At 63.9% G+C, this 52871-nt stretch carries 66 protein-coding genes, 1 tRNA gene and 3 pseudogenes (1 of these 70 running past the window's edge); 14 read left to right on the forward strand and 56 right to left on the reverse strand.

Features of this window, described 5'->3' with window-relative positions:
• Positions 1 to 88: 88 nt before the first annotated feature.
• From ALC15_RS23550 to ALC15_RS23675, 25 genes are all read right to left on the reverse strand, one after another.
• On the reverse strand, positions 89 to 1342 hold the full coding sequence (locus ALC15_RS23550) for a hypothetical protein (protein WP_050629322.1): 1254 nt from the start codon (positions 1340 to 1342) through the stop codon (positions 89 to 91).
• Between the two features lie 42 nt (positions 1343 to 1384).
• Positions 1385 to 1744: a hypothetical protein gene (locus ALC15_RS23555; protein ID WP_050629323.1), complete on the reverse strand. Its 360-nt coding sequence runs from the start codon at positions 1742 to 1744 to the stop codon at positions 1385 to 1387.
• A gap of 4 nt (positions 1745 to 1748) precedes the next feature.
• A complete protein-coding gene (locus ALC15_RS23560; RefSeq protein ID WP_050629324.1) occupies positions 1749 to 3611 on the reverse strand; it encodes a hypothetical protein in 1863 nt (620 codons plus the stop codon).
• Positions 3612 to 3614: 3 nt separating this feature from the next.
• On the reverse strand, positions 3615 to 3986 hold the full coding sequence (locus ALC15_RS23565) for a hypothetical protein (RefSeq protein WP_050629325.1): 372 nt from the start codon (positions 3984 to 3986) through the stop codon (positions 3615 to 3617).
• Positions 3983 to 4531 (reverse strand): hypothetical protein, encoded by a 549-nt coding sequence (locus tag ALC15_RS23570; protein ID WP_050629326.1) that lies wholly within the window; start codon positions 4529 to 4531, stop codon positions 3983 to 3985. Before ALC15_RS23570 ends, ALC15_RS23565 begins: the two co-directional genes overlap by 4 nt.
• Positions 4528 to 4932 (reverse strand): hypothetical protein, encoded by a 405-nt coding sequence (locus tag ALC15_RS23575; protein ID WP_050629327.1) that lies wholly within the window; start codon positions 4930 to 4932, stop codon positions 4528 to 4530. Before ALC15_RS23575 ends, ALC15_RS23570 begins: the two co-directional genes overlap by 4 nt.
• Complete coding sequence (locus ALC15_RS23580) at positions 4932 to 5369, reverse strand: hypothetical protein (protein ID WP_050629328.1); 438 nt, start codon at positions 5367 to 5369, stop codon at positions 4932 to 4934. The genes ALC15_RS23575 and ALC15_RS23580 overlap by 1 nt, the downstream gene beginning before the upstream one ends.
• Complete coding sequence (locus ALC15_RS23585; RefSeq protein ID WP_050629329.1) at positions 5369 to 5797, reverse strand: hypothetical protein; 429 nt, start codon at positions 5795 to 5797, stop codon at positions 5369 to 5371. The genes ALC15_RS23580 and ALC15_RS23585 overlap by 1 nt, the downstream gene beginning before the upstream one ends.
• Positions 5794 to 9300, reverse strand: coding sequence for a host specificity factor TipJ family phage tail protein (locus ALC15_RS23590; protein ID WP_094194058.1), 3507 nt, complete (start codon positions 9298 to 9300; stop codon positions 5794 to 5796). The genes ALC15_RS23585 and ALC15_RS23590 overlap by 4 nt, the downstream gene beginning before the upstream one ends.
• On the reverse strand, positions 9285 to 9710 hold the full coding sequence (locus ALC15_RS23595) for a hypothetical protein (protein ID WP_050629331.1): 426 nt from the start codon (positions 9708 to 9710) through the stop codon (positions 9285 to 9287). Before ALC15_RS23595 ends, ALC15_RS23590 begins: the two co-directional genes overlap by 16 nt.
• Positions 9707 to 10231 (reverse strand): DUF1833 family protein, encoded by a 525-nt coding sequence (locus tag ALC15_RS23600; RefSeq protein ID WP_050629332.1) that lies wholly within the window; start codon positions 10229 to 10231, stop codon positions 9707 to 9709. Before ALC15_RS23600 ends, ALC15_RS23595 begins: the two co-directional genes overlap by 4 nt.
• A 2-nt stretch (positions 10232 to 10233) precedes the next feature.
• A complete protein-coding gene (locus tag ALC15_RS23605) occupies positions 10234 to 10605 on the reverse strand; it encodes a hypothetical protein (protein ID WP_050629333.1) in 372 nt (123 codons plus the stop codon).
• A 3-nt stretch (positions 10606 to 10608) separates the two neighbouring features.
• A complete protein-coding gene (locus ALC15_RS23610; protein WP_210168601.1) occupies positions 10609 to 12240 on the reverse strand; it encodes a hypothetical protein in 1632 nt (543 codons plus the stop codon).
• 576 nt (positions 12241 to 12816) lie between these two features.
• Positions 12817 to 13182, reverse strand: coding sequence for a phage tail assembly chaperone (locus ALC15_RS23620; protein WP_050629336.1), 366 nt, complete (start codon positions 13180 to 13182; stop codon positions 12817 to 12819).
• A complete protein-coding gene (locus tag ALC15_RS23625; RefSeq protein ID WP_128089570.1) occupies positions 13179 to 13640 on the reverse strand; it encodes a hypothetical protein in 462 nt (153 codons plus the stop codon). The genes ALC15_RS23620 and ALC15_RS23625 overlap by 4 nt, the downstream gene beginning before the upstream one ends.
• Positions 13641 to 13748: 108 nt before the next feature.
• Entirely contained in the window at positions 13749 to 14966 is a 1218-nt protein-coding gene (locus ALC15_RS23630) for a phage tail tube protein (protein WP_050629338.1), read from the reverse strand.
• 22 nt (positions 14967 to 14988) lie between these two features.
• Positions 14989 to 15444, reverse strand: a complete 456-nt coding sequence (locus tag ALC15_RS23635; RefSeq protein WP_050629339.1) for a hypothetical protein — start codon at positions 15442 to 15444, stop codon at positions 14989 to 14991.
• Positions 15437 to 15922, reverse strand: coding sequence for a hypothetical protein (locus ALC15_RS23640; protein WP_050629340.1), 486 nt, complete (start codon positions 15920 to 15922; stop codon positions 15437 to 15439). The genes ALC15_RS23635 and ALC15_RS23640 overlap by 8 nt, the downstream gene beginning before the upstream one ends.
• Entirely contained in the window at positions 15922 to 16212 is a 291-nt protein-coding gene (locus ALC15_RS23645; RefSeq protein ID WP_050629341.1) for a hypothetical protein, read from the reverse strand. Before ALC15_RS23645 ends, ALC15_RS23640 begins: the two co-directional genes overlap by 1 nt.
• Positions 16196 to 16588, reverse strand: a complete 393-nt coding sequence (locus ALC15_RS23650; protein WP_244486227.1) for a hypothetical protein — start codon at positions 16586 to 16588, stop codon at positions 16196 to 16198. Before ALC15_RS23650 ends, ALC15_RS23645 begins: the two co-directional genes overlap by 17 nt.
• Positions 16585 to 16980: a hypothetical protein gene (locus ALC15_RS23655; RefSeq protein WP_050629342.1), complete on the reverse strand. Its 396-nt coding sequence runs from the start codon at positions 16978 to 16980 to the stop codon at positions 16585 to 16587. The genes ALC15_RS23650 and ALC15_RS23655 overlap by 4 nt, the downstream gene beginning before the upstream one ends.
• A 7-nt stretch (positions 16981 to 16987) precedes the next feature.
• On the reverse strand, positions 16988 to 17347 hold the full coding sequence (locus tag ALC15_RS23660; RefSeq protein ID WP_050629343.1) for a phage fiber-tail adaptor protein: 360 nt from the start codon (positions 17345 to 17347) through the stop codon (positions 16988 to 16990).
• Positions 17347 to 17967: a head-tail connector protein gene (locus ALC15_RS23665; protein WP_050629344.1), complete on the reverse strand. Its 621-nt coding sequence runs from the start codon at positions 17965 to 17967 to the stop codon at positions 17347 to 17349. The genes ALC15_RS23660 and ALC15_RS23665 overlap by 1 nt, the downstream gene beginning before the upstream one ends.
• Before the next feature lie 66 nt (positions 17968 to 18033).
• On the reverse strand, positions 18034 to 18483 hold the full coding sequence (locus tag ALC15_RS23670; protein ID WP_050629345.1) for a hypothetical protein: 450 nt from the start codon (positions 18481 to 18483) through the stop codon (positions 18034 to 18036).
• A 98-nt stretch (positions 18484 to 18581) separates the two neighbouring features.
• On the reverse strand, positions 18582 to 19895 hold the full coding sequence (locus tag ALC15_RS23675) for a phage major capsid protein (protein ID WP_050629346.1): 1314 nt from the start codon (positions 19893 to 19895) through the stop codon (positions 18582 to 18584).
• Positions 19896 to 20031: 136 nt separating this feature from the next.
• On the opposite strand from ALC15_RS23675, the gene ALC15_RS45520 reads away from it, so the two are divergent.
• On the forward strand, positions 20032 to 20256 hold the full coding sequence (locus ALC15_RS45520; protein WP_128089571.1) for a hypothetical protein: 225 nt from the start codon (positions 20032 to 20034) through the stop codon (positions 20254 to 20256).
• A 750-nt stretch (positions 20257 to 21006) separates the two neighbouring features.
• Entirely contained in the window at positions 21007 to 21504 is a 498-nt protein-coding gene (locus ALC15_RS23680; RefSeq protein ID WP_244486228.1) for a 2TM domain-containing protein, read from the forward strand.
• 135 nt (positions 21505 to 21639) lie between these two features.
• On the opposite strand, the gene ALC15_RS23685 is transcribed toward ALC15_RS23680, so the two are convergent.
• From ALC15_RS23685 to ALC15_RS23705, 5 genes are all read right to left on the reverse strand, one after another.
• Positions 21640 to 22509 carry a S49 family peptidase gene (locus tag ALC15_RS23685; protein ID WP_050629348.1) on the reverse strand — a complete coding sequence of 290 codons (870 nt, stop codon included), beginning with the start codon at positions 22507 to 22509 and terminating at the stop codon, positions 21640 to 21642.
• Complete coding sequence (locus ALC15_RS23690; RefSeq protein WP_094194059.1) at positions 22502 to 23845, reverse strand: phage portal protein; 1344 nt, start codon at positions 23843 to 23845, stop codon at positions 22502 to 22504. Before ALC15_RS23690 ends, ALC15_RS23685 begins: the two co-directional genes overlap by 8 nt.
• Positions 23845 to 25605: a terminase TerL endonuclease subunit gene (locus ALC15_RS23695; RefSeq protein WP_050629349.1), complete on the reverse strand. Its 1761-nt coding sequence runs from the start codon at positions 25603 to 25605 to the stop codon at positions 23845 to 23847. The genes ALC15_RS23690 and ALC15_RS23695 overlap by 1 nt, the downstream gene beginning before the upstream one ends.
• Positions 25605 to 26096 carry a hypothetical protein gene (locus ALC15_RS23700; protein ID WP_050629350.1) on the reverse strand — a complete coding sequence of 164 codons (492 nt, stop codon included), beginning with the start codon at positions 26094 to 26096 and terminating at the stop codon, positions 25605 to 25607. The genes ALC15_RS23695 and ALC15_RS23700 overlap by 1 nt, the downstream gene beginning before the upstream one ends.
• Before the next feature lie 81 nt (positions 26097 to 26177).
• Positions 26178 to 26459, reverse strand: coding sequence for an HNH endonuclease (locus tag ALC15_RS23705; RefSeq protein WP_050629351.1), 282 nt, complete (start codon positions 26457 to 26459; stop codon positions 26178 to 26180).
• A 62-nt stretch (positions 26460 to 26521) separates the two neighbouring features.
• On the opposite strand from ALC15_RS23705, the gene ALC15_RS23710 reads away from it, so the two are divergent.
• Positions 26522 to 26710, forward strand: a complete 189-nt coding sequence (locus ALC15_RS23710) for a DUF3606 domain-containing protein (RefSeq protein WP_050629430.1) — start codon at positions 26522 to 26524, stop codon at positions 26708 to 26710.
• Positions 26711 to 26945: 235 nt separating this feature from the next.
• On the opposite strand, the gene nusG is transcribed toward ALC15_RS23710, so the two are convergent.
• The 12 genes from nusG to ALC15_RS43470 form a co-directional block, all read right to left on the reverse strand.
• Complete coding sequence (gene nusG, locus ALC15_RS23715; protein ID WP_128089572.1) at positions 26946 to 27674, reverse strand: transcription termination/antitermination protein NusG; 729 nt, start codon at positions 27672 to 27674, stop codon at positions 26946 to 26948.
• Positions 27608 to 28807, reverse strand: coding sequence for a helix-turn-helix domain-containing protein (locus ALC15_RS23720; RefSeq protein ID WP_050629353.1), 1200 nt, complete (start codon positions 28805 to 28807; stop codon positions 27608 to 27610). The genes nusG and ALC15_RS23720 overlap by 67 nt, the downstream gene beginning before the upstream one ends.
• Positions 28808 to 28865: 58 nt before the next feature.
• Positions 28866 to 29162, reverse strand: a complete 297-nt coding sequence (locus tag ALC15_RS23725; protein WP_050629354.1) for a hypothetical protein — start codon at positions 29160 to 29162, stop codon at positions 28866 to 28868.
• Positions 29149 to 29370, reverse strand: coding sequence for a hypothetical protein (locus ALC15_RS23730; RefSeq protein ID WP_050629355.1), 222 nt, complete (start codon positions 29368 to 29370; stop codon positions 29149 to 29151). The genes ALC15_RS23725 and ALC15_RS23730 overlap by 14 nt, the downstream gene beginning before the upstream one ends.
• The gene (locus tag ALC15_RS23735; RefSeq protein WP_050629356.1) at positions 29367 to 29585 is read right to left on the reverse strand and encodes a hypothetical protein; all 219 of its coding nucleotides are present in this window, start codon (positions 29583 to 29585) and stop codon (positions 29367 to 29369) included. The genes ALC15_RS23730 and ALC15_RS23735 overlap by 4 nt, the downstream gene beginning before the upstream one ends.
• The gene (locus ALC15_RS23740; protein WP_050629357.1) at positions 29582 to 30133 is read right to left on the reverse strand and encodes a DUF7220 family protein; all 552 of its coding nucleotides are present in this window, start codon (positions 30131 to 30133) and stop codon (positions 29582 to 29584) included. Before ALC15_RS23740 ends, ALC15_RS23735 begins: the two co-directional genes overlap by 4 nt.
• Positions 30130 to 30516, reverse strand: a complete 387-nt coding sequence (locus ALC15_RS23745) for a hypothetical protein (RefSeq protein WP_050629358.1) — start codon at positions 30514 to 30516, stop codon at positions 30130 to 30132. The genes ALC15_RS23740 and ALC15_RS23745 overlap by 4 nt, the downstream gene beginning before the upstream one ends.
• Before the next feature lie 105 nt (positions 30517 to 30621).
• Entirely contained in the window at positions 30622 to 32514 is a 1893-nt protein-coding gene (locus ALC15_RS23750; RefSeq protein ID WP_050629359.1) for a hypothetical protein, read from the reverse strand.
• The gene (locus ALC15_RS23755) at positions 32511 to 32993 is read right to left on the reverse strand and encodes an HNH endonuclease (RefSeq protein WP_050629360.1); all 483 of its coding nucleotides are present in this window, start codon (positions 32991 to 32993) and stop codon (positions 32511 to 32513) included. Before ALC15_RS23755 ends, ALC15_RS23750 begins: the two co-directional genes overlap by 4 nt.
• Positions 32993 to 33256 carry a DUF2312 domain-containing protein gene (locus ALC15_RS23760; protein WP_050629361.1) on the reverse strand — a complete coding sequence of 88 codons (264 nt, stop codon included), beginning with the start codon at positions 33254 to 33256 and terminating at the stop codon, positions 32993 to 32995. Before ALC15_RS23760 ends, ALC15_RS23755 begins: the two co-directional genes overlap by 1 nt.
• A 145-nt stretch (positions 33257 to 33401) precedes the next feature.
• Positions 33402 to 33800, reverse strand: coding sequence for a hypothetical protein (locus ALC15_RS23765; protein ID WP_128089573.1), 399 nt, complete (start codon positions 33798 to 33800; stop codon positions 33402 to 33404).
• A complete protein-coding gene (locus ALC15_RS43470; protein WP_128089574.1) occupies positions 33797 to 34027 on the reverse strand; it encodes an XRE family transcriptional regulator in 231 nt (76 codons plus the stop codon). The genes ALC15_RS23765 and ALC15_RS43470 overlap by 4 nt, the downstream gene beginning before the upstream one ends.
• 130 nt (positions 34028 to 34157) lie before the next feature.
• Here ALC15_RS43470 and ALC15_RS23775 point away from each other — a divergent pair, with 130 nt between their 5' ends.
• From ALC15_RS23775 to ALC15_RS23785, 4 genes are all read left to right on the forward strand, one after another.
• Positions 34158 to 34718, forward strand: a complete 561-nt coding sequence (locus tag ALC15_RS23775; RefSeq protein WP_050629364.1) for a S24 family peptidase — start codon at positions 34158 to 34160, stop codon at positions 34716 to 34718.
• A gap of 111 nt (positions 34719 to 34829) precedes the next feature.
• Positions 34830 to 35114 (forward strand): hypothetical protein, encoded by a 285-nt coding sequence (locus ALC15_RS43475; RefSeq protein WP_128089575.1) that lies wholly within the window; start codon positions 34830 to 34832, stop codon positions 35112 to 35114.
• A 222-nt stretch (positions 35115 to 35336) separates the two neighbouring features.
• Entirely contained in the window at positions 35337 to 35507 is a 171-nt protein-coding gene (locus ALC15_RS44255) for a hypothetical protein (RefSeq protein WP_157860936.1), read from the forward strand.
• Positions 35504 to 35719, forward strand: coding sequence for a hypothetical protein (locus tag ALC15_RS23785; RefSeq protein WP_050629366.1), 216 nt, complete (start codon positions 35504 to 35506; stop codon positions 35717 to 35719). The genes ALC15_RS44255 and ALC15_RS23785 overlap by 4 nt, the downstream gene beginning before the upstream one ends.
• A gap of 8 nt (positions 35720 to 35727) precedes the next feature.
• Here ALC15_RS23785 and ALC15_RS23790 read toward each other — a convergent pair whose 3' ends face one another.
• From ALC15_RS23790 to ALC15_RS23800, 3 genes are all read right to left on the reverse strand, one after another.
• Positions 35728 to 36549, reverse strand: a complete 822-nt coding sequence (locus ALC15_RS23790) for a TIR domain-containing protein (RefSeq protein WP_200914688.1) — start codon at positions 36547 to 36549, stop codon at positions 35728 to 35730.
• Positions 36550 to 37033: 484 nt separating this feature from the next.
• Positions 37034 to 37108 (reverse strand) — tRNA-Glu (locus ALC15_RS23795).
• Between the two features lie 399 nt (positions 37109 to 37507).
• On the reverse strand, positions 37508 to 37756 hold the full coding sequence (locus tag ALC15_RS23800; protein ID WP_050629367.1) for a hypothetical protein: 249 nt from the start codon (positions 37754 to 37756) through the stop codon (positions 37508 to 37510).
• A gap of 273 nt (positions 37757 to 38029) precedes the next feature.
• On the opposite strand from ALC15_RS23800, the pseudogene ALC15_RS23805 reads away from it, so the two are divergent.
• Positions 38030 to 39261 (forward strand): annotated as a pseudogene (locus tag ALC15_RS23805) (hydantoinase/carbamoylase family amidase).
• A gap of 25 nt (positions 39262 to 39286) precedes the next feature.
• Here ALC15_RS23805 and ALC15_RS23810 read toward each other — a convergent pair.
• Positions 39287 to 40191 (reverse strand): annotated as a pseudogene (locus ALC15_RS23810) (sulfite exporter TauE/SafE family protein).
• Positions 40192 to 40614: 423 nt separating this feature from the next.
• On the opposite strand from ALC15_RS23810, the gene ALC15_RS23815 reads away from it, so the two are divergent.
• From ALC15_RS23815 to ALC15_RS23825, 3 genes are all read left to right on the forward strand, one after another.
• On the forward strand, positions 40615 to 41652 hold the full coding sequence (locus ALC15_RS23815; protein ID WP_050629368.1) for a PrsW family glutamic-type intramembrane protease: 1038 nt from the start codon (positions 40615 to 40617) through the stop codon (positions 41650 to 41652).
• Positions 41653 to 41680: 28 nt separating this feature from the next.
• Positions 41681 to 42253, forward strand: a complete 573-nt coding sequence (locus ALC15_RS23820) for an HdeD family acid-resistance protein (protein ID WP_050629369.1) — start codon at positions 41681 to 41683, stop codon at positions 42251 to 42253.
• Positions 42254 to 42488: 235 nt separating this feature from the next.
• Positions 42489 to 43574, forward strand: a complete 1086-nt coding sequence (locus tag ALC15_RS23825; RefSeq protein WP_050629370.1) for a 3-deoxy-7-phosphoheptulonate synthase — start codon at positions 42489 to 42491, stop codon at positions 43572 to 43574.
• Between the two features lie 65 nt (positions 43575 to 43639).
• On the opposite strand, the gene ALC15_RS23830 is transcribed toward ALC15_RS23825, so the two are convergent.
• The 4 genes from ALC15_RS23830 to epmA are packed head-to-tail and all read right to left on the reverse strand — an operon-like array spanning position 43640 to position 46280.
• Positions 43640 to 43885, reverse strand: coding sequence for a hypothetical protein (locus tag ALC15_RS23830; RefSeq protein WP_050629371.1), 246 nt, complete (start codon positions 43883 to 43885; stop codon positions 43640 to 43642).
• A 43-nt stretch (positions 43886 to 43928) separates the two neighbouring features.
• Complete coding sequence (locus tag ALC15_RS23835) at positions 43929 to 44180, reverse strand: hypothetical protein (RefSeq protein WP_244486229.1); 252 nt, start codon at positions 44178 to 44180, stop codon at positions 43929 to 43931.
• Positions 44149 to 45231: a lysine-2,3-aminomutase-like protein gene (locus ALC15_RS23840; RefSeq protein ID WP_050629373.1), complete on the reverse strand. Its 1083-nt coding sequence runs from the start codon at positions 45229 to 45231 to the stop codon at positions 44149 to 44151. Before ALC15_RS23840 ends, ALC15_RS23835 begins: the two co-directional genes overlap by 32 nt.
• On the reverse strand, positions 45228 to 46280 hold the full coding sequence (gene epmA, locus ALC15_RS23845) for an EF-P lysine aminoacylase EpmA (RefSeq protein ID WP_050629374.1): 1053 nt from the start codon (positions 46278 to 46280) through the stop codon (positions 45228 to 45230). Before epmA ends, ALC15_RS23840 begins: the two co-directional genes overlap by 4 nt.
• Before the next feature lie 88 nt (positions 46281 to 46368).
• Between epmA and ALC15_RS23850 the strand changes: the two genes are divergently transcribed.
• Together ALC15_RS23850 and efp are read left to right on the forward strand one after the other, a co-directional pair.
• Positions 46369 to 47247, forward strand: coding sequence for a hypothetical protein (locus ALC15_RS23850; protein ID WP_128089576.1), 879 nt, complete (start codon positions 46369 to 46371; stop codon positions 47245 to 47247).
• Between the two features lie 162 nt (positions 47248 to 47409).
• Positions 47410 to 47976, forward strand: coding sequence for an elongation factor P (gene efp / locus ALC15_RS23855; protein WP_050629376.1), 567 nt, complete (start codon positions 47410 to 47412; stop codon positions 47974 to 47976).
• Positions 47977 to 48084: 108 nt separating this feature from the next.
• Here the strand turns inward: efp and ALC15_RS47945 are convergent, their stop codons facing one another.
• A complete protein-coding gene (locus ALC15_RS47945; protein ID WP_430649188.1) occupies positions 48085 to 48297 on the reverse strand; it encodes a hypothetical protein in 213 nt (70 codons plus the stop codon).
• Here ALC15_RS47945 and ALC15_RS23860 point away from each other — a divergent pair.
• A pseudogene (locus ALC15_RS23860) lies at positions 48272 to 49593 on the forward strand (M23 family peptidase). The gene ALC15_RS47945 and the pseudogene ALC15_RS23860 sit on opposite strands and share 26 nt — an antisense overlap.
• A 48-nt stretch (positions 49594 to 49641) precedes the next feature.
• Here the strand turns inward: ALC15_RS23860 and ALC15_RS23865 are convergent.
• From ALC15_RS23865 to ALC15_RS23885, 5 genes are all read right to left on the reverse strand, one after another.
• Positions 49642 to 50034 carry a tautomerase family protein gene (locus tag ALC15_RS23865; RefSeq protein ID WP_050629377.1) on the reverse strand — a complete coding sequence of 131 codons (393 nt, stop codon included), beginning with the start codon at positions 50032 to 50034 and terminating at the stop codon, positions 49642 to 49644.
• Positions 50035 to 50349: 315 nt separating this feature from the next.
• Positions 50350 to 50772 carry a chorismate mutase gene (locus ALC15_RS23870; RefSeq protein WP_094194061.1) on the reverse strand — a complete coding sequence of 141 codons (423 nt, stop codon included), beginning with the start codon at positions 50770 to 50772 and terminating at the stop codon, positions 50350 to 50352.
• Between the two features lie 105 nt (positions 50773 to 50877).
• Complete coding sequence (locus ALC15_RS23875) at positions 50878 to 51771, reverse strand: dihydrodipicolinate synthase family protein (protein ID WP_050629378.1); 894 nt, start codon at positions 51769 to 51771, stop codon at positions 50878 to 50880.
• A gap of 177 nt (positions 51772 to 51948) precedes the next feature.
• Positions 51949 to 52455, reverse strand: coding sequence for a cupin domain-containing protein (locus tag ALC15_RS23880; RefSeq protein WP_050629379.1), 507 nt, complete (start codon positions 52453 to 52455; stop codon positions 51949 to 51951).
• Positions 52456 to 52492: 37 nt separating this feature from the next.
• Positions 52493 to 52871 carry the 3' portion of a carboxymuconolactone decarboxylase family protein gene (locus tag ALC15_RS23885; protein ID WP_050629380.1) on the reverse strand. 104 nt of this gene lie beyond the right edge of the window, so the window shows 379 of its 483 coding nt (coding positions 105-483); its start codon lies beyond the right edge, outside the window; it ends in the stop codon at positions 52493 to 52495.

Raw genomic sequence — 52871 nt, forward strand, 5'->3', positions numbered from 1 at the left:
CCGCCGGCGAACAACGCGCCGGCGGCAAATGGCGAGAGGCTGACGCCGGCGGCGCCGGCCAGGCGCATGAGGATTGCGACGATCCAGCTCATGCGTGTTTCCCCGCGCGATAGTCAGCGAGGCGGCGCCGCTCGAGCGTGTCGGCGACAAACCAGACCAGGACGCCGACGCCGGCGACGACGACCAGCGCGACGACGCCGATCACGATCGCGTCGATAGCCGTCGACGACAGGCCGAGGCCGCCGACCGCGTCCTTTGCAGCCGAGACCTGCGTCGCCTTGTCAGTGATCCAGGTCAGCACGCCGGCGCCGCCGAGGCCTGACGCACCGCCGAAGACCTTGCCGGCCCATCCCTTGGCGCGATCGGTCAGCGCGATGGTCTGCGAGCCCTCGTCGCGCAGATCCTCGACGGTTGCAGTTGCCCGCGTCTCGGCCACCTGGCGCGGCGCCTGCGGCTTGCCGAGCTCGGCGATCAGCTGGTCGTCGATGTCAGGCGTCAGCGGCAGGCCGCGCGCGTTGCGATAGGCCAGGATCATTCCCTCGGTCCGACCCTGCGGCGATTGCTCGCCGTCGACTTGGCCGACGTCGTAATAGCCGAGCTCGCGCAGCCGCCGCTGGACATAGGCGACGGCGTCCGGATCAACCGGCGCCGGCGTCGCCGCGAGCTTCGCATGCTCATGCGGATGCGACGTGGCGAGGCCATGCTCGAAAAGCGCCGCCTCGTCGTCGCGGCGGATGCGCAGGCCCTTTTCGTCAGGCCAGAGCCGTTTCATCGATCGAATCAGGCCAGGAATCTTGGCGAGCTCGCCGCTGCCGATCGCCGCCTTGATCTGCCGCATCTCCGACCAGCGCGGCCCCGGCTTGTTGAAGCCAGAGGCATCGCGGTTAAAGGCGATCGAGAGGACGACGCCGACGCAATCCGGCGAGAGCTCGTCGAGACCAGGCAGCAGCCGCCGGCAGATCGCCAGATAACGCGGGATGTCATGGTCCGAGAACACCTCGAGCGCGACGTCCCACGGGATATCGATCATTCCCCGCGTCTTGCGACAATAGGCGGCAGCCTTGTCGCCGCGCAGGCCGGCAGCGCCGACCAGGACCTTAAGCATTGCGTCGTTCACGCGCCCGCGCCAATCGGCGCGGATCTGCGCTGCGGTTTGCGTTCCGAAATCGTACCCGATCGCGCCGGTCGGCCCCGAGTTGTCGCTCGGGTGCTCGAGGACGGCCCGGTAACGCTTGTTATAGAACGCCTCGCTGGTGACCTCGGCGCTGACGATCAAGTCAAACGCCGCGCGGGAGATCCCATGCAAATCGATAGCGCTCGCAGAAATGACTGCGCTGGTCATCGTGATAGTCCTTTTGTGATGGAAAGGAGGAGCGCGGCCCGGTCAGACCAGGGCGTTTGCGCGAATGAGGAGCAAGTCGACTTGCGCGTCAGAGAGGCCGAGCGCAGTAATCATGCGTTGCACCAAAGGATCTGTACGCCGGAGCTCGGTCGCGAGATCCCATTCCTCCTGGACGGCCGCGTCCGCCGCGATCGCGGCCCTGACGATCGCCCAACTGCCGAGCTCGTCGTAAGCCCGTTTCAGTCCGAGCTTGGTGCAGGAGGCCGGCACCGGCGCCGGCGACGCAAGGAACGCGACGACGGTCGGATCATCGTCGGCAACCTCCTCGAGCGCCAGGTCAGGCTGCTCGCAGCGAAACCATCCGACAATCGCGCCTGCACTGTTTCGTTCTACAAATCCCATACGATCAACCCTCCAATGGATCAAACCAGCCGCGCGTAAAGCAACGATACGTGGTGTTGGCTGTGGTCGATCGCGCGCAAATCTGCGCCGACGTGTTCGTCCACACGCGCAAATCGGCGACGTTACCGGATGTCACGGTCGTTACTTCCAAACCGTTGCCGCCGACACCGTAGCCAGGCCCGTTGTCGGTTATGCCGACTTCGTGCGTCCACCACATTGTATTTTGCGCCGTGCTCCACCCGATGATGTTGACGAGCGCTAACACCTGAATCCCGGAAGGAACGCTTGCCAGTGCGAACGTCGTCAGCGTCGGTCCAAGAGTGGTCGTGCCATAGTCCATCGCCGAACCGGGCCAAAAGAATTCCCGACCGCGTTGCAAGAGCTGCGAGAAAAGGCCGCCGGAATTGTACCAAACCGCTCCGATACGCCGGAACAACGTGTATCCGTTTGGCAACCACGGCGCGGTCGCGCTTTTCGACATGAGAATGTCGACTGAGCCACTACCTGTTGGATTCCTGATTACGAAGACATGGTAGAAGCCGTTGGCAAGCGCGCCGGTGTCGAGACAACCTTGATTGTTGCCAGCCGCAAACGCCGCGCTGGTTTTGGTCAGTCCAGCGCTGAGGATAATCATATCTGCCGCGTTTCGGTCGCAGGCAACGCCAGGACTGACGCTAAACGACGAAACCGCACCCGGCGAAGTGATCTTGAGGCCGGACAGATAGCCAGCAAGCACACCAGGGACGCCAAGATTGACTAGCGCCGCAGGCTTGTTCGTCAGCTCCGAGAGGTTGAGACTGGACGTCAGATCACCCGCGCCGGGCTGACCGACGCGGTTGAAATTCCAATCTCCAAAGGTGCCGGCGCCGCCGGTCTTGTCGACCGTCATGGTGATGATCTGCGCCGCAGGATCGTAGAGGCAAACACCCTCCATCCAGTTGGTAGGCGAGCCATTTGACGATGCACGCAGGCGAACGCCGTTCTGGTAGGAAAAGCCTGTAACGGCCGAGAACACTCTCGTTCCGACGCCGATCGCGAGCGCGGTGCCGCTGGCCGCCTCCGTCGCGCTCTGACTAATGAGCAGCCATTTGCCTGCGGCAAGGTCGGTTGCAAAATTCCCCGACAGATGCGGAACGATACACACATAGAGGTTTTTGTTGATCGGATGCACGACGACCGACGCCGGCGGCGCGGCGACGTAATTCGTCCCCGTCGCCCAGGTCGTCGCGTTGCTCCACGGCACGGCGCCGGTATCGCCCTTGTCGCCCTTGGCCGCCAAAACCTGCCAGTAATTCGCATCCGGCGCAGGATGCCCCGATCCCGGCGCCGGGTTGATCCAGACATAGGACGTTCCCGCGGTCGTCTGCACGTCTCCGACCGAATAGACGGCCGCGTTGTCGTAGGCCCCGCGAAAGCTGAAGCCCTTGTAGATCCCGAGATAGGTCCAGACGCCGGCGGCATGAACCCACATTTTCCCGGTCGTCGGCTGCAGCGCATACTGGCCGTCCGAGCCGAGCGAGGGATCAGGCGCCGCGAGCGACACGTCGACGAACCAAAAGAAGCCGGTCGTATTCAGCGCCGCGACGAGCGCCGAAACATCGGCCATTGCCTGCGCGCCGGCGATGCGCTGCTGCGATACTTTCCAGACGACATAGGCGACGCCGGCCTGCGCGCCGCCGCCCCATGGCGGGATGACGAGATGCGTCGGATCAGTGACGTCCGTGATGATCGTCTGAAAATTGCCGATCTGCAGGATATCGCCAGGCCGCACGTTGGTCCCGGACCAGATCGTTCCGACGCCAGTGACGGCCGTCCCGTTCGCCGCGACGGAGATCGTCCCGGTTGAATAGCTAGTGATCGCCGTCATCGGCTACGGTCCTTCCTGCAAAAAGATGCGAGACGTCGCCGGCGGCGACGCCGCCGCATCGGCCTCGGCCTGGATCGCCTCGAGCTCGGCGACCGTCTTGGCCGCGCGCGTTCGGACGACCATGGATCGCCGCTTGTTTTCCTTGGTCATCAGCTCATCCGGCTTTGCCAGGATCGTCTGCGCCAGCGCCTGCGGCGTGACGCCCTCGACGGCCGCCGCCGCGGCGAATTCGGCGGACGGCTCGGCGCCGGCCGCGACGGCCGCGGCCAGCGTGCGCTTGCGATCGTGCGCGATGTCGTGGCCGTCGACCATGTAACGCTGGTTGACGGTCGCCTCGACGCGCTTCCGCTTGACCTCGACAACGCTCACCCTCATGGCGCGATCGCCTCGACGTCCAGCCGCTTGGCACGATACGGATGCGCCGGCACGACAAAAATCGAGTAGCTGCCTGGATGATCGACCGCGAACTCGAGCCTTCCATCGGCCACATGCTCGGTGTGAACCAACGCGCCGTCTAGCGCGACGGTCGCATCGAACTCCGCCGGCGAAACCGTGAGCTCGAGCAGATCCTCGCCGTCTGCCTTGACCGACCGGAGCTCGCCGGAGATCTCGACGTCGAGTTTCGGCACTATCTGGCCGTCCTTCACCCAGGCGTCGGCGATGTCGACCTCGCCGTCATAGAGAATGTGCGGGATGCCCATCTCCGCGTATCGCTCCGACAGCACGTCCATTCCAATCTCGACCTGCAGCGTGACCGCCGTAATCAAGCCGTTGTCGTCATGCCGCACGATCACTTGCGGCCTGCTCGCCGGCGCCGGATCTTCGACAACGGACGGCGCCGCGGCGGTCGCCTGCCCGTCAACGCCGGCTGGCATGTAGCCAGCGACAGCCCAAGCCGCGTCGAGCGTTACCCCCGTCATCCTGCGATCCTCCTGAAAAGTGCGTAGTACAGCCGGCCGACCTGGTTGCCGAACTTGAACCGGAACTGCAGCGACGAGGTCGTGACCTGCGCATAGTTCCAATAGTCGGAGCTGTTGCCGCGGAAATTGGTAAAGCCCAGATACTGAGTGCCAGGGCTAAGCGTGATGTTTGTGTCAGTGTAGCCGGCCAGGAACGGCACGGCGTCAAGCGTCGACGGAAAGAAGAACGTTGCGACGGAGTCTTGCGAACTATCGAGGATGCCAGAGGCGTAGAACTGATGCCCCGACCAGCGTGAATCGAAAACCATCTGGTCGATATTCGCCGCCGTAACGTCGACGCCCGGCAGGCTTACGCTCATTGCGGCGCCGGCGCCGGACTGGATCAAAACACGCTTGACCATCAGAGTCCGAGGCTCCGATGAAAGATCATGTAATCCACGTAAAAGTTATAATCCGCATTGCTGTTGTTGATCGTGATTTTGTCGTTTGAGAACTTGAGGCCGATCCCGACCTCATAGGTCAGGATGCCGCTGACCGTGATGTCGCGCGCAGCCATGCCCTGGTTGTAGGGGTACGCGACCACGCCGCCGTCGATATAGGCCTCGAACCAGACATAGGGCGTTCTGGTGAACGTTGCCGGATAGGGAATGTTCTGGTCGCCGCTGTTGATCGGCAGATAGATCGACCCCGACATGACGATCTGGTCATTCTTGGTTTCCGATCGCAGCAAAAAGTCGGCATTGCTCGAGGTCGACAGCACGTCGACGCCAGGCCGCGACAGCCAGACGCCATAGGCACCTAAAAACGAATTCAGGCCCGCGTGAAAGCGCCGCGCCATCACCAGACCTGCCAGGCGATATAATAGAGGTTGACGCCCGTTCCCATGACGCGCGAGCGCCTGTATTGCCAATCGTCCGAGATCAGAAAGCCATCCCTGTAGAGGATCGGCACCCAGCTCGAGCGCTGGTAAGCGATGCTCGAATTCGCATCCCGGCAAACCATCGCCTTCGAGTACAGCGCAACACCAGCTGAGATGCTATAAGCGACGATGTCGATCGCCGGCGGATGCGGATAAGTCGTCGAGTAAAAGACCTTGCCGCCGCCAAACACGACGCTCGGAAACAGCCCGACCTCGAGCGGCCTGCCCTGGTTCAGACGAGAATCCAGCGACAGGTATTTGTAGTCGACGGCCGGCGGATTCTCGGCGTCATAGCCCGGCTTTGAAACCGTGACGCGGTCCACGGCGATATAGATGCGCTTGGTCACGAGTCGGAAATCGTGATCGTGCCGGCCGTCAGGTTGATGACCATCAGGCCTGACGTGCTTTGAATGACGCCTGCCGTCAGCGTGCCGACGTTGGCCGTGATCGCGCTCAACACCCCGATATTCATCATGCGCGCCGTCAGGACGCCGTCGAGGTACATATTCGCCGTGATGCCGATCGAGGCGACGCCGCCGATCGTGCCGATCGTAAAGACCGACTTCGGCACGTTGCCATTGTAACCCGGCAGCTGGATCTGGAACTTGTCCGCGACGACCGTAAAGGCCGACGCACCAGATCCGCCGTTGACCAGCTGAATTCCGGTCACATAGCCGTTGACGTTGAGCGTCAGCGACCAGGCCGCGGCGGCGTATCCGTCGAGCTGCGCGATCGCCGTCGACTGCTCAGTGATCGAGGCATTGACGTCGCCGAATTGTGCAGAAACCGACGTGCTGAGATCCGCGACGGCCTGCTGCGCGTCGACCGCGACGGTCTGGACCGTCGCGATCTGGGCGAACGCCGCCCCGACGCGGGCTGTCATTTCCGCCTTGATCGACTTTTTGTCGAGCCAGTTGCGCGCGTCCTGGTTGGCAATAGCCGCTGTAGTCGCCTGCAGCGCGGCATTGATCTCGTCGTTATTCTGGCTCTCGATATCCGTGACCTGTTTTTTCAAGGCCGCGTTGAAGGACTCGAGCGTGACCATCCCAGGCGACAGCTTGACCGTCGGCGCCTCGAGGTCGACGGTCGAATAGGCGCCGCGCATGGTCGCATTGACCGCCTGGACACGGAGGCGGACCGCCGCCAGGCTGACGACCGTATCGAATTGGTTTTCGGCCGCCTCATAGACCTGCGTCCAATTCTTGCCCTCGTCATAGGAGACGCCGGCGACGTAGTAGATCGCGCCTGCGGTCGGAAACCAGCTCGCGAACAGCCGCGGCTCGGCCGTGCCCTGGCTGATGTAGGCATTGAGGCCGAACACCAGCGGGACCTTGTCGTTTGACGGATACTGCGCGCTCGGCAGCACCGGCGGATTGCCGAGATCCGTCGCATGAACCCGCTGGTCATCAACCACCATGTTGACCGTGAACTGGTCGCCATTCGGCGAGCCATCCAGGACCACGCACAGGCGCGATTGGCTCACGCCCGTGCCGAGGTCAAACGACGGATACTCCGCACCATCCTCGCGCGCCAGGACGACGGCCAGCGTCGTCGCCTGCGCGGCCTGCGCGGCTGCCAGGCTCGCCGCATCAAGAACGGCATGCCCGTCGTCGACGCCGCGGCTGCAAAGGACCGGACCAAAGAATTTTCCGTTAGGCTTCCGCAGGCGGATATAGAACGGCCCGCTATCCCAGATCGGCGCCGGGTTGAGCGCCAGCGTCGCGCCGGCGACGCCGACGACGGCGCCACCATAGCCATAATTTTCCGGCAGGTCGGATTGCACCCGGACCACAGATCCGCGCGTGATCGCCCTGCCCTCATACTCCGAGCCGAGCGCGACGTTTTCGCGCCGATAGATCGATTGCAGATAGTAGAACGCGCATTCCCGGAACGCCTGGTCACGGTTGACGATGCCGTCGACACGCTTGGTCTCGGCATTGACCGACGTGAATGCGTCGCTGTCCGGCGGATACTGCACCTGCGCCGGCCTCCAGGTCTGCTCGTCGACATACTCGACCACGACGGCGTCGGGATCTTCCTCGCCCAGCATGGTGAAACTGACCTGCATCGAATCCCGCACGATCTCGCGATCGGTCAGGAGCATGGTCGGCACGTCGCGCCACTCGTCGCGGACGATCGACACGGTATCGCCGAGCCAGAAATGCTGCGCTCGCGACGGCGCCAGGATCTTGTTTAGGGCATCAGGCACGGCGACGGCCGTCGCAAAGCGATAATCGAACGTGTCGCCGCGCGCATCGCAGCCGGCCGCATGATTTACAACGGCATTGAAATCGACCTTGGCGATCGAGAGGCCCGAGCCATACTGCCCGCTGGTGACGGCGTCGAGAAACGCCCAAGCCGGGTTACGGGTCGCCTGCGTCACGAAGGCCGCGCCGTTCCAAACCGGGACCTTGCGCGTGCCGAGGACGCCGAACTTATAGGAGCCCTGCGTCGACTGCGACGCCTTCAACCGGATCGCGATCGTCGAGACGTCAGCAAACGAATTGTTGCCCTTTAGGAACGACCGCAGGCCGGCCCAGAGCACGGAGTTACTGCCGGCAGTGCCGGCGAGCTCGGCATCCTCGCGGCGAAAGCGGACCAGGTAGCGGCCAGGCGCAACGTCGACCTTGACGCTGTCACGGACCGGCGCCTGCGAGGCGTACTGCCGCACGATAGAGAACAGCGGATTAAACGGCCCGGTCTGCGCGCCGGCGTTGTCGCAGGTTGCATATTCAGCGGTCAGGCCGACGTTAGAATAGCCGATAGAGCCATCCTTGCCGTTGACCGTGTAGCAGCCGGCCGCAAAGACGAAATCGACCGCGAGCGATTGCGCCAGCGTTCCCGCCGGGTTGGCCGCGAACGGTCCAATCCAGGCGCCAGGCGTGCGCGCCGAGGCACCGAACGGAAGGCCGTTTGAATCATACTGGCCGCCCGACGTTCCAGATCCCGAGGGAAGCTGCTGGCCGCTGACCTCGGCCGACTGGTCCACGTTGGTCGGAAACAGCGTGACCGGGCTGCCAGGCTCATAGAACGCGATCTGCGCATCGCTGAAAGCCGCCGCGATCCCGTTGGTCGCGTCCCAAAACACGGTATCGTCGATATAGACGGCCTCGTATTGCATGCTGCCCATGGTCGGCGACAGCAGCACATTGAGATATTGATCGTTGGCAACGAACTCGCCCCAGGGCGTCGCCGCAAAATCCGGATAGTCCTTCACGCGGCCATACCAGACCGGTAAAGGCTGGCCGAGCTTGGCGACATTGCCCTGCGCGGCGACCGAGTAAATCTGGTCCTGCGTTGCGGTCGGCGTATTGGTCGCGCCGGCCTTCGGCGCAACCAGGGCGTTGACCAGGAGCGAGCCGCCGATGCCGATCGCGGCCGTCGTCGCGAGCGCGCCAAACGTGCCGGCGCCGAACAGCGCAGGCCCGGCCCAGATCGCGAAGGCCGAGACCGCGACGAGCGCGACCAGACCGATGATCTGTTTGGCAGCGTTGCCGCCGCCCTGGCCGCCGAGCGGATAGGACGTGAAGCGAACCGCGTCGGCCGGCCCGATGCGCCGCGACTGCCAATCCCTGCGCAGCACGGCCTCGCCGTTGATCTCGAGCACGGTCGGCAGGCCTTTCTTGAACTGCCAGCCGAAATCCCGATCGCGCACGGCCCAGCCCGTGCGGCGCAGGAAGGCCGCGACGGTTTCCCGCGGCCGCGGCTCGGCGCGGTCGACCTCGAGGCCAGGCATCACCAGATGCAGCACCGGCTGACGCGCGGCGTCGCTGCGCCGCTCGCGACGAGCTCGCGGACGCTCCGGCGAGCTCGCCTGCGGCTTGGGCAATCGCTTCACAGATCCGTGCATGTCACCGGCTCAAAGAACATGAGGTTTTTCCAACCCACCTGGCGCAGAGCCAGGACGGTTTCGCAGGCAACGCCCGCGTGGCTATCGCAGTGGATCACCCGGCCCTCCTGGCGCAGCCAAACGCCGATATGCGCGGGAAACCGCGCGTGGGCCATCAGGGCCAGCGCGCCGTCAGCGGCCATCACCAGTCCGCTAGGACCGTCCGGCACCTGGCGCCAGCGCGCGCGCTCCGGATGGCCGGCGAACTCCTCGAGCACCCAGCGCCGGCTGAAATCAGCCGGCACCGAGATTTGTGGCAGCATCCGGCCGAACAGCTCGCGCTGCACATGGCAGGCGAAATCCCAGCAGTTGCGAGCCTGCCACGCCCACGGCTCGCCGATCAGCGGTGCGAGGAATTCGGATCGCGTCACGGCAGCAGGCTCGGAAACTGGATATAGTCGTAATTCCGTGTGAGGCGCGGAAACCGCTTGTTCTGCAGATTTTTGACCATGACCGTTCCGGTCAGCGATGCCCCGACCATCTGGACGCTGCGCAGCTCGAATTCGATTGGCCCATAGGCCGGCTCGGTCAGGTCGCTGCCGAGATATTCGCGATACAGGACCTGAATATATTCGCGCGTCCCCTGCGCCGCGCGGATCTTCGGCACCAGCTCGCGATTGACGTTGTCGATCTTGATCGTCGTCGACGGCGGCTGGCCTTCCTTTTGCTCCGGATAGGCGGCCTCGAAAGGACATGCGATAAAGGTCACGGTCTCGCCGCCGTTGCGCGGCGCGCCGACCTCGAGCCCAAAGGTCATATCGTCGCCGACATTGGCGACAACCCGCGCCGGCTGGTCGAATGACGACTGCCAGAGCTCGAGCGTGTAATAGATCCGCGCGCTAGGCGGACAGGAGGCATAGGCCTCGATCAGCGCTTCATTGTGCGTCGGCATGGCTAGACGTCGTAAACACGCAAGGTCATCCGGACGTCGACCTGGTCCGGATTCGGCCAGCTCGCGACCAGGCTGGTCCCCGGCTTGACGAACTGGCAGACCTTGTTCGCGAGAGACGTGCCGAGCCAAACATCAATGGTGAAACGCGCCGTTCCGAGGTTGAGCGTCGTCTTTACCCACTCGACAAACGTATCGTAGTCGGCCGCATAGAAACGAACCGTCTGCGTCACCGCGCCGACATTGTCGCCAGGCCGCGGCCGTTGCCGGACGTTGCCCTGCTCCATGTCGGTCGCGATCGGATCGCGCATGCGCTGCAGGCCGAACCCGTCTTTGAGGATGACGGCGTTTGCAATTGGGAATGCCGGCAAAGCCATTGTTTACTGCCCCGTGAACGGTTTCAGGCCGTACTGGCCGCCGAGGACACGCCGGCCGGTCCCAGTCGACAGCGAGTCGCCGACCGCGCCGTCGACCATCTTGCGCAGCGTTACAGTGATGTCGCCGTTCGGCGCCTGCTCGACCGCCGGCGACGCATCCGTGTAATTGTTGATCGTGACCTGCGGCGATCGGCCGCCGCCGGCGCTGGCGCCGAGCGCAGCCATCTGGCCCGGCGTAAAGACGCCCTCGCCGCGCTGCGCGATGATCGGGACCTCGTTTCCTGCGATGCCGCCCGTGTGGAAACGCGGCGCGTCGTCAAAATAGGCGCCGTGGACGTAGCGCATTGACGTCGGCTCCGAGCCGATGATGCCGCCCGTGTGATAGAGCCCGCCGATACCGCCGCTAAAGCCCGTCGACGACGTTGCGCCCCCGCCGATACCGCCGAACGAAAAGCCGCCGAGGCCAGACGATGCCATCTGCAGCGACCGCATCAGCGGCTCGACGATCGTGATCTTGATAATCATCTGCTCGATCGCCTTGACGATCGCATTCGACATGTCGGTAAAACCCTGCCCGGCCGACTTGGCGCCGGTCGTGATGTCGGTCAGGCCGTTGACCAGGTCGCCCTCGATCGAGGACGAGATCCCCTTAAAGGCGCTGTTGGTGCGGATCGCCGCCGCATAGCTGCTGTCCAAAGCCGCCGGCACGTCGTTCCCATAGATACCCTTGAGCTGCGAGGCGATCGCAACATCGTCGGACGACAGGAACGCCGTCTTGCTGTTGAAATCGATCTGCGAGCCCACCTTGGCCCGCGCCAGAGCGTCGGCAGCGGCAGCGGCTCGATCGCGCAGCTCGGCGAACCGCGCGGTCTGCGCGGCGGTTTCCTTGCCGCCATTGGCCTGGACCGCGGACGTCTCGGCGGCCGTCGCGCGGAAAGCGGCGAGCGCGGCATCGCCCAGCCCGACCGCCCTCGTATCGGCCTCCTGAACCTCGGTATGCTTGCGCAGTGAGTTGATCGCCCGATCTACCGGATCTTCCGCCGTGTCTTTGCTCGCGACGTTGGACCGCGAACCGAATTGCAGGCCAGTCAGGCCTGCCTGCATCGACTTGAGCGATGCCGCCTGGTTCTGCCAGGCCCAATCGCTTTGCGCCGTGCTCGTGTCAGTGATCGAGGCGCCCGTGCCGGCGTACCATTTGACCTCATCCGGTGAGAGAGATCTAAATTTCGCTAACGGCTGGTTGGCAGCTACGACGCCGAGCAGCTTGACCCAACCGTCCCACAGCGAGCCCGCATTCGAGAGCTCGTCAACCGCCTGCTTGGCTTCCGGCGTGATATCGATCCTAAGCCCGACCGTTTGATCCGCGTTGGGACCGCCGACGCTGTTAGACAAGGCGGTGAGCTGCTCGTTTGCTGCCTTCTCGATCGAGTCACGGTCCAGCGACTTGAAGAATTTCGCCGCCCGCTCGATCAGATCATCCATGACCGGCAGCAGGCTCGCCGCCGCCTCTTTCATGTAGAGCGACCATTCCACCGAGCTCTTGCGCCACTCCGCATCAAAATCTGCGGCCCGTTTAACAGTCTCGTCGTCGATAACGGCGCCGGCGGCCTGCGCCTGGTTGCCGAGATCCGCCATTGCGCCGGCGCTTGCTGCAGCAGCGGCACCCATTCCTTGGTAAAGCCGAGCATCTGCGCGATCGCGGTCGCATCCTGCGGATTGCGCGCGCGGCTGACCAGGTCGGCCGAGATCTGCAGCAGCTGATTCTGGCTAATCAGCTGCCCGTTTGCATTGCGCAGGCTGATGCCGTTCGCGTCGAACTCTTTCGACAGCGAATTAGCATTGCGCTGCGCATCGTTGAGCAGCTGCGAGGATTTCTCTAGCCCCGCGTTGACCTGGCTCTCGGTCAGGCCGGCGATCTGGCCGCCGAACTGGATACCCTGCAAATCCTTGAGCGACAGGCCGACACGGTCGGCGAGCGTTCCCATATCGGCCAGCGACTTGTTAAAACTGACGATATAGTCCAGCGCCTTATTGACCGTGGCAGCAGCAGCCACGCGCCGGCGCCGAGCGCGATCAGACCGACGTTAAAATCGGTCGCCGCGTCCGTGCCGCGCTGCGCTGCGCCGGCGGCGCTATCCATCGCCCGCTCGTAATCGGATGCGCCCTGCGTGTTCGCATCGATGACGAGCTCGGTCACGACCTGGTCGGCCATCACTCCTCCGTTTGCAGCTTTGAGTAATCGACCAGATAGAGATCATCGAGCATTTCGAGGATCTCGAGCTCCCAGGGAGCCAGGTCGGTTTGCGTCCGACGCAGGAAAGCGTCGATGTCCTGCCATTCGATCGGCGACAGCGCGAAACCGTTGCCGCCCTTGCGCCGGCGCAGCCGGTCATAGATCCGCCAGAGGTAACTCAGCGCCCGCGGAATCGGCGGGACCGTTAGGATCGCTTCCCGCTCGGCCTTGCGCTTCGGATCTCGCGTGCGCTGGACCAGGCCCTCGAGGACCTGGCGATAGGTCTCGCCGGCATCGCCGGCCCTCGAGGACAGCAGAAAGCTGCGCTCGGCGAATGCCCTCAAGTCTGACTTGAGGGCCTCGTAAAAGCCCGCTCGCTCGTCAGATAGTCGGTCACCTGGACGAAAAAGCTGCCGAGCTCCGGCCGCAGGAACAGCTCGACGGCGTTCTCGATCGAGAACGGGATCGGATCGGGCGAAACGATCTTGAACGTCGGATTTGGCGACCATCCGACGATCCGCCGGCAGACCTTGGTCACGTTCTGCCGGCGCCGATCGGCGACGGTCTCATCCTCGGTTTTCCACTTGCGGCCGTTGACCTGCGCGAACTCGATCGCCTTTTCCTTCTCGATCGCGTCGCGGGTCGATTCATTGTTGAGCGCAATTGTCTGCGGATGCGCGGGACCGGCGAGATCGATCGCCCAGCCGATCGGCGTATCCGTTCCGGGCTTGCGGATCTGCAGCCGGAACGTGTCGACGGGCAAATGGGCGGAGAGGTCGAGGGTTGCAGTTGATTCAGTCATTGTCGGTTGCCTTTTGTCGGAAAGGTTGGCCGCAGGGTCCGACAACCCTGCGGCCGGTTCTCGCGAGAACATTCCATCGGCCTATGGTCGGCGCCGATCACTCAGACGCTACGCTGCAGTGGTCTGGAACGAGATCATGCTGTTATTGCCGGTCGCCGAGGAATCGATGCCGACCAGCGCCGGCGGGACCGTGATCGTCTGCGTGCGCCCGCCGCCCTGCTTGGACAGCGCCGAGGGATCGACGCCGCCGAGCGTGAAATTCGGCACCGTGATCGACATGAAGTCTTTCGGCTCGCTCATATTGTCGACGGCCAGGATGTTGAGCGAATACTGCGTTTCGGCGACGAAATCGGCGAGCAGCTGCAGATCTTTGCGCAGCATGGTCAGGTTGAGCCCAACCCGCAGCGGCCCCGTGAACACGTCAGGCGCATATTTGATGTTGCCGGAGCCGAACGTATCCGGCGCGGTCGGCTGGATATCGAGCGACACATCGAAAGAGGTCAGCTCGACCAGGTCGACGCCGCCGAGGCGGATCGTCGCGTCGACAACAGCGAACGGCGTCCCCGGCGCCGCCGCCGGGTTGGTGAAGTATGCGGCATCGAGCGGCCGGATCTTGCCGGTCCCGATGCCGCCCGGATCGAACGTGATGATCCCATTCGGCGCCATCGAAAATTTGCCCGTGCCCCAGACGAAATCGTCGAGGACGGTCGCCTTGCCGATGTCACTCTCGAATTCCTCGAGCCCGAAATAGCGCCGGACCAGCGCCGCCGGGTTGGTCAACCGCTTGCCCGGCCGCGTGATCGTGCAATTCGTATCTGGCGTAGCGTTGACGGTCAGCGTCTCCGGCACCGTGATCTTGGTCGACGAGAGCGCCGAGATCCGCAAATTGCGGCCGTTGTTGCCGGCGTCTGGCAGATTGGCCGCGCGGATGATATCGCCGACCTTGAAACCCATGTCGATCGGCGAGCCGGTTTCAAAAACGATGCCGTCCGCGACCGTCGTCAATCCAGTGAAATCGGCCTGCGTCTTGCTAAACGGGGTCGCATCCCAAGTGCCGCGCATGATCGCCTCGACGATCGCGTCATGAGATCCGAGCCACATTTCCGCGTTGTAGCTCGACGAGGTTTTCTGCGTGCCGTGACGGCCGCGGATCGACATGCCGTCGTTACGGATCGTCTGCGATTCCGTAGCGGCTTTCGACAGCTTGGCGCCCGGACCGCCGGAGATCGGCAGGACGGTAGCGCCAGCGCCGCCGGCAGCGATCTGGCCGAGACCGGCCTGCGCCTTATAGGCGATGCGGCCAGCGGAATTGCTTTGATAGACCATTGCGATCAGTCTCCTGTTTGGATCAGCCGATGAAAAAGAACTGGAACGGAATCACGACGACGGCGCCGAACCAGTTGCCGTCGTCGGATGCGCTATCGCCGCCCTGGACGGTCGGCCCTTCGCCGTTCTCGCCCCAGCAGCGCACACATGCGCCAGGCTCGGCGTTGTAGAACGTCGCATCCTTGAACAGGTCGCCCGCCTGGCCGGCGAGCGCGAGATGCGCGGCGAACCCGTAGCCCTTCGGCACAAACACATGCACGAAGATGTTGCCGGTTATCAGCCAGGTCTGGTTGCCCGGCGTGCCGACGCCGCGCTTTCGCCGCAGCGTCTCGATCACCTCGAAATAGCACCAGGGCTGCCCCTGCGGCGGCCAGGGCAGCTGCGGCGGATCTTCATTCTGGAACGAGCTCGGCGCGGCGTTGAAGCCAGCTTCATAGCGCGCGCGCATCGCTGCGACGGCGCCGGCATAGTCAGCCATGGGATAACCTCCAGCGTGCGCGGATCTCGAGGGCCGGCTGACGCACCAGCCAGGCCTGCCGCGCCTTGTCGGACATGCGGCGCCGGCCGGCCTTGATCTGCCTGGAAAACGCGGCATATGCCGCGATATCGCCGAACCGGACCGGCATGAAGGTGAACTTGACCGCGGCGCGGTTGCCGTATCGCGCGGCGACGATCAGCGCGGTCTCTTGATAGATCTTCGGCGCGACCTTCATTTTCATCCGGCCGATCTCGATCTTGCGGGCGTAAGGGACCGGGTTGGAAATGTTGATCTGGTCACCGCGCCGGAACGCCGAAACGTCGCTGACGACATGGCCATTTAGAAAAACCATGTGGCTGTCACGGTAGAGACCAGGATGCGGATCTCCGACCGAACCGACCGGCGAGCGCTGCCGCAGTGTCTCGAGCGCGAAATCGACGACGTCCTGCATCGCCAGATATCGGAAAACGATGCGCATCAACTGTCGACCGAGGCGATCTCGTCATGCGGCCCGGTGACAATCTCCTCGACCTCGGTCGGAACGAGATCGTTGAGCGCGTGGTCGGCCTGTTCCTGGTTGATCCGATCGAGCATCTTTTTGCGCGCTTTCAACAGCGCCCGCTCTTTTGCCTCCTGAAACGCCTTGCGAGCATTGAGGCCGGCCAGGTCGCCCGTGATGACAAATCGGGCTTCCTCGCTGGTCGAGATGCCATTGCGCGCGGCGTCGAGCTTTCGCTGATAGTCGGCCTCGTCAAACACCTTGCCCATCAGCCCCGGACCTGCAGCTCGAATGCGATGACCTGCCCCTGCATCCGCCTCGTCGCGTCGTCGACGCCCTTGATGCTGACCTCGCGCCGGCGATCACCAGGAAATCGCGATCCGTCAGCGGCAGCATGGTCGACAAGGCCACCTTGCCCGCCGGCACCGGCGCCGAGGGATCATTCAACAGGATGACATGCCGATCGCCCTGCCGGATCTCGCCGACGAGCTCGGCCGGCTGATAGCCCTTCACCTTCGCCAGGACGGCCGCCTCTTTCGCGACCGCGCGCGCCGGCCCGACGCCGGCGTAACGGCGGACCAGGACGGTCTCGCCGTTCTCCTCGAGCGCGCGGATATGCTGGTCTAGGGACTCGTCCGACGTCACTGGCCGTCAACCTTGCTGGTGATGACCTGGCCGACCTCGGAGCCGCTCGAGCCGGCCTCGCCATCGTTTGGGGCGCCGTTGTCCCCCGCGACCATGCTGCGCAGCACCTGACCAAGCTGCGCCGACTCGTTCTCGAGCTGGCCGACGTGCCCCTGCAGCGCGGTATGCTGCTCGTCGATCGCATCCATGACCTGGTCATAGCGCTTGCCCGTGAAGGCGATTCCCTCCTCGAGCTTCTTTGCCCGCGCCAGGCGCGAGCGCATGCCGGCGAGCTCGATCGGCCGTTTGATATCGATCATGTCGATTCCCTCCAGGATCTGCGGATGCCGCTCGAGCAGCTCGAGCCGCAATTTCAGATGCGCGATCGCGACCAGCGCCGTGACGCGGTCCATCGCAGGCTCATTTTGCGCGGATGCGCAGCTTGACGACGCGCTCGAGCTGCTGCCCGGTCGCGGTCTCGATCCGGTTTGTGATGCTGTAAACCCTGCCGAGCTCGCCGCCGGTCAGCATCACCAGCGCAGCGATCGCCGAACTGCTCGAGGCGCTCGCGACGATCCCCTGCGGCAGCACATAGCTCGAGGTCTTGATGCCGTCCGCCGGCGTCACGTCCTCGCCGGCCGCCAGGCGCGCGAGCTCGGCCGCCGAGAGCAGGACGTCGGACCAATCGAAACCGCGCTCGACGACCTCCTCCGGCGCCTTGGCAGGCCAGAACAGCAGCGTCCGCGCGTTGCGCGGCGCCTTGAGGATGCGATCGGCCATCACCAGACCTCCGAAAGCATCAGCAGCGTGACCGCGTCAGGGATCAGCGTTTTGACGTCCGGCGACAGCTGCCAGGCCTTGTCGCTGACGCCTATGACGAGATCGCGCACCAGGGCGGGATTTGTCTCGCCGACGCTGTAGAGATGCCGGATCTGCAGCATGACGCAGGTTTTGACGACCGCCGGCAGGTCGTCGATATCCTCGTACCCGGCGTCGAATTCGATGACGATCGGCTCCGGCGCATGCGAGAAGGCGAGCGGCCAGGACATGCCGAATTTCGGAAAGATGCGCACGCTATCGCCGGCGGTTTGCACGACATAAGTCGCCGGATCGAGCGTCTGCTGCGTCTCGGTCGCCCAATCGACATACTTGATCGAATGGACTGCATCATGCGTGACCGGCGCGATCGGGATCTCGATCACAGGACGCCAGCACGGCAGCACCCATTGGAACGTCCGCGGCACAAATGCGCGCTGGACCAAGGCCTCACAGTGCCCCGTCGCCGCGCCGATCAGGCCGGAGATCAGAGCGTCGTTTTTCGTGCTCGAGACGCGCAGCTGCGCCTTGGCCTCGTCGAGAGTGACGGGATAGCCCGCCGAACGCTGAGAGATGCGGAGCATGTCGGGAAGCCCTGCCGGGAAAGGGAAAGGCGCCTCGGCCTGGTGCAGCCGAGGCGCGAGGCTGGATCAGCCGACGACCTCGTCGACGGTTGCCGCATCGTTGTCGGTTGCGAAACCGTACCGCGCATCGAAGCCCAGCACGGAACAGCCGACCAGGCTCGCGGCGACGGCCGGCGTCACCGACACCTGGAAAAAGCCGAAGCCGTTATTGATGTCGAGGTCCTCCTGCTTGAGGTTGACCAGGACCTGCTTGTTATCGTCGGCGCCGGCTTTCGTCAGCTGTGTGATCGCCTTGCCGACGATGTCCTTTGCGCCGGCGCCCGCGACCGAGGTCGCCTGCTGGATCTTGGCGTCGACGGTCGCCGCGGCGCCGAGCGCGCCGACCGAGATGACGGCCATATAGTTGTGGAACTTGCCGGCATCGATCCAGCCCGTGGTCACCACGGCGGCAGCCGATTGCGGGTTGATCGAGTCGACGACGCTGACGCGCTGCGACGGTTTAAGGTTGGTGTGCATTTGTACCCTCATGGTTTCGGGAAACAGGAAACGGGCCGTTACTCGCGCCGGCCAGGTCAGGCCGGCGCGCCGTTATCGTCTGACGAGCTCGAGCTCGATCAGCGCGCCTCGAGCGCGACGAAATGGGATTTGGTATTCGGCCCCTTGGCCGGCGCGACCGGCGCCGACAGATAAGGCTGTCCGCCCATCCGGAAGATCCAGCGGAAGGCCGCCAGGTTGTAGTCAAAAAACAGATGGATCGAGGCGGCGAAATCGATGCCGCCGCCGGACTTGGTCGCAAGCGCATAGCCCGACAGGTCGACGCAGGTCAGGTCGCCGAGATCGCCGAGCGTCGCGCTATGCTCGTTGAAGATCAGCGGGCGGCCGAGGAAGACGCCACCGTCCGGCGCGCCGGCGAGCGGCTGATTCAGCGGCAGCCAGGCCGGCACGTTTCCGATCGTCAGCTGGCCGAGCTGCGGCAGCGTGTCGGAATTGGCAAGCCACATCGGCCGGCCGCCCATCCGCAGCAGGCGCGAATACATCTTGAGGACGTTGGGGACCGTGATCGTATCGGCCGCCTGCCCGCCTTCCTTTGCGACGGTCACCAGCGCCGGCGCGTTCATGAAGCCGAGCGGCTTGCCCTTGCCGTCGCCAGTCATGACCGCCTCGAACGCCTTCCAGCGGATCGCGTTGGCGGCCTGGTTGAAGATCCGGTTCTGCAGCCGCGGCGCATCGTCGAGGACCTCCTGCGAGGCCAGCACGAAGGCGTAGAGCTCATGCAGCTGGATGATCTCGCCGGTCATCGCGGCCTTGTCCGCGATCATCTGCGTGCCCTCCGAGCGCCAGCGCGCCTGGACGCCGGAGGCGCCCCAAGGCGTGGTCTCGTCCTTTGCGATCGCGATCGAGTTGCCCTGCGTCGGCTCCGGATTGCAGAAACCGAGCAGGTTCTGGTCGTCGAAAACGAGCGCCCAGATCTGTTCGCGATACTCGGTCGGCACCAGGAAGCCCTCGCCGCTGCCGCCCTGGTTCTGCTGGAAATTGGTCGGCGCCGCGCCGAGACGCGGATCGAGGCCGCCGCCGGTCATCGCGGTCCGGACGGAAACCGCAAATTCCGCGACGCTACGGAAACCGCCGGTCCGCTCCGGGTTGATGTCGTTCACGACGGTCGCCAGCGCCGGACCGCCGAGCGCGGTCGAGGAGCCAAACAGCGCCGTGCGGCGCAGCTTCTTTTCTTCGGCTGCGATCTGCTTGTCGAGCTCGGCGACCTCTGCCTCGAGCGCGTCGACCTTGGTCTCGAGCTCGCCGACCTGCGCGGTCTCGGCGTCGGTCAGGGTTGCCTTGCCCTGCAGCGTATTGAGCTGCTCGAGCGCGGTTTTGCCGTCCTTTGCCTTATTGGCGCGGGCTTGGCGCAGCTGCTTGATGTCCACTCGCATGGATCCGTGACTCCTGGTTGGTTAGGTGGTTTGCCTGGACGGGAGAAATAGCCCGCGTTCCCGCTGTCCAGGCGACGGCGCGGGTCGAGCAACTCAGGAACTAAAAAGGGAAAAAGCGGCCTTGCGGCTGCGGACAATGAATCAAGGGCTGAAAATAGATCAGCCGGACAGACGTCCGGTCTTCTCTAATAAGCCGACGTTCCAAACATCAGAGCGCCATTCCGCTAAGGGCCAGCAGGCAACATCGCGGGAGCCCGATGAGACGATGTTGGAGGCGCTAGAGGACTACGTGAAGCGCCAGAAAAAGCGTCTAGTGAAGCCGACCGAACGCTTTCGGCTGCAAACGCTAGATGAGGAATGAAAGAGGCCGCCAACTCAGGCGGCCTCTTGTTTAAGCGGCCCCAGCAACTTTGGGGGCCTGTGTAGGGGGAAGGCTTGTTGCTGGGACCATCTACCAGCCCGCTTGGCGCGTTGCGGGCCAGGTTCGCGCTACTGCACGTACATCGCTATGCCGAGGATAACGACCGGGCTCAGACCGAACGCTTTCAAGTATGTCATTGAGTCATTGCCCATGACGCAACCCCTGCGTTGAGCTGGAACCCTACGCTCGGGGAACTCGGCCATCTAGTGTAATCTGTGCCATCGGTCAGGAAACCCCGGGCCATTCCTTACGGAGAACCACGTAGGGAACGAGTTTGCCGTCCTATAAAAACACGTTATGCCCAAGACCCTGCATGGGGTCGGTAGTCCTACTGAGAACACCGCCCAACCAATTCAGGCCACTGCGATTTTCCAACTAGGCCACCAGCGTCGGAAACAGGCCAGCGCCGGGCGCCTAATGAGAACGAGTGGAGAACTGCGAACGATTTACGAACTTCCGCGCCCTCGTCCGGATTGGGTCACAAGCCAACCATGGCGGCCCGCCCGATCCGGGTCGGCTCACCTCCCGAAAGCGGACGTTGGAGGGCTCTGAGCGATGGTCAGCTAAGGGCCACAAGTGGAAATTCATCGTAACGCTCCATAAATCGCATGCTAGGCATCGGCTGCCGGGTGAAAGTCAGGTTCGTGGCGGGTTGCTGTCGTGGTCAACACGTCGCGCTAAGGTCAGGCTTTGGCAATCAATCTTCGAGACGGTCAGATGATTATCCAAAAACTTCGGCTGCAAAGGGGATGGTCTCAGGAACAATTGGCCGAAATAAGCGGCTTAAGTGTTCGGACCATTCAACGGCTGGAGCGTGGCCAATCAGCAAGCAACGAAACGCTGAAGGCATTGGGGGCCGTATTCGAGGTTGATTTTTCAACCCTGAAGGAGCCGGACATGAACCCGATGGCAATCTCCAGCGTAAGTCCAGAAGAGGCGCTGGCCTTAGCACGCGCACGCCGCATCAAAGGCTTTTACGTTCATCTAGCGCAATTTTTAGTCGTTACCGCAATCCTCGGCGTGATCAATGCTGCTACCTATCACCATTATTGGTGGTTTCTCTGGGTTGCGTTTGGTTGGGGGACCGGTGTTTTGGCTCACGGCCTAAGAGTGTTCGACAGAGTTCCATTCCTCAACGGTGACTGGGAACGTCGCCAGGTCGAGAAGCAGCTTGGCAGGAAGCTGTGAGGCCTCGTTCAAAGCGGAGGAGGCTGATCGCATGCCTTAGCTTCCGCAACGGGTCATTTGCGGACATTCTCGACCGGTCAGGCGACGTCCGCTTACCCCCAGAAGGGTAATCTTGAATGTATAAGCACGGGCGCCCTAATCGAACACCAGCGCCGATCGCCTGCGCGAGCTTGGCCGCGGCGAGCGCTGCTGCAGCATGCCGCCGATGACCTGGTCGAGCGTCGCGATCCGGTCGGCCATGCCGCGCGCGACAGCCTCGCGCGCGCCGACCATGCGGCCCTGGCCGAACTCCTCGCGGACCTTGGTCTGCGTCACGCGCCGGCCGCTCGCGACAGCCTTGATAAAATCCGCGCCCGCCTCGTTTGCGCGGCCCTGCAGATAGGCTTTGGCGTCATCCGACAGCGGCGCGAACGGATGCGCCTCGTTTTTCAGCGGCGACTGTTCCGACCGGACGATCGTCATCTTGAGGCCGACCTGGTCGAGCCATCCGGAAATGTCCTGATGCATAATCATCGCGCCGATCGAGCCGACGTCGGCAGACGGCGCCATGACGAGCTCAGTGCCCTGCGAGCCGAGCCAATAGGCGGCCGAGCCCATCAGCGTGTTTGCAACGGCGATTACCGGCTTTTTAGTCGCCGCTGCGGCGATCGCATTCGCGGCCTCGACCGTGGCCGCGACCGTGCCGCCGGGACTGTCAACGTCGAGGACGATGCCGGCGACGTCCGGGTCATCGGCCGCGCGCGTGACCTGCGACGCAATGCCGTAGAGGCTCGAGCCGAACCAGCTGCCGCGCGGCGTCAGGCCGCCGGCGACGGAGACCAGCGCGATCTTGCCGGCCGAGCTCGAGGCCTGTGCCGCGGCGGCCGCGGCCTGCGCCTGCCGCTGCTCGGCGCGCGCCAGGCAATCGGCGAGCGCCGAGACCTCGAGCGCGACAAGGGCGTCGATCGACGTGATCTGCGTAAGCACCTGGCGCAGATCCGGCGCAGCGGACTCGATCTTAATCATTGTTGCCGTCCTCTTTTGGAGAGCTCGAGCCGCCGCCAGCGCTGGCATTGTCGTCGACGCCTTGCGCGCCGCCGGCGGAGTCCTTTGTCAGCGGGTTTTTGTAGTCATTGCCGCCGGGATCAGTCCGCGGCGACATGTTCTCAAACCGCAGGATGTCGTTGGCAGACAGCCATTCGCCCTGGCGGCCGATCAGATATGCCCGATAGCGATTCAGCAGATCGCCGCGCAATAGGCCGAAAAAATTGAACTCGAAAAACAGATCGCCGTTTTCGTTGTCGAGCAGCAGATCCCGCTCGACGCCCTGCTCGATCTCGATCGCGAGCGGCGCCACACATCCGACGACAAAATCGAGCGACTGCTGTTCGACGTTGTTATTTGTCGCGCGTTTAAGCCGCGATGCGCGATGCAGCGGATAGCTCCAAAGGCCGAAAACGGCAGTGTCGGCGGCGTCCTCGGTCTCGAGCAGCTGCGCCTCGGAATTCGTCACCTTGATCGGGGTATATTTGACGCCGTGCGTCAAAAGCCGGTCCTTGTGCCGGTTCATTCCGGTCCCGGCTGCGCGCCAGTTGTCGAGAAACTCGTTTCGGTCGGCCTTGTCCTTGAACACGCCGGGATGCTCGAGCGTGCCGCCGGACTGGCCGTTGTTCTTAAACCAGATGTCGCCGTACTCATGAACGGCGATCGCGCGCGCGAAAACATGCTTGGCGCTATGGAAAATCGGCTCGCCGAGCAGGCCATCCTCCCGCAGTGGATTCGAGCGGATATGCCAGAGCTCATCGTCGCGATAGGTCGTCTGTTTGAGCTGCGCGCCCTGGACGATCGTCGTCGGCGGATTGAACGTGTAGTACAGCCGGCCGTCGATCCCGCGCTCGACCATCGCCAGCCGCCGCGGATGCAGCCATTCGAGGCCGCCGACGGCGTAATATTCCGACGCGCGCGGACCGCCAGGCGGCAGGATCGCGCAATAGGAATTCCGATAATAGGAGACGTTCCAGGCGAGCTCGCCGACGAGCTCGGCCGGCGTTTGGCGCGCGTTCGGGTTGGCGGCAAACATCCTGGTGACCGGATGATCCGGCAGCGCCTCTCGCGCGCCGTTCGCGCCGCGCCGATAGACCGACGCCGGCAGCGACTTCATTGCCGACGAAAGGCCGTGCCGGACAGCCTGAACCGCGCCGAGCTGGCTGACGTTGCTGTCAGTGACCTCGACGCCGGCGAGCGACATGCGCCCGCCGTAATCCGCCCAATAACGCGGATCAGACATATCGCGCGGCGCGCTGGGATCAAATGTATTGGCCACGGCGCGAAACGCCGAGCCGAGGCCGCTCAAAATTCCCATCAGATCACCGTCAGGATATCAGCGCCGGTCACGAGCAGCCCGGCTGTTGGATTCCAGCTCATGAGGATCGCGGCCTCGAGCAGCGCGATAAACGGATCGATCTTGGCGCGGCCGGCGACCTGTTTGGTCACCATGTCCGCGTTGCCTCGCCGCTCGGTTTTGGCGTTGCCGACAACCCACGACATGAGACCTTGCCCGGCATGCCAGAACGTCGCATCGGCGAGCTTAAAATCGAGGCCATAGACCGCTGGCGCGAGCGCCGAGCCCTGCAGCAGGCGCCGCAGCATGTCGTCGGTTACGCCGACAGCGGTCAAAGCCTCGATAATCGCCGCCGCCTGGTTCGGGTCGATGCCGACGCCGTTTTTCTGCGGCAGCAGGCCGCTGGCGACGATGCGCGCGACAAGGACGCCGAGATCCGCGATCGCGTCGGCCATATCGACGATCGTCAGCGACCCCTCGTCGACGAAATCCTGCAGTTGGGCGGCGATATCCTTCCGGCGTTCCAGGACGATCGGATCTGCCCATGCATAGGACCAGGACAACCAATGGCGCGTACCGCGCTCGCGGCCGATTACCGCCAGGCCGAGCAGGTCGTCGCGACCGCCGGAGTCAATTCCGATCGTAACGACCTCGCAGCGCGTCAGGATCGCGTCGAGGTCGAGGCCCTGGATAACCTGCGCGTCCCAGAGATCCGCGCCGCCCCAACCCTCGTTATTGATGCCCTGGCCGATCTCGATATTGAGATGCTGCGAGGCCCAGATCCGGATCGCCTCCTCGCCCTTGTCGCGCTCGCCTTCCCAATCGGCGGCGAGCTCGGCAAGCGACGGACCGGAGCGGCCGAGGTTCGGCATGACCATCGACCAGTTTGCCGGGTCCATCCAGCGCGGCTCGACGCCTTTTTTCCGCTCCTCGCGCGTCAGCGTCGCGATATCAGGCGGAAATTCGTACAGCAGCGGCAGCATTGGCCGGATGACCTTGCCGCGATAATTGCCGTCTCGGACGTTGCGCGCAAATTTCAGCTCAGACTTGAAGATTCCGGCCGGAACGTCGTCGCTTTGCGTTGTCGTCATGACGAGCAGGCCTTCGGGCGTCTTGTCGAGGCCGCCGCGGATCTGGCGCAGCACCTTTGCACCCTTTGCGTTAAATCCGAGCAGATGGATCTCGTCGAGCAACACGAAAAACAGGCCCATCGCGCCGGTCAGGATGTTGACGTCGAAGGTTTTGACCTGCGCCTCGGCCTTGGTGACCAGGTCCTCGATCATCATCTCATGATCGTGCGTGCGGAAACGCCGCTTGAGATCCGGCGACTCCTCGATCATGCCGACCGCCTGGTCATATGCGCGCGTCGAGATCGCCTGCGTCGGACCTACGAACAGCGCTTTCCCGCGCGGGCGGCGGTTCATCAACATCGAGACGATCAGCAACGCGGCCGAGTTGGTCGTTTTTGACGATCCTTTCGGGACCAGCGCGAGAATGTCGCGGATATAGCGGACCTGGTTGGCCGCATCCCAGCTGCCGAACGCCGCACGAACCAACTCGCGAAACCATGGGCCAGAGGCCGTCCGCATCTTCGGCTTGCCCGGAACGTCAGGCAGCTGGATTTCGTCATAGAACGCCTGCGCGATGTCCGCCTCGCCGGCGAACAGCTGCAGATCCGGCATCAGCGAGCGGCCGTCGCGAATGCGCTCGGCCCAATCGACGCGGGACAGATCCCACGGGACGATGCTAGGCGCCGCAACGGTCTCGATCGAGCTCGGCATCAGTGCGAGGTCCCTTCCTGCTGGCGGCGCATCATGAGCTCGCCGAGCGGCGTACCGACGTCGGGGTTATGCGCTGCGGCGAGCGCGGCAGCTTTCTTGCCGACCTTTTCGGCCGGCGCTGGCTTGTCGGCAGCCTTCGCAGGCTTCTGCGTCTGGCCGTACAGCATGAGATCGTTGCGCTCGAGATACTTCTGGAATTCCCGGATCGCCGAGACGTTTCCGTCGTTGACGCCGTCCATCAGCTTGACCCCGACCTGTGCGACCAGGCGATCGCGCGCGACCTCGCGAAACTTGAGCTCTGAAAAATAATGCTTGCGCAGCGTCGGCTGCGTGATGAACAGCGCCGACGCGATGCGCGCGTTACTCCAACCGAGCGCGACTAACAGGCTGACGCGATTCCGGTTTTGCTGGTTGGCGACATGCTCCGGCCGACCACGCCCGCCCCAATTGGCAGGCACAGGATCACCGAACAGGTCAAAAACTTCGGCCATGATGAAAAAAACCGTCAATGCGAGATGGGCCGGTCCGTGGAGAGGGCCTCGCGAAGGAAATGCCCACCCCCTATCCCTCAATCAGTCCCAAACGCCGCGCGTGTGCAGGCTCGCCTGCTCCTCGCGCTGCTTGTTTCGATCGTGGCAAGCCTTGCAGAGCGTCTGCAGGTTGGCCTCGTCCCAGAACAGGCGCTCATCGCCACGATGCGGGATGACATGGTCGCAGACCAGGCGAGACGTGTTCGGCTCGGCCCTGCCGCAACCCTTGCGCTGGCACGTGTATCGATCGCGCAGGAAGATGCGCAGGCGCAGCGCCTGCCAGCGCGCGAGCTTGTACCAAGCTTTCCACGACAGTTGAGGCATAGGCAGGCTCCACAACCTGTGATACAATCACAATCCAACCACAGCTAATGGGAGAGGACGGAATGGCTGATGATCTCAAGAACCGAGGGCCGGCAGACCGCAAACGCATCAACGTTCATGAGGACTGGGAAGTCAGATACTGGTGCGGCAGATTCAGCTGCACGAAGGCCGAACTCCTCGACGCCGTCAAACACGCCGGCGTGATGGTCGACATGGTGGAGAACTACCTTAAGCAGAAGAAGAAACGCTAAAACGAAAAAGGGCCGCTCGAACGAACGAGCGGCCCAAGTCTAGGGAGGAAACGCCCAAGGAGGGCAGCGACAGCGCCGAGGCGCTACCGCACAACCTATGCAAATGGAAACGCCGACCGCATCAGCTGCGATCGGCGTTGGATCGGGTGTGGATGTCGAGGCGCGCTGCGCGCGTACGCCTGGAATCAGGCTCTGCACTTTTAGCCGAGCTGCCGCGCATGCACCGCACCGCGAATTAGTCGATCAGCTCGATCTGCGCCTCGGTCAAACCGCTTACCTTGACGCCGTGCTTTCCGTCGGTGACTAAGACGCTGAGTCGGCCTTTTGAGTCAATTCGCTCGATCAGCGCGCGAAAGCCAGAGAACAGCCCATCGGCGACGCGGATCTCTCGACCTACTCGCATTTCAGTCTCGTCTTTGACCTCGGCAACGCTGATGAAGCCATAGCGCAGGAACAGCTGCGCAAGCGCCCATCGTCGACGTGACGGCAGCATGTTCTCGATCTTGACGATATCGCGCAGCAGCTGCATTTCGGTCGTGTTGAGCCATGATCGCAGCTCGCCGAACTCGAGCAAGTTGTCGACGTCGGGAATGCTGCGGATCTCGGTGAGACGACCGAGCTCGAAATCAGGCAGAAAGATCAGACCAGGCAGAAACGGCTTTTCAATCCGGCGGCCGAGATGCGGACGCCGCGCCGGCTGACCGCTACCACGCTGGACGAAATGCGCAACGGTCGGCGACCAACCGCTAATGCAGCGCTCACCGAAAGCCTTGATGACCTTGGCGTCGCGGCCAGGCATGACCTGCAGCACGCGCCAGCTTTGCGGCATCGCCGGCACCGCCAATCGGTCGGAGGCCGCGACATAACCGACGATCTGCCCCTTGCGGTATTGCATGTTCATTCGCTCTCCCCTGCCTCGTCGCTCGACTGTGATGCGATCGTTCCATCCTTGCGCGGCGGCCAAGGCCACGGCGCCATGAACCCGCGTCGCGCCTCGGCACCCGTGCCGCGCGTCGTCGTCAGATCCGGTCGGCGCTGATGGATATGCTCGCTGAGAAATTTGGACCACGCCGCGAGTTGCGCAGGCGCATCGATCCAATGCCATTCGCGCTCTGACGGCAGCTCGGCGAACGCAAGCATCCGCGCCGTCACGGGCAGCGAGTAATTGACCAGGCCGCGATGCTCAAACGGCGACATGCGCGCAAAGCGATAGAGCGCCTTGATCGCCCTGCCCTCGACGCTGTCACTGATGTAGCCACTCCGAGACTGAGAGGCCTGCGAGCTCTCCTCGAGGACAGCGGTCGGGAATTCGCGAAAGCCGCGATTGCGTACCCAGATATGGAAGTTTGGAACGTGATCGCGTTTGAGGTGCCGCAGCATCTTGAGGAAATGCGGGATCGCCGCGCGGCACAGCCGCCGCTCCTCGGCTGACAGCTTGCCAAACTCGGCGAGAGCGAGATCCCGCCGCATCGCCTGGTGACCGGGCCACGCTTCCCACGCCTCGCCGAAATGTTCCGGTTCGCCTTCCTCCTCACCTTGCGCCGGCGCGCTCGCGCCCCCCAAGGGGGCTTTGGGGGAATCTTCCGGTTCAGGTTCAGAGATTAGCTGGTCGCACAGCTGCGAGGGCTGGCCTAGTGCTGGCCGAGGGCTGGCGTCGTCGACGTCGGAATTTAGCCCTTGCTGCCAGCTAGGGCTAATCACCTTTGAATTTACAGGCGTTTCGTCGACGGCGCGACCGGCAGCGCGCGCCTCGATCGCGTCGGTATCCGCGTCGACCAGCAGACGGACCAGATCCGTTGTGCGTTTGCCGCGGCCCTCACCATTGCGACGGCCGTTCTCGTCGACCCATTGCCCCGTCCGGCCGATTGCGCCGATGTCCTCGAGCCACGCGAGCCGCCGCCGGACCGTGTCCTGCGATAGATCGCAGTCCATTGCCAACTGCGGAATGCCGACCCAGCACATTCCCTCGCCGTCGACATACTCGCCGAGCGCGCGCAGTACGCTTTTTGCGTAAGGGTTGCCCAGCTCCAGATTACGCGCCCATCCGGTCGCCACGTCAGAGCCGATGCGCAATCGCGCCCGCTTTTTCGCGGTCATCTTAACTTCCTAATCAGAGAGAATTCGGGAAACGCTGGACGCAACAAACACTGGAAATTCATGCCCGCGGCTGCAGCAGGCGGTCGACGATGTCGCCCGCCGACATGCGCAAGAACGCGTCCCGCTCGATTGCGACGTCGAGCCGCTCGAGCCATTCGCGGCGGAAACCGCGACGTTTGAGCCGCGGCGGATCGACGACGCCGGCAGCGATCGCGGCTCGATTCGGGATCTCGTATTCCTCGAGCTCGCCGAGCTCGGCGCCCTTGACGATCAGCTGGCAGATGACCTCGGCAAGGGCCATCGCCTCCGGCCCTTCGGCGGCCAGGCAGCGCACGATCGCGTTAGCCCGCTGCATTGCTGCGCCGCGCATCGCAGGCCGGCGTCGCTGTGCAATGGATGCGCTCCTCGTCGCGCCAGAATTCATCCCAATAGCCAGCAGGACCGCCCTCGCGGCGACCGACCTTGACCATGTCGCAGCGGCTGCATTGCTGTTCGGTCTTGAGCGGAAATCGAACCTTCTCGCCCCACTTGTGCCGCGTCGAGCTCTTGCGCGCGGCTCTCATTGCAGCTCGCGCCCTTCCGTCGCGGCCTCACGCCAGATGCGGCGGACCTCCTCGGCCTCGGAAGGCGACAAGGCTCGATCCATGCAAAGGCACTGCCCTGCCCGATCGAACCAGATCCGCCCGCCCCGCCCGCGCTGCATCCAGCCGAGCGAATAGCCGAACATGAACAGGCCGAACGCGCCGACCGCGAGCGCTGCGATCTCGATCTGCGTCATTGCCGCTGCTCCTGGGTCGCAAGCGGTCGCCTCAAACGCGCCGGCACTCCGGTCGGATTCCGGTTGCGATCGAAGCGCTCGCCCTCGGCGATCGCCAATGCGACACCGCGGACCAGGTCGCGCCGATAGCCGGCCGGCTTCCACCATTCGCGCGTCCAAGGCCATTCGTGCGGGACAGCAGGCGATTCCGTGCCGGCGTGCAGAATGAACGCGGCGCCAGCCCGGCCCAGCGTCCCGCGATCGTATCCGTCGTCATGCTCGGTCGACCAACCCTCGCGCTCGACCTGGCGAAAACGCTCCGAGATCACAGCCTGCATAAACGGCGACAGCGGCCGGCGGATATGCAGCGCCTCGAATAGCCGGCGCAGCAGATACGATCTGCAGATCGAGATCGCGGTCATGATTAGGGCGAACGTGACGTTCTGCGAGATCGAGACCGTGACGCCGAGCAGCGGCAGGAAATAGACCTGCGCGGCAAGGCTGATGACGAAACCAACTAGGACGTTGATCGCGCTCTCCGCGAGTGATGCCAGTTTCGTTTGCTTCATTGCCGCATTGCCCCTTTGATGCTCGCCTCGTTTTGCTGCAACCAGCGCAGCGTATTCGCAGCGGCTTCGAGGCCGTCGCGTTGATAGATCGCCGCAGCCGAACTCAACTTGCCGCGCGCGCCGCTGCGGCGATCCTTGAGCTCGGTCTCGACGGCAGTGACCTGCCTGGTCATCGAAATTGCGCAGGCCGGCAACCGCGCCGCTGCGGCGATGCGCGCCTCGTTTTGCAGGAACCAGCGCAGTGTTTTCGCGCCAGCCTCGAGGCCGTCGCATTGGCGCTGCGACGCCGAGCGATCGAGCCTCGAGCGTGCGCCTGCGCTCCGATCCTTGATCTCGTTCTCGACCGCGGCGATCTGCCGGAACAAGGCGACTTTGTCCGTCACGCGAACGCCCCGCTTAGGCAGAGGATCGCGATCACCCCGAGGACCAGCAAAATCAGATAGGCCCAGATCAGGCAGCCGCCGCCGTGAGGTCCAACGTCCATCGGTTCACCCTCTGACCTGCGAAGCACGGCCGACCTCGACCGGCGCCGGCGACGCAACCAGCTGCGCCAGGAATTCGCGGCCGGCGTCGCTGACCTTGACGCTGGACCTCGAGCAATGCGCGAAACCGGCACCGACCAGATGCCGAACCATGTCGCCGTCGATCTTCTCGCCGGCGTCGATCGCGAGCAGCGCGGCCTGCATGTCGAGCTCATCCTCGGTCAGCGGCAGCCGCGTTTGCAGGCGATTGTCGACGACCTCGGCCGGCGCGCGATCGATGCGCGCGAGATCCATCTCGCTTTGTCTGACGAGGAGCTCCGGCGCCGGCTTGGGCGCGCGGCGCAGAAACGCCGGGATGTCGAGGCCGTCGTCGTCGGGAATTTCGCGCCCAGGTCGGTTCGCCGGCGGCTCGGCTGCATCGGCGCGGCCAGTGACGGCGACGCTCGAAACGACTTTCCCAATCGGAGACGCGGCAACTGCGTCCGACAGGGCTGGACGATCGCCGGCGTGAGCTCCGGCGTCCGCTAACTGTGAGGCCGCAGCGCTATGGCTACCCGTTGCGGCCTCGTCCGATGACCGACCATCGGCAGTCCGATCGCGCGGCGGTTCTATACCCGCTGGCGCCCCGTCAGGCGTCGAGCTCGCGCCTGCGATCGCTTGGGAATCAATTCGCTCGATTGCGGCGATGTCAGCCGCGACGACCTCCTCGCGCGTCATCCAGCGCGAGCCGCCCGGCTCGCCCGCCGGCGGCGCGCTCGCCTGGTTGCCCCATGCGTGCCAGCCAGGCGGCAGCGGATGCTCGGCGTCGACGCGCGCGAACAGCTCGAGCGCAGGAACGCCGCCGCCCATCGCCGCGATCATGCGGCGGTAATGCTCCGGCTTGCGCGAATGACCGAGCGGCCTCGAGCGCTCGCGATGATTGGAGCCGAACTTTTCGCCGTTCGCCGGCTTCGGCAGGCCCTTGCCCCGCTTGAACAGCAGCAGCAGCTCGTCCTGGTCGCGGACCAGGACAGCGCCGCCGGCCTCGTCCGGATGCTCGTCGTCGTTTTTCGTCCAGACGAACGCCGTCGAGTAGGACTCAAAGCCCCACGACAACGCGACCGCCGAGGCGAGCGGCATCTGGCAGCGGACCTTGATGACCTCGCCGGTCCGCAGATCCGTCGCCTCGATCTCGGCCTCATGCCACGCCAGCAGATGCGCGCGCGGAATCCATAGAAACAGCCAGGCGTCCGGCAGGGCCATGTCCTTGACCGGCAGATCGCAGATCTCCGACCACGCCATGGTCGGATAGTGGTTTTCATAGGAGCGGCTGGTCACGCCCTGGTTTCGATGCCACGGCGGATCTGCATAGATGATCGGATACTTGCGACCGGTTGGCTGCAGCGCCGAGGCGTCTGACAGCGCCTGCGCCAAACCGCGGCGATGCTCCCTGCCCTTTTCCTCGGCGGCAACCTTGGTCAGATCCATCGCGACGCGACCGGCGCCGGCGCGCATCTCCTGCTCATGCCGGCCGAGCGCTGCCTCGAATTCCGACGCATCCATCGCGGCCAGGCGCTGCGCCTTGGACGAGAGTTTGCGATCGATGCCAGCCTCGGCCAACGTCGGCCGCTCGTCGGATTTAGGCTGTTCCGGCTCAGAATTGCCTAACCGCGGCCGACCAGCACCAGCACGGCCACGGTTGAGACCGACAGTTTCCTTTTGCAGCTTGACTAGCTCGCCGAGGCGCCGCTCGGCGCGAAACCGGATCTTTGCGGCCTGGACCTCGAGATCGATGTTCTTCGCTACCCTGCTCGCGAGCCGCATCGCCTCGGCCTGGTCGCGGATCGTCATGACCTCGTCGGCCGCAACAGCTTCGGCCAGCGCGCGGCAAGCCGCCTCGTATCGGACGAGCTCAGTCAAAACGGGATCTCCTCGAGCTGCCACATCTGCGGCAGGCCGCCGACGAGCTCGCGGACAATGTCCCCGAGCGTCGGCGCCGAGCCCCGACTGCGGCGGTTGGCAGCGTTTTCTTGCTTGGTCGCCCAGCGCAGATTTGCGCGGCGGTTGTCGAGCGTCTGACCGTTGATATGGTCGACAAAATGCGCGCGCGTGTACGCCTCGTCCCGCGGATCTGCGAGGATCATGATCTCGCGATGCATCCGGATCGTCGCACGCGAGACGTCAACGTTGCGCTTGGCGTAGCGCATCCAATCGCCGCGGCCGGCGTGCCAGACGTTCCAGATATTCTCCGACAGCCAGCCGTAATCGGCAGCGTCGACCAGCGTCCAGATCGGTTCCCGCGTCGACAGCCAGATCCGCCGCCATGGCGTACCCGTCAAGTCGGCCAGGTTGGCCGATGCCTCCAGCTCCTCGCGCGTCTTGGCGAAACAGCCGTGCATCAGAGCATTCCCAGCGCCTGCATGTAGGTCTCGAGGATCGCCTCCTCGGCCTCGCGGTCGATCGGATCTTGCTGGCGAATGCGAATGATCACGCGCAGCGCCTTGACGTCAAAACCGTTGCCCTTGGCCTCGGCGAAAACGTCGCGGATATCGTCCGCGATGTTCTTTTTTTCCTCGGTCAGCCGCTCGACGCGCTCGATGATCGATTTCAGTTGGTCCTTGGCGATCGTCGTCGCGCGGGTCTCTGCAGCGGGCCTGGTCATCGGCACACCCAACGAAAGCCGGCGCCGGCGTCGCGACGTGGAGCTCGCTGCGGCCACGCGATGACGCTCAACACGGCCGCCACAGCGAGGCTGAGGAAAATCCCCATCACCGTGTAGAGCTGGGGGTCAGAAAGCCGCTCCGTGATCATGGAATTATCCCCCTCTCAAGCGCGGCAAGCCGACGCTGCGCCGCCTCAATGTCCCCGCGAGCCTTGGCGATTTCGTAGGTCCGCCGCATAGCGACCGCCCATGGCTGGTCGCTGCCCCTGGTCATGGTCAGGAGCACGAGATCGCCAATGTCGCTGTTGATCAGCCGGTCCAGCGCCTCAAAATCCGGCGCCGCCTTGCCGGTTTTCCACCGGTAACAATCACGCTCGGACCGCCCCGTTCGAACGTGCATTTCCCAAACAAAATCAGCCTTGAAGCGCTTCTGCAGCACCTCGAGCAGCCGCGACCAGGACTGACGATTTCGTCGTGATCTACTGACGACTTTGTCACTGACGGGATTTGACTGTTCCCGCGCGGGTTTTACGCTACGGGTCATGTGTTCAGTTGCTCTGTTTTTTTCTCGTCCGATCGCGGTCCAACCCCGACCCAATCGTTCGGCGTCACATCACCGCGCGTCAGCGCGAAAATCGTCGCCATTGCCGCATGGTCAGGCTCGCGCTCGCCCGCGCGGTAACGACGAACCGTCTCACCTGACCAACCAGCCTTCCGGCCGAAATTAGGGTTCGTTTCACGTTGCCAGATCATCCAATCGTCGAAGCGCATGAACTGTATCCACACCATATTGGTGTTGATTCGCAAGAGGATTACCCCGTTTTGGTGTTTGAAGCCCACACCAAATTGGTGCCCCCATGCGTGCCATGAAAGGCAAATTTCCAAACGGTCTCGCGGAAGCATGGAGCGACGGGCTATCAGCCAAGGCGCCCTCGCAAAGGCAATCGGCACCACTCAGCAGCAGATCAGCAAGCTGGTGCATGGGGAGCGCGAGATGACGGCGCTCTGGGCAGAACGACTTGCGCCACTTTTGCGAACCTCGCCCGAAAAGCTCGTTTTCCCAGGTCTCAAGACCTTCCGCGCACCTCTGCTTTCGTGGGTTAGCGCGGGCCGACTGGCTCATCAGGAGGGGGTAAAACGTTCGGACGTCCGAAAATATGTTTACTTGGCGGACTTGCCGAAAGGCGATTGGATCGTTCTCGAGGTCCAAGGGGACTCCATGGATAGGATCGCACCCGATGGCGCTTACATCTGCGTCAACCTCTCCGATCACCGCGTCCTTAACGACAAGTTCTACGTTTTCGGCACGCCGGAGGGCGAAGCCACCTTCAAGCGCTACCGCGCCGGTAACCCGCCACGGTTGCAGCCGTACTCTACCAACCCCGACCACGAAACGATCCACATGACCGGCGAGACCATCGTTGTTGGGCGCGTTGGCAGAGTCATCCATGAACTGAGTTGAGCGGTAAATACACACCAACCCAGTGCAAAACATAGACTCACACCGATTTGGTGTTGACTTAACCCCAAATTGGGGTTGGAAGTATTCCCGTGAAACAAACGGGGAACTCCCATGCGACGAACTTTCTGTAATCGCCTTCCCGCTGCCGGCCGCGCACTCTCTGCCCTGGCCATCGTCCCTGACTACATTGATACCGCGCTTGTAAAGCCGCGCGCCCCCCTCTCGCCGAGCGAGACGGTCAGGCGTATGGCCGATGACATGCGTGAAGCCTCTTATCGCGAGGGCGGCCTCACCGAAGACGATCTCGAGCGGAAGGGCTTCACGCGCGCGCAGATCAAGGCGCATGCGGCTGATGCCCGCGCATTGGCGCAGCAGCTTGCTGGACCGAGCCTTTGAGAGCAGCTCATCTCTAATGAAGCGTCTTCAACGCAATCACTACATTGCGCTTGCGCTGCTCGAATACAGTCCATTCGAGCGGCATCCGCGCGGCGGCTGGCGGTTTGGCGCCAGGAGGATCACGAGCGAAATGGCCGACCGCCTGATCGCCGGCGGCCGCGCGCAAATCATTGACGACACTTTGCGGCCGGTATTTCGGACTGCATCCGCGAGGTCTCGCCGATGACGCTGGCGATCTTCATCGCAGCCAGCTTTATGGTCGGCCTTTTGGCCGGCCTTCGCGTTGGATACCGCCGCGGCTTCGAACGTGGAGTAGAGGCAGCAGAGCGCCTCTATCCACCGATCAGGGTTTATGGAGACAGCGTCGCCCAACGTAGCGAGCGCCGCGCATGACCGCGCCGATCACCGAGAAACGACTGCTCGACGCGATCGCCGTCGTTTCGGAGGTGATCATCCTGCACGGCGCGAAGTATGCCCCGCTTCTCGACCGTCTCGAGCAGGAGCTCGAGACTTTAAGATTGTACGATGATCCGGTTAGCCGCGCTCGGCGCCATCTAGCTAAGCTGGTACCGGTGCAAGAGGTCCCTCAGTCACCTACCTCGTAGGCTCGTTTTTAAGCTTTAATGAGCTCCTCGCGCTCCATGACAAGGCGCACCTCCTCGAAAGCGGCGCTGATCTTGCCCTTCGGAAAGCGAATTTGCCCTAGCCCCTGCACGTTGCTGAATTCGGCACAGCCATCTTCAAGTAATAGGATAGCCCTGGTGAAGCCTAGACGCCCCTGAAATAAACCAGCTTCGTGCACGACGTTCATGCGCGCCTGAACTGCGCCATCTGCCATCTCGTCCTCGCCAGTCATCACGAGCAATGCGATGGATGCCGCGTCGAGCATCTCTGAAAGTCGGGCGATGTTGGTCACGCCGGCAACCGGGACCCGGTTAAACTCATCCCAGGGCAGACTGAGCCGGTCCTGAACGAAATCCTTGAGTTCTCGCCACGCGCCGGAACGACCATGACCGATGAAAACGTTAGTCCCAATGCGGTCAGCCACGATTTTACGCTTTTCCTTTCGCTCGAGGTAGGACGCCCCCTTCGTTGCGAGTTCCGACATCGCCCTGCACAGTTCGAATGACGTTTTTATCGATGCGACTTCGGCAAGGACATCGATGTGCGGGGGGACTTGATTGCCCTGCCCCACTACAATTGTATCGCGGGTCATGTGTTGCCCCTTCGGCCTCCAATGCTCAGCTACGTCCATCTTGGAGGCCGGCTCCAGCTTTTCGAGATCGTCCTTCAACTTGGATAGGAACGCGTCAGGCTGTCCTGACAACTCGGTTTCGATGATCGATTCGATTGTAGATTTCGACGCATTGGCGAATTTGTTGGCCTTACGTGCGGCGTCGCGCGCCGGCTCGATATCGGGCTCGCCAGCCTGCATGCCGATTAGTCGAATTACGTGGTCAAACTGGTACTCCCGCCAGTCGCCCCGCGATCCGAAACTTGTGTACGACGTATCCTTTACCCACGACATTAACCCGCAGCCACGGCTCGTATCCTGCCGTAACAAGCCCTGAGACCACGTGCTCCGCAGTGACCAAGTGTTGGAAGAACTGCTCATTCTCGAAATACGAAACAAAAAAAGCCGTAGCTCTCGGTTTGAACCTGCCGTTTTTTTTAACCCCGATGAAAGCGACGGTTTGTAGCGTGTAGTCTGAAAGATTCACGACCGGCACCTATCCGAAAACTCAGTAAGTGAAACCCGCGCACAGGATGAGTAGAGCTTGCGCAGCGAAATGCCATTCATAGCGAACAGTTCGAGAACGACTCATTCTTAGTTGGCGTCCAACAAAACGTCCAACACGCACAGGGACAAAACCCTAAGCATTTGAAAAACCGATGAAATTTTCGGAGGATGCGCGCGATGGCGCTCCCTAGCGGAATCGAACCGCTCTCTCCACCGTGAAAGGGTGGCGTCCTAACCGATAGACGAAGGGAGCAAAACTCCCGGCAAATCAATACGTTAGACGTGAGATGCGCCGGACTGGCCGCTACCGGCGAACGGCTGCGACGGGCGAACGTATAGTGGCGATTGGCCGGACGGGCAAGCGTTCAGAACGCTTTTCCCGGATCGCCGCCAGATTACCCGCGACGGTTCACCTGCAGGACAATCCGGCCTCGATCGAGGTCCAGAAGCCGCAATGCGACGGCACATGTGCATGGGCCCGCGAACCGCCCACATGAATCAGGATGGCGGCCGCAAGCGCGACGACGGCAACGGGAACAATCAATCCTCGGAGCGACATTTTTCGGAACGGCATGGGCCTGCGCATCGAACCATATCGTGGCCTAACTAAGGCCGGCAGATCGGACGGCAGCAACACGCTCCGCGCCAGCCGCTAGTGGTTGCTGGCGACGTCCTGACGATTGGTCGGCTGCGCCGCCGCTACCGCCGGCTTCTGCTTGATACAGGTGCTGCAGATCACGAGCTTGCGCGCCAGCCGGTCGTCGGCATCCTGTTCCGACAATTGCGTCTCAGCTACCGCCGGCGACGCATTGCGCGCGTGGCGGCGCGGCTGCGGAGCATTGGGATCCTGGCCGGCACCGTCCCAGGCCAGCGGACCTGTTCCCGGCGGCGGGGCCGTCATGCTGTATTGCTGCGAATATTGCGCGCAGGCGCGAGCGCGATCGGAAGAAACAGCACAGCGGCCTTGCGAGCCCAGTTCCGGAATGCAGACATGATCACACTCACACGCTATTCGTACCGCGACACCAGTACCGCGACCTAAGAGCAGAACCGCTAAGAAATCGTTCACCCTGATTGTTCCGTCGCATTCAACCACGACGGCATCAAGACGGGATTGCGGCGCGAAGCTGCAAAATCGAGCCGCAAATCAGAGACGCAAATCCGGAGTCCAACCATGCCAGGCATCAACGGTCGCTTCGACGGCAAGCGCGTGCTCGCCGATCTCAATGCGCTGCGCGCGATCGGCGCCTACAAGACCGGCGTACACAAGCCGACATTCTCGGAACCGCATCTGCGCTCGCTCGACTGGCTCGCGGCGCGGTTGCCCGATGCCGAGCTCACGGCAACGATCGACGGTATCGGCAACGTGTTCGGCACCAGCGCGAAAGCGGGGCCGAAGCTGCTCGCGGGCTCGCATCTCGAAAGCCAGAACCATGCGGGCTGGCTCGATGGCCCGCTCGGCGTGATCTACGCCCTGGAGGCCGCGCGCGTCATCAACGGCGACCCCGGCATCAACGGCGCGGTCGAAGTTGCCGCATGGTGCGACGAGGAAGGCCATTTCGGCAGCTTCCTCGGCAGCCGCTCGTTTGCCGGCGCGGTGACCGAAGCCGATATCGATGCGGCACGCGACCGCTCCAGCGATCGCACCATGCGACAGGCATTGCTCGATGCAGGCTTTGCCGGCCGCCCGCGCCTCGCCGCCGAAGCCGGCCGCCATATCGGCTATCTCGAAGCGCATATCGAGCAAGGCGACACGCTGGAAGCGAGCCGGCTCAAGATCGGCGTCGTCACCTCGATCGTCGGCATCTGGCAATATCGCATCAATTTCACCGGCGAGCAGAACCATGCCGGCACCACGCGGATGGCGGTGCGCCGCGATGCAGGCCTGGCCCTGGCGCGGTTCTGCGTAGCGATCGACGACAGCTTCCCTGCCCTGTGCGGACCGCGCACGGTGTGGACCACCGGCCGCATCACGCTCGACCCCGGCGCGCCGAGCATCATTCCCGGCGGCGCGAGATGCTGTTTCAGATCCGCGACGATAATCCCGAGGTGATCGCGCGTCTCGAGGCGCACCTGCATCACCTGGCGGAACAAGCTACCGCGCAGGGCCGTTGCGGCGTCAAGGTCGAGCGCATCCGCACCGGGGTGCCCGCCATGATGACGCCTGCGTTCCAGGACGCGATCGAGGCCGCGAGCGCGGCCTGCGCCGGCGGCAAATCCATCCGCATGCCGAGCGGCGCCGGCCATGATGCCCAGGTCCTTGCGACCCTCATGCCGGCGGCAATGCTGTTCGTGCCGTCGATCGGCGGCATCAGTCATCATTGGAGCGAGAACACCGACGATGCCGACATCGTGACCGGCGCCGAGGTGTTCGTCGACACCTGCCGGCGGCTGCTGGCCGGCTAGCCGCTTCATGGCGACGCCGCCGCGATCAGGTCGGACCGCCCCGGTTGCCGGATCTCAGCGAGGCCAACGCGTGCGAACTCTGTACCGTCCCTCTCCTCGCCGTGAAGAAGACGTACAGCAAGCAGACGTCGATCAGGATCGTGGCAGCCATGACGCCGTAGGCCCACGGGCTTTCCATCAGCTTCACTTCGATCAACACGCGTGACAGGCCAAACCCCACGACCCACGCATCAAAGCTCATGCAGATCCGGCGAAACGTTTCGGCATCCAGCCGCCGGATCAGAAGGGCGCCGAGCGGTATGCCGACGACGACGCAAGGAACGAGCACGAACAGGATGCTCCGGCTCTCTTCGATGAACAGACCGAGCTTGTAGTACGCGATCGCGGTCAAGCCGGACTCCGTCACCCGGACCAGCGCGAGACCGGCCCGAAATTCATCTTTGACGAGGCCCTGATTGTTGAAGAGGATCGCCAGCGGCGGTCCCGAAATGGTCGTGACCGAGTACAGGACACCCAGCATCGTTCCAAAAGGCAAGCCGACCAGCCATTTCGACTGGATCGCTTCCGCCAACCGGCCGCCTGCACCAGGATCAGCGGCAGAATAATCGAGTAGGTGGCGAATTTGGTCCATCCGGGCTGAAGCGACGTCAGCGCGAAGGCTCCGACTGCGATGCCGGGCAGCATGCCGACGAGGATCGGCAAGATGCGCCGCCACACGGCCGGGACACTGCCCAGGTTGATGCAAAGAACGTAGAGGTTGACGAAGACTTCGACGATGACGATCGCGGGATTGAGGATGCGGTTGGTGTAGAACACCAGCGCGACCGGCACGGTGAGCGACGAGAACCCGTACCCCAGCGCACCGTTTACAAAGGCCGCAAACAGAGCGCTCACGGCAAGAACGATCACAGCAGAATCAATCGAAGGCATCTTTGGCTTTTACCGGATCAGTCACTGCCCGCTGCATTATAACTCAACGAAGCGCACGCGGTGCCCGAAACTTGCGGTGGCCTTGCAAAGCCCTGAGCGCGCCGCGACAGCGCAGCACTTCGTTTGCGCGGCAAAGAGGCCGACGCCGCGCGCCGTGCAAATGCGCCGCAATCGGCGGATCGGTGGTGCCGTCGCAGCGCGGTGCCCGGCACCCTTCCGCCGTCAGGAACCTTCCGGCAGTTGCTCTCCCTTGCTCTGATCGAGGCGTTTCTGCCGCGCTTTCGCAGGCACCGTGGCATATTGGACACGAGATCGGCGCCGAACGAACCGATTCCGCCAATCGTCCATTTGCAATCCGCTGAACTTGCTGCCATTTCTTCGAAACGCACCGCTGTGGTGCCATTGAAGGGGCCCGTTCGGCTCATGTTGTTGCTTGAGTCGCTTCCGACTGTGATCGGCGCCGCCGCCATCGCACCCGCGCTGCTGGTGCTGTGGCTGGTGATAGCCGCCGACGAGCGCCCCGGACCGCCGGTGCAGGTATGGCTCGCCTTCGTGCTCGGCGCGGCCAGCATCTCGCTGCTGGGCCTGGCGCGCATTCCCTTCAATGCGCTGCTGGCCATTCCCGACAATCCCTGGGCGACGCAGGCGGTGCGGGCGCTGTTTGGCGTCGCGGCTCCGGAGGAGATCGTCAAGGTCCTCGTCATCGTCGCCATCTCGACGCGGCGCCGCGCCTTCGCCGATCCGATGGATACCGTGGTGTATGGCGCAGCTGCCGGCCTCGGCTTCGCCGCCTATGAGAACCTCGCCTATCTGGTCCAGCACAAGGATATGTGGCGCGCGCTCGCGGCGTTGCGCAGCGTGCTCACCGTGCCGTTCCACGGCGCGCTCGGCATCATCGCCGGCGCCTATCTCGCGATCGCGCGCTCGGGTGGCGCGCTCGGCGCCTACCGGGGTCATCGCGACTGGGCGCGCATCACGAACTGGGCGCTGGTGCTGGTCGCACCGGTCCTGCTGCATGCGGCGTTCGACTTCCCGCTGCTTGCGCTCCAGCGCATCCCCGATCTCAGCGCGACCGCGCACCTGCTGCTCGGTTCGGCCAGCGTGCTGATCGGCTTCTCCTCGATCGGGTTCGCAGTCCGCTTGGTGCGCCGCCTCGGCAGGCATCATGCCCCGCGCACCGACGTCGCGCGCGAGCGGCTGAGCCAGCTGCGGCGGATGTGGGCGCTGCTGCTGATCGGCGGCGGCACCGGCTTCGCCGGCGTTTCATTCCTGCTGACCTCGCTGCACCACTGGTATGTCAATCCCGAGCGCAATGCGTCCTTCATCCTGATCCCGATCGGCTTCACCTCGATCCTGATCGGACTGGCGCTGCTGATCGCGACCACCGCCGTCTACTTCCTCGGCCGCAACCGGATGCGGACCGCCTCGGAGGGCTTTCCGTCCGCGCCGGGCCAGGGCTAGGATACGCACGCAGATCCGGAGAGCCGCGATGCCCCTGTCCAACGACCTCGACAAGCTGCGATCCGAGATGCAGGCCGCCGTCAAGGCGCACTGGAAGGCGTTCCTGTTCGAGGGCATCCTGCTCGTGGTGCTCGGCATCGCGGCGATGATCGTGCCGGCCTTCGCGAGCCTCGCCGTCACCATTTTCCTCGGCTGGATGTTCCTGATCTCGGGCGTGGGCGGGCTGATCGCGACGTTCTGGGCGCGCAACATGCCGGGCTTCTGGTGGTCGCTGATCTCGGCCGCGCTCGCCGTGCTGGCCGGCATGCTGCTGCTCGCCCGTCCGATGCAGGGCGTGCTGACGCTGACCATCGTCGTCGGCGCCTATTTCATCGCCGAGGGCGTCGCCACCATCATGTATGCGCTGGAGCATCGCCGCGAATTGTCGGGACGCTGGTCGTGGCTCATGATCGCCGGCCTGATGGATATCGTGATCGCCTTCTTCATCATCGCCGGCCTGCCGGAGTCGGCGGGCTGGGCGATCGGCCTGCTGGTCGGCCTCAACCTGATGTTCGGCGGCGCAACGCTGATCGGGATGGCGTTGGCGGCGCGCAACACCTGACGGCGAACCGCGTCGGGCTTGCATTTGGGGGGTGACAGCACCAAATCCCTGGGCTATAGAGCCGCCCCATGATCACCACTGCCACCAGCTATTTTTGGTACTTTAGCTACGACAGCTCGCTGGCGGCAGGAGGATCGCGCTCAATCTGAAGAATTGCAGCAAACGTCCAAAACAAGCCGCCAGACCTGGCGGCTTTTTTGTTGCCGGCAGGTCCCGAAATCCAAAGGAGCCAGCCGTGTTGAGTACGACAGACGATCTTCGCATCAAGGAATTGAAAGAGCTGAGTGCGCCCGAAGAGGTGATGCGGGAAGTCCCGCGCACCCTGACGGCGACGCGCGTCGTGATGGGCGCCCGCAACGCCATCCACGCGATCCTCAATGGCACCGATGACCGCCTGCTGGTCGTCGTCGGCCCCTGCTCCATCCACGATCCCGCGGCGGCCGTCGATTATGCCGAGCGCCTCGCCGGCCTGCGTGAACAGCTCGCCGACCGCCTCGAGATCGTGATGCGGGTCTATTTCGAGAAGCCGCGTACCACCGTCGGCTGGAAGGGGCTGATCAACGATCCCGATCTCGACGGCAGCTTCGACATCAACAAGGGCCTGCGGCTTGCCCGCAACGTGCTGTCGGCGGTGAACAATCTCGGCCTGCCGGCCGGCACCGAATTCCTCGACATGACGACGCCGCAATACATCGCCGATCTGGTCTCGTGGGCCGCGATCGGCGCACGCACCACCGAAAGCCAGATCCATCGCGAGCTGGCTTCCGGTCTGTCATGTCCGGTCGGCTTCAAGAACAGCACCGACGGTGGCGTGCGGATCGCGGCGGACGCGGTGAAGTCGGCGTCCCACCCGCATCATTTCATGGCGGTCACTAAAGGCGGCCGTTCGGCGATCGCCGCAACCAGCGGCAACGAGGACTGCCACGTCATCCTGCGCGGCGGCCGGGTGCCGAACTATGATGCAGCGAGTGTCGATGCCGCCGCGGCCGAACTCGGCCGCGCCGGCGTCGCAGCGCGGCTGATGATCGACACCAGCCACGCCAACAGCAGCAAGAAGCCGGAGAACCAGCCGCTGGTCGCCACGGACATCGCAAAGCAAGTCGCGAGCGGTGAACAGCGCATCATCGGCGTGATGATCGAGAGCAACCTGGTTGCTGGACGCCAGGACGTCGTGCCGGGCAAGCCGCTGACCTACGGCCAGAGCATCACGGACGGCTGCATCGACCTCGCGACGACGACTGACGTCTTGAAGCAGCTCGCCGATGCCGTCGACGCAAGGCGCAGCGTGCGGCGCGACGGCCTGCAGGAGCGTTCGGCGTGACGCGCCGGACGGATTGAGCGTTAGCGGCGGGGCGCACATCGCGCTCCGCCGGTCACTTCCGTGACCTAGCAGCCGCGGCAGATGCTCTTGATCTTCTTGTCGAGCGCCGCGTCTTCCTTGTTGGCCTGGCTGTTCGGATCGCTGATGTTCTTCTCGTTGCCAATATCGCCGCGGCGCGGCTGACGATGTCCGATCGGCGCTTCCGGCACGCCCGTATTCTTCTGCATGGAGGACGATCCGCCCTGCTGCTGTGCCCAGGCATTGGACGCCCCAAACTGGGGCGCACCGACCGCAACCACCATCAGAGCCATCAACAAAACTGTCTTCCGCATCTCGCGTCTCCGCTTCTCAACCCTATCGCGCCCGTTCCGGCACTTCGACGGTAGCACAGTTGCGACGCCCTTGCGCTGCGCAATCCTGTACCTTCCGTATATCGGCGATCGTACCAAGGAGCCAGATTCCCGCGGCGGCCAGCACCACAAAGAAGCCGAACATCACAGCATTTTCGATGCCGCGGTTACCCTCGTGCTCGGGCGGCTCCTGCCGTCCGTCCCCGACCCCGCCCACGGCCGGCTCAAGATTGCGGTGGGTAGAAATGAACGTCACCGCAATAATCGACGATACGGTATCGCCGTTCCATGGAATCTTCACGATCGCGCTGCGACAAATAGGTCGGGCCGATCGGCGCCTTGCCGTGACCGCCGGGAATGTCGAGTACATAATCCGGCTGACACAGCCCGGAGACGCGTCCGCGCAACGCCCGCATCAGCTCCTGCCCGGCTTCGATCGTGGTGCGCAAATGCGCGGTGCCGGGCGCAAGGTCGCCGTGATGCAGGTAATATGGCTTGATCCGGCACTCGACGAAGGCGCGCATCAGCGCCGTGAGCGTCGCGGCATCGTCGTTGACGCCGCGCAGCAGGACCGACTGGCTCACCAACGGAAGGCCGGCATCGACAAGGCGCGCGCACGCGGCACGGGCATTGGCGCCGAATTCGCGCGGATGATTGGCGTGGATGGCAATCCAGGTCGCAGCCCCCTCGACCCGCAGCGCCGCAATCATCTCCGGATTGATGCGACCGGGATCGGCGATCGGGACGCGGGTGTGAAGACGAATGATCTTCACATGATCGATGGCGGCGAGATCGGCCATGATCTCGGTCAACCTGCGCGGCGACAGCATTAACGGATCGCCGCCGGTCAGGATGACCTCCCAGATCTCCGGATGGCTGCGGATGTAGTCGAGCCCCGCGCGGTAGGCGTCGTCCGACAATGCCGAGGCCTTTCCCGGCCCGACCATTTCGCGCCGGAAACAGAACCGGCAATAGACCGCACAGACGTGGACCAGCTTGAACAGGACCCGGTCCGGATAACGATGCACAATCCCGGCGACCGGCGAATGCGCATCGTCGCCGATCGGATCGGCGTTCTCGCCGGGCTGCTCGACGAGCTCGTCGGCGCTCGGGATGAACTGCCGCGCGATCGGGTCGTTGGCGTCGGCCGGATCGATCAGCGCGACGAGCTCCGGCGTCACCGCGACCGCGTAGCGCGCCGCCACCTGCTCGAGCTCGGCAAGCGCATCGACCGGCGCGAGGCCGGCATCGATCAGCTCGCGCGGCTGGCGCAGCGTCGCCGCCAGTTTCGGATCGATCCTGTTCATGGCTCTCCTGCAGGCGGCGTCCAGACCACCTGATCAATTCGCGGCGCGCCGCTCGCCAGCATCACCAGCCGGTCGAAACCGAGCGCGACGCCGCTGGCTTCCGGCATCTGGCCGACCGCGGCGAGGAAATCGTCGTCGAGCGGATAGCGCTCGCCATACCGCCGGGCCTTCTCGTCCATTGCTGCGGTGAAACGATGGCGCTGCTCGGCCGCATCGGTCAACTCGCCAAAGCCGTTGGCGAGCTCGACCCCGCAGGCATAGACCTCGAAGCGCTCGGCGACGCGCGGCTCGCCGGCCTTGGTGCGCGCCAGCGCTGCCTCCGGCGACGGGTATTCGAACAGCACCGTCAAGCGGCCCTGACCGAGATTGGGCTCGACATGCTCGACCAGCACCTTGCTGAAGATGTCCGACCAGGTGTCGTCATCGGCGATCCGCACCCGCTCGCGCGCGGCTGACGCCAGCGCCTCGCGATCGCCCTCGCCGCCCGAGATCGTCGCCAGCAGGTCGATGCCGGCGAACCGCTCGAAGCCGGCGGCGACGGTCAGCAGCTCCGGCTCGGCAAAGGGATCGGCCGTCTTGCCGCGGAATGAAAACCGGCCGATCCCGGTCGCCTGCGCCGCATGGGCGATCACGACGATCGTATCGGCCATGATGGCGTCATAGCCGGCGTTGGCGCGGTACCATTCCAGCATGGTGAATTCAGGCAGATGCAGGTCGCCGCGCTCGCGATCGCGGAACACCCGTGCGAATTCGTAGATCTTCGGCTCGCCGGCCGCGAGCAGCTTCTTGCAGGCGAACTCCGGAGAGGTGCGCAGATAGCGCGTTGCCTGTGAGCCATCGGCCTGCCTGAGCTCGGTCCGCGGGGCGTGCAGATGCGTCTCATTGCCCGGCGATATCTGCAGGATGGCGGTCTCGACCTCGGCAAAGCCCTGCTCCTCGAACCATGCCCGGAGCGCCCGCGTGATCGCGGTCCGCGCCTGCAGGAACGGCCTGCGGTCGGCGTAGCGCTGCGGCGTCCACCACGGCGAGGGCTGGTCGTGAGCCGTCATGGCTGGATCACCCGCACGGATTCGACATCAACGAGCCGCCATCCATCCTCAAGAGTCGGATACAACCAACTGATATTAAACAGGTTCATTGCTCATCCAGCCCAAGCCTCCACGGAACGCGGCGAGGCTGATCCCTTCTTTGTCGAAAGATGCCGGCGTTGTCCATGCGCGGGCACGGCTGAACCTGAACGGGGACTCGCGCGTCCCATCCGCAGATTCGCTGAAACGGATGAACCCCATGGCCGGTTGGTTACGCGGAACAGCCCTGCTTGTGTATCTCGGTCTTGCCTTGGCCACGCCGGCCTTCGCCGCAGGCCCGGGAAAAGAGTTCAAGCGCGTCGCCGATGCCCCAACATTCACCTCACCGGACGGCAAGATTCGGCTCGAGCAATATGCGCGCGACATGGGCGACGATGGCCTGCTGTTTCAGTTCTGGACCTTTGACCGGGCCCACAAACACGCCGCTCTCCTCAACACGGGCGAAACCACCGATCAGGCCGGATATCAGGCCGGCTTCCGCTTCAGCCCGGACAGCCAGTGGCTGGTCCGGATGCAGAAGATTGGCTCGGGGGTTCAGACGCTGTTCCTCTACAAGCGCAACGGCGACCGGTTCGCACCGGCAACCGGAAAGCCGCTCGGCGATGCCGCCTGGGACTATTTCTTCACCCAGCCGGCCGCCACAGGCGTTCGGCACGATCCCAACGATCCCTATTCGCTCGACCATATGCGGGTCGGCCTGATCAAGGGGCTCGAGGACAACTATGCCTGGCTCGGCCAGCATTGGCCCGATAACCGTTACCTCGTGATCGGCCTGTCGTTCGACATTCAGGGCGAGGAAACGCCGTTTCCCTGGGTCGAGGACTGGCGCTGCCTCTACGACCTGACGACCGGCACGTTCTCGGTTCCGGAGAGCTTCGCCGAGCACAACCAGAGCGCACTGAAAATGCCCGATCCGGCCCGAAAATAGCGCCGATTGGCACCGGCGGAGCGGTTGGCAACCTGCCGAATTCGGCCGCAAAAGACTGGCATCTCAGGGACAAATCAGTATGTTGCAGCCCGAAATCGCCGCCACGGCCGAGGGGCTGCCGGTCCGGTTTGCGCCCCTGTTCTCAAATTCAGGAAAACACCTTTGAAAGTCATCGCCAGTTCCATCCGCAAGGGCAACGTCATCGAGCAGGACGGCAAGCTCTATGTGGTCCTCTCCGCCGAAAACATTCATCCCGGCAAGGGCACCCCGGTCAGCCAGATCGAAATGCGCCGCATCGGCGACGGCGTGAAGGTCTCGGAGCGCTACAAGACCACCGACCAGGTCGAGAAGGCCACCGTTGAGGACCACAACTACAACTACCTCTATGAAGACGGCGACGGCTTCCACTTCATGAACAACGACAACTACGACCAGGTCCAGGTCTCCAAGGAGATCATCGGTTCGTCTGCGCCGTATTTGCAGGAGAACATGACCGTGAAGCTGTCGATGCACGATGGCAATCCGGTCGCGATCCAGCTGCCGCAACGCGTGACGCTGGAAGTCGTGGAGACCGAGCCGGTGACCAAGGGTCAGACCGCCTCGTCGTCGTACAAGCCGGCCGTGCTGTCCAACGGCATCCGTACCGGCGTGCCGCCGCATGTTTCCACCGGCACCCGCATCGTGGTGATGACCGAGGACGGCTCCTACGTTGAACGCGCCAAGGATTAGGCGTTAGTCTCTTCTCTGGAGACTCGAACCGGGGGGTGCAGTGAACAGGAAGGTGGTCAGCTTCATCAGTTGCTGGCTGGCAGCCCTGGTCTCGCCTCCTCCCGGCGCTCATGCCGACGAATTCCGGACGCCTTCGATCTCGGCCATGCGGGTCGAATGGCGCTCGGTGCTGGACCAGCTCCGGCAGGAGATCGCCACCCGTCCGGCCATCGCCTCCAGCTTCAGCTTCGCGGCACAGCGCCGCGTCCCGGCCTCCGATCCTCGCACCATGCCCGCGCTGGTGCAGCTGAACGCGCTGACCTCGCCGCTATTCCCCGGCATTGCGCGCAGCCCGGTCCCGGTGCTGCTGCCGTTCGACCCCGCAAGCTATCTCGATACACGGCAAGGCGGCGCGCCGGACAGCCTGCCGGTCGCGCGCTATCAAGCCGGCTTCCGCGCCGCGACGTCTTCCACGCCGGCGCGTCCGGCTATGACGCGGTGTTCTCGCTCGACCCCGGCGCCGGCGACGACATGCCGCCGCGAACATTTGCCAAGCCGGTCGAGGTGCAGATCACGGGCTCGATCCTGGTCTACGACCTCGCCGACCGGCTCGGCGGCAAGGGCGAACCGGTCAAGGCACTGGCCACGCAGTTTCCGGACCTGCGCCGTTTCATCCGCGAAGGTTATCTCCGCTACGCGTTCACCCGCTTCGGAATCCCCTATGTCGTCTCGATCCAGTGCCTCGACAGTGCGCCGCGGCCGAAGCGGCTGGCGTGCCGCGAGGCCTCCCCGGTGGCCGAACGGTTTCTGATGGCGCTCCACATCGCCGGTGGCCAGCCGTCACGGCCGCGCAGCGACACCGCCGCCGACATCTCCGGGAGGCCGATGGCGCAGTCGGCCGATTTCACCTACCGGCCGAGCGGCGACATCGTCGCAGGCAGCGGCGGCCGCAGGCAGCAAGGCGGCCACGCCGACTTCACCGTCTACTCGCAGATCCGCTTTCCGCTCGCAAAGGCACCGGCCTTCGCACATTCGCAGTCCTTTCCGAAGCGCGGCCGGGTCGACGAGTATCCCTGGCAGGACAATTTCTGCGAGGCGCGCAGTTTCGAGGTCGGCCAATGCGCCAGCGGCTTCGGCCATCAGGGCCAGGATCTCAGGCCCGGCGCATGTCCGGCCGACGGCAAGGACGGTTGCGACCCCAGGCAGCAGGCCGTCGTCGCGGTGCGCGACAGCATCGTGATCCGCTCGGCGCAGCAACAGGCGGCGACATTGCAGGTCAACACCCGGACCGAGCACGTCCGCTTCCGCTACATGCACATGAACCCGTCCGCGATGGATGCCGACGGCCTGCTCAACGGACGCCGCCTCAGCGAGGGCGAGAAGATCGGCGTGGTGTCGAACTATCTCGACTATCCCAACGGCACCTCACGACATCTGCATTTCGACGTGCAGGTGTTCACGCGCGACGGCTGGCTCTGGGTCAATCCCTACACCACGCTGGTCTCGGCCTATGAGCGGCTGATCCGCGGCCGCGGCCACGAGATCGGACCGGAGCCCGGACCTGCGGCAGCCGTTGCCCACGCCCTGCCCGACGACGTCGTGCGCCGCATCGACACCCAGGAAGGCGGCGGCAATTAGCCAGGCCGCGCCTGCGATTGTTTCCGGCACGTATGCTTGATACGCGGCTTATGTCAGCTCGCCGGTGATGAACTGCGCGCGCCCCATGCCGAACGACCAGTCCTCATCGTCATTGATCACGAAGTTGATGACGAGGTCGCTCGGCGCGATCCCGCAGACCGACGACAGCCGCTCGGCGAGCACGCGATAGAAATCCAGCTTTGACGCCTTGTCGCGCGGACGGCTGGTCAGCTGCAACAACACCAGTTTGTCGGTCCGACCGATGCCCAATCCGGTGTCGAGCGCGACGACGCGGGATCGCGGATGAACGTGCACGACCTGATAGCGGTCGCGTTGCGGCACGTGGAGGGTTTCGACCAGCACGTCGTGGGTGACATCGAGCAGCCGCTGGATCTCTGCATCGCTTCGTCCCTCGATCAAATCAAACCGCAGAAACGGCATGTTGATGGCTCCTTGCTCGATCTGCCGACGACTGGGACTTCGGAGCAACTGCCGGCGATCAGTTGCCAACGCATAGCGGACTGGCCGAAGTGGAGCTGATCCAATCCGCGTCAGTTTCGATGTTTCGAAATGTCACACGCGACCGCAGCCCTCGGTTCCACCCATAGGCAAAGCGAGCTGCTCTCGTCCGACTTGCCGCACTAAAGCACGCAGCCGGGCAGAGGAATAATGATTATCCGAGATGGTTACGATCTGAATCCCAGATCAGGTCTCGTCGCGGCGCCGTAGTAGCAAGCCGATGGCCGGCGCGTCTGCTTACTTCTTCCAGGGCGCGTCGCCGCGCGCCGCGGCCGCCGCGAAGACGCCCTGCTCGTAGTCGATGAAGGCGCGGATCATGGCGCGGTAGGCGGCTTCCGCAACCTTGGGCGACAGCCCGTCCGCCTCCGCAAGCGCCATCGCCTTCTTCACGACGGCTTCGGCGCGCTCGGGCGCCTCGACCTGCGCGGGGTTGGCCTTGAAGCGGGCGGCCTCATGGACGTAGCGGCCGCGCTCGGCCATCAGGCGCACGATCTCGCGGTCTAGCCGGTCGATATTGCTGCGCACCTCGCCAAGCGTCTTGCAGCAGCCGCCATTGTCGACGGTGGGGCTGCCCCACAGTGCCGGCGCATTGGTTGCGGGCTCCTCGGCCCACGCCGCGACGGGAATCAGAATCGTCAACACAACCACCAGCAATCGCATCGAACGCCTCCCAGTCAGCGCACACGCCCCGGCCGATTGTTATGCCGATTTTGTGCGCCGATGGAAGCCACGATGGCCGGATCAATCTCGGCGGCTTTGGAGCAATCAACCGACGTCCATTGCGGCCAACACCTCACCCACCCTCTTCTGGGCGTCCGGAGGCAGCGGCAAGATCGGACGCGGTGGCTCGGCCGCGCAGATCCCCCTGAGATTGGCGATCGCGTAGACGACCCGCAGGCTCGAGAATGTCTTGAGCAACTGCCAGACCGGCTGCAGGCGCGCATCGAGCTGCCGCGCCCTGGCGGCATCTCCGCTTGCCACGGCGCGGACGATCTCAAGACAGACCCTGGGGAAGATCCCTGCAAGGACGCTGTACCAGGTCTCGCCCCCCGCCAGCAGCGCCTCGGTGCAATTCCAGTCGGCGCTGTAACCGAGCGAGAAGCCGCCCGGCACCACGGCCCGCAATTCAGCGACATGGTCCGCCAACGCAGACGCGTCCAGCGCAGGACTCTTCACCGCAATAATCCCCTCCACGCGGCTCAAACGGCAGATCAAGGCCGGCGTGAAGCGGAAATGCGTGGTGCCCGGATTGTCGTAGATGCAGATCGGCAATTTGCTTTCACGCGCCACCGTTTGAAAATGCTCGAAGACCTCGTCATCCGTCAGCGGCGTGTAGGAAACCGGCGCCAAAAGGCCTGCCGCCGCGCCGGCGTCGCGTGCATCTTGCGCCAGCTTCACCGCATCGTCGGTGCGCAGCGCGCCGACGCCGACCAGGATCGGCGTCTTGCCATCTGCGAGAGCTGTCGCCGCCTGCACCGCGCGGCGCCGCTCATCGCGGCTGAAATACGGATATGAACCGGTGCTTCCGAGCAACCCGATCGAATCCACCTTCGCCGCGATCAACGGCTCCAGCAAGGCACGAAGCGCGCCCGCATCGACCTGTCCATCTCGAGACGAGGGCGTGATCGGGAAGGCGGAAAGCCCCCTGAGATTGACCATCGGTTGCTCCTGTTCGGTGACCGCTGCACGCGGAACGGCGACATTGTGCTCCGGACGTCATCGCCGCGCCCAACGCGGCTTGCAAGGTCCAGTTTGCTGCGGACTTCACGGCAAACTGGTCCAGTGCTCAACGCCACGTACGGAACTGCACGGCTTCGATTTGGACGCTGCCGACGGCTATTCCAGCATCGTGGTCAGCTGCGCGCCTTCATCCGCGACGAACACTGCGATCAGCTCCGCGGGCTCCGTGGTGCTCGCATTGGCCGACACCATGTGGGTCGAGCCCGGCGGCTCGAAGAAGGACTGGCCGACCTTGAAGGTCTCGACCGGCCCCCCGCCGAGTTGGGAACGGATCTCGCCCTTGGTGATGTAGGCCGTCACCGAACCGGAGTGACGATGCGGCGGCGTGAAGCCGCCGGGACCGTAGAACACGCGCACCACGGTGACGCGCTTGCCCGGCACGTTCGGCAACGCGTGCGAGGTGATGACCTCGACCTTGTCGAGCGGCGACGCCGCATTCGCACTGGCGCATAGCGGCGCGATCACCGAGGAAATCGCATCCATCGGGGTCGGCAGCGACTTGCCGATCACGAAGGCCGAAGCAAGTCCCGCGATCGCGGCCAGCAAGACGGGCCGCGGCGGCCGCACGAATGAAACGGATGGTGTCATTGCTATCGAGGTCATCGGTCGTTCTCCCCTGTCGATTGCTCCCGAAATCGTCTCACGACGCCGCAGCGGTGGCGACCCGTTGCCGGCGCGGCGGCGGGGTCCAGCGGTAGGCCGCGCCGAACCGGTTCCAGACATTGATCGAAGCGATCGCCGAGGTCAGGTAGGTCAGCTCCTTTTCAGAGAACTCGGCGGTGACCTCGGCATAGACCTCGTCGCTGACGCCGTTCGGCAGGGTCGTCAGCGCCTCGGTCCAGGCCAGCGCCGCGCGCTCGCGCGCCGAGAACTGCGGTACCTCGCGCCACACCACGACGAGGTTCAGCTTGTCGACGGGCACGCCGAGGCTCTCGCTCTGCAGGATGTGATACTGCACGCAGAAGGCGCAGCCATTGATCTGCGAGGCCCGCAGCTTGACCAGTTCCAGCAGCTGCTTG

This window comes from Bradyrhizobium viridifuturi (genome assembly GCF_001238275.1).
Classification (GTDB): domain Bacteria; phylum Pseudomonadota; class Alphaproteobacteria; order Rhizobiales; family Xanthobacteraceae; genus Bradyrhizobium; species Bradyrhizobium viridifuturi.

Coding starts and splice junctions, on each gene's coding strand:
- ALC15_RS47945 (WP_430649188.1), bottom strand. CDS start 48,297: ATGCCGGGGAATAGCGGCGAGGTCAGCGCGTTCAGCTGCACCAGCGCG.
- ALC15_RS43475 (WP_128089575.1), top strand. CDS start 34,830: ATGCGACGAACTTTCTGTAATCGCCTTCCCGCTGCCGGCCGCGCACTC.
- ALC15_RS23705 (WP_050629351.1), bottom strand. CDS start 26,459: ATGCCTCAACTGTCGTGGAAAGCTTGGTACAAGCTCGCGCGCTGGCAG.
- ALC15_RS23660 (WP_050629343.1), bottom strand. CDS start 17,347: ATGGCCGATCGCATCCTCAAGGCGCCGCGCAACGCGCGGACGCTGCTG.
- ALC15_RS23730 (WP_050629355.1), bottom strand. CDS start 29,370: ATGAGAGCCGCGCGCAAGAGCTCGACGCGGCACAAGTGGGGCGAGAAG.
- ALC15_RS23700 (WP_050629350.1), bottom strand. CDS start 26,096: ATGGCCGAAGTTTTTGACCTGTTCGGTGATCCTGTGCCTGCCAATTGG.
- ALC15_RS23830 (WP_050629371.1), bottom strand. CDS start 43,885: ATGGCTCTGATGGTGGTTGCGGTCGGTGCGCCCCAGTTTGGGGCGTCC.
- ALC15_RS23755 (WP_050629360.1), bottom strand. CDS start 32,993: ATGCACGGCTGTTTCGCCAAGACGCGCGAGGAGCTGGAGGCATCGGCC.
- ALC15_RS23610 (WP_210168601.1), bottom strand. CDS start 12,240: ATGGCGGATCTCGGCAACCAGGCGCAGGCCGCCGGCGCCGTTATCGAC.
- ALC15_RS23665 (WP_050629344.1), bottom strand. CDS start 17,967: ATGCTCCGCATCTCTCAGCGTTCGGCGGGCTATCCCGTCACTCTCGAC.
- ALC15_RS23625 (WP_128089570.1), bottom strand. CDS start 13,640: ATGACTGAATCAACTGCAACCCTCGACCTCTCCGCCCATTTGCCCGTC.
- ALC15_RS43470 (WP_128089574.1), bottom strand. CDS start 34,027: ATGCGCTTCGACGATTGGATGATCTGGCAACGTGAAACGAACCCTAAT.
- ALC15_RS23550 (WP_050629322.1), bottom strand. CDS start 1,342: ATGACCAGCGCAGTCATTTCTGCGAGCGCTATCGATTTGCATGGGATC.
- ALC15_RS23560 (WP_050629324.1), bottom strand. CDS start 3,611: ATGACGGCGATCACTAGCTATTCAACCGGGACGATCTCCGTCGCGGCG.
- ALC15_RS23800 (WP_050629367.1), bottom strand. CDS start 37,756: ATGACGGCCCCGCCGCCGGGAACAGGTCCGCTGGCCTGGGACGGTGCC.
- ALC15_RS23865 (WP_050629377.1), bottom strand. CDS start 50,034: ATGCCGTTTCTGCGGTTTGATTTGATCGAGGGACGAAGCGATGCAGAG.
- ALC15_RS23555 (WP_050629323.1), bottom strand. CDS start 1,744: ATGGGATTTGTAGAACGAAACAGTGCAGGCGCGATTGTCGGATGGTTT.
- ALC15_RS23775 (WP_050629364.1), top strand. CDS start 34,158: ATGGAGCGACGGGCTATCAGCCAAGGCGCCCTCGCAAAGGCAATCGGC.
- ALC15_RS23640 (WP_050629340.1), bottom strand. CDS start 15,922: ATGCGCATCGTTTTCCGATATCTGGCGATGCAGGACGTCGTCGATTTC.
- ALC15_RS23880 (WP_050629379.1), bottom strand. CDS start 52,455: ATGACCTCGATAGCAATGACACCATCCGTTTCATTCGTGCGGCCGCCG.
- ALC15_RS23575 (WP_050629327.1), bottom strand. CDS start 4,932: ATGGTCAAGCGTGTTTTGATCCAGTCCGGCGCCGGCGCCGCAATGAGC.
- ALC15_RS23570 (WP_050629326.1), bottom strand. CDS start 4,531: ATGACGGGGGTAACGCTCGACGCGGCTTGGGCTGTCGCTGGCTACATG.
- ALC15_RS23840 (WP_050629373.1), bottom strand. CDS start 45,231: ATGAACAGGATCGATCCGAAACTGGCGGCGACGCTGCGCCAGCCGCGC.
- ALC15_RS23720 (WP_050629353.1), bottom strand. CDS start 28,807: ATGACCGCGAAAAAGCGGGCGCGATTGCGCATCGGCTCTGACGTGGCG.
- ALC15_RS45520 (WP_128089571.1), top strand. CDS start 20,032: ATGAATCAAGGGCTGAAAATAGATCAGCCGGACAGACGTCCGGTCTTC.
- ALC15_RS23670 (WP_050629345.1), bottom strand. CDS start 18,483: ATGCACACCAACCTTAAACCGTCGCAGCGCGTCAGCGTCGTCGACTCG.
- ALC15_RS23690 (WP_094194059.1), bottom strand. CDS start 23,845: ATGGGAATTTTGAGCGGCCTCGGCTCGGCGTTTCGCGCCGTGGCCAAT.
- ALC15_RS23630 (WP_050629338.1), bottom strand. CDS start 14,966: ATGGTCTATCAAAGCAATTCCGCTGGCCGCATCGCCTATAAGGCGCAG.
- ALC15_RS23820 (WP_050629369.1), top strand. CDS start 41,681: ATGCCCCTGTCCAACGACCTCGACAAGCTGCGATCCGAGATGCAGGCC.
- epmA (WP_050629374.1), bottom strand. CDS start 46,280: ATGACGGCTCACGACCAGCCCTCGCCGTGGTGGACGCCGCAGCGCTAC.
- ALC15_RS23765 (WP_128089573.1), bottom strand. CDS start 33,800: ATGACCCGTAGCGTAAAACCCGCGCGGGAACAGTCAAATCCCGTCAGT.
- ALC15_RS23645 (WP_050629341.1), bottom strand. CDS start 16,212: ATGGGCAAGGTGTTTGACGAGGCCGACTATCAGCGAAAGCTCGACGCC.
- ALC15_RS23735 (WP_050629356.1), bottom strand. CDS start 29,585: ATGACGCAGATCGAGATCGCAGCGCTCGCGGTCGGCGCGTTCGGCCTG.
- ALC15_RS23760 (WP_050629361.1), bottom strand. CDS start 33,256: ATGACCAGGCCCGCTGCAGAGACCCGCGCGACGACGATCGCCAAGGAC.
- ALC15_RS23605 (WP_050629333.1), bottom strand. CDS start 10,605: ATGGCTTTGCCGGCATTCCCAATTGCAAACGCCGTCATCCTCAAAGAC.
- ALC15_RS23675 (WP_050629346.1), bottom strand. CDS start 19,895: ATGCGAGTGGACATCAAGCAGCTGCGCCAAGCCCGCGCCAATAAGGCA.
- ALC15_RS23785 (WP_050629366.1), top strand. CDS start 35,504: ATGACCGCGCCGATCACCGAGAAACGACTGCTCGACGCGATCGCCGTC.
- ALC15_RS23740 (WP_050629357.1), bottom strand. CDS start 30,133: ATGAAGCAAACGAAACTGGCATCACTCGCGGAGAGCGCGATCAACGTC.
- ALC15_RS23710 (WP_050629430.1), top strand. CDS start 26,522: ATGGCTGATGATCTCAAGAACCGAGGGCCGGCAGACCGCAAACGCATC.
- ALC15_RS23590 (WP_094194058.1), bottom strand. CDS start 9,300: ATGCACGGATCTGTGAAGCGATTGCCCAAGCCGCAGGCGAGCTCGCCG.
- ALC15_RS23870 (WP_094194061.1), bottom strand. CDS start 50,772: ATGCGATTGCTGGTGGTTGTGTTGACGATTCTGATTCCCGTCGCGGCG.
- ALC15_RS23685 (WP_050629348.1), bottom strand. CDS start 22,509: ATGATTAAGATCGAGTCCGCTGCGCCGGATCTGCGCCAGGTGCTTACG.
- ALC15_RS23695 (WP_050629349.1), bottom strand. CDS start 25,605: ATGCCGAGCTCGATCGAGACCGTTGCGGCGCCTAGCATCGTCCCGTGG.
- ALC15_RS23655 (WP_050629342.1), bottom strand. CDS start 16,980: ATGGACCGCGTCACGGCGCTGGTCGCGATCGCGCATCTGAAATTGCGG.
- ALC15_RS44255 (WP_157860936.1), top strand. CDS start 35,337: ATGACGCTGGCGATCTTCATCGCAGCCAGCTTTATGGTCGGCCTTTTG.
- ALC15_RS23725 (WP_050629354.1), bottom strand. CDS start 29,162: ATGCAGCGGGCTAACGCGATCGTGCGCTGCCTGGCCGCCGAAGGGCCG.
- ALC15_RS23635 (WP_050629339.1), bottom strand. CDS start 15,444: ATGGCTGACTATGCCGGCGCCGTCGCAGCGATGCGCGCGCGCTATGAA.
- ALC15_RS23600 (WP_050629332.1), bottom strand. CDS start 10,231: ATGCCGACGCACAATGAAGCGCTGATCGAGGCCTATGCCTCCTGTCCG.
- ALC15_RS23565 (WP_050629325.1), bottom strand. CDS start 3,986: ATGAGGGTGAGCGTTGTCGAGGTCAAGCGGAAGCGCGTCGAGGCGACC.
- ALC15_RS23875 (WP_050629378.1), bottom strand. CDS start 51,771: ATGGTCAATCTCAGGGGGCTTTCCGCCTTCCCGATCACGCCCTCGTCT.
- ALC15_RS23815 (WP_050629368.1), top strand. CDS start 40,615: ATGTTGTTGCTTGAGTCGCTTCCGACTGTGATCGGCGCCGCCGCCATC.
- ALC15_RS23790 (WP_200914688.1), bottom strand. CDS start 36,549: ATGCAGGCTGGCGAGCCCGATATCGAGCCGGCGCGCGACGCCGCACGT.
- ALC15_RS23580 (WP_050629328.1), bottom strand. CDS start 5,369: ATGGCGCGGCGCTTTCACGCGGGCCTGAATTCGTTTTTAGGTGCCTAT.